We start from the raw sequence: 57,671 nt of genomic DNA on the forward strand, positions 1-57,671 counted from the left end.
CGTGGCGCTGGCTTGGGATCTAATTCTGGCACAGTTGCTCCATTATTAATATCTTTGGACTCCAGAATAATTAGAGTGAATCTAACGACTTTACCTGCTTCGTCCACTTCATAGACACCAACGTAGCGGTTAACTCTCGCATCCACTCCTGGAATATCACTACCCGCCGTGTATGGATCAATGATTCCGCTTCCTGTTGGTGCGTCATCGCCTGTATTCGGCGTCTCAATCATAGTGGAGGATACTTTCACCACTAGGTGATTCCCGGTTTCTGGCGTTACATTTGGAATGCCCGTGGTTCCTGTTTCAGTACCAGGACGTGGCGCTGGCTTGGGATCTAATTCTGGCACAGTTGCTCCATTATTAATATCTTTGGACTCCAGAATAATTAGAGTGAATCTAACGACTTTACCCGCTTCATCCACTTCGTAGATACCAACATAGCGGTTAACTTTGTCATCCACACCTGGGATATCGCTTCCCACCGTGTATGGATCGATGATTCCCGTTCCTGTTGGTGCTGCATCGCCGGTATTCGGCGTCTCAATCATAGTGGAGGATACTTTCACCACTAGGTGATTTCCGGTTCCTGGCGTTACATTCGGGATTCCCGTGGTTCCCGGCCGAGTGCCTGGACGTGGAACTGGTACAGGCTCAAAACTTGGCGCAGGCACCTTCACTTCTCTGGTCCATTTTGCATATAACGTAACATCTTCCGTCACAATATCTGTAGCGAAAGTCCACGCATTCTCAAGCGTTGCTTCCTTATACCAGCCCCCAAAGGTGTAATCTGTTCGGGTCGGCACTGTCGGCGCACTGATGGTTGATCCTTCACTCACTTTCTTAAGAGCCGCTACTGCAGAACCACCTTGCGAATCAAAATGTACGTTGTATGTGGGCAGTCTTTTCGAAAACCAATCAACATATAGCGTCATATCAGACAAGACGGAGATTGTTAAACCTGGTACATATCGGTTCCCCTGCCCATCCGCCTGCACATTCCAACCGTCAAATTCTTTTCCTGGTGGAGCAATAATTCCTGTGCCTTCCGGTAATGGCCAAGACTTTTGTCCTTTAAGCACCGTCATAGGAGGCGGAACGGTACCCGTGCCTCCATTCAAATCAAAAGTGATGGTATACGCCTCGAACCACATCGCATATAACGTAATGTTTGATGTCAAATAGGGGATGCGAACTCCCGGCGAATATCGGTCTCCGGTCCCATCTTCCTTGGTACTCCAACCGCCAAAGGTCTTTCCTGTCGGCCCGGTGAATCCCATATTATTGGGAAGAGGTGGTGAAATAGGCCCCTCGCCTATTTTTATGGAGGATGGTACTGTGCCTGTTCCTTCATTTAAATCAAACGTGACGGTATAAGCATTGCTAAACTTGGCATACAGTCTAATGTCTGATGTCACGTTGCTGATGCTTGCATTCGCTTCATAGCTAGTTCCGCTTCCATCTGCTTTGGTATTCCAACCGTCAAAGTTCTTCTTTCCTGCCGGTCCGGTCAATCCCGTGCCATTCGGCAGCGCTGGTGAAGCTTGTCCTGGGGACACCGTCATGGGATCAGGCACTGTGCCTGTTCCTCCATTTGAACTAAAGCTAACGGTGTAGCCGTCTGCCACCTTCCGAATTCGTTGGTTTAAAGTATCTGAAATGTACACGGTCCCGCTCTTGTCCACAGCTATACCTTGCGGCATGAACAATTTAGCAGAAGTCGCCGGTCCTCCGTCGCCCGAATAGCCGCCCGTAGCGCTTCCAGCTATCGTGCTGATCTTTCCGGATGTCATATCGATTTTCCGGACCTGATTTTCATCCAGGATGTACAGATTGTCATTACCATCCCTAGCAATTCCTCGCGGGCCTACTAACTGGGCTAACGTCGCATCTCCTCCATCTCCCGTGCTGGCACTAGTACCATCGCCTGCTACCGTACTGATCTTCCCCGACGTATCTACTTTTCGTATACGAAAAGTACTACGATCTGCGATATACATATTGTCATTGCGGTCAAACGTAATTCCATATGGAAAATATATTTTAGCAGCTGTCGCAGCTCCTCCATCGCCGACGTCGCTGTGACCATCGTAATCTCCCGTACCTGCAACAGTGCTAATTTCGCCTGATTTATCAACTTTCCGAATTCGATGGTTATACGTATCTGCTATGTACAGATTACCGCTACTGTCAAAAGCTAATCCATACGGATCGTTCAATTGGGCAGAGGTCGCGGCCCCTCCGTCTCCGGCATAGCCCATAGAACCATTGCCGGCTACCGTACTAATATTCCCTGACTTATCGACTTTCCGAATTCGCTCGTTACTCGTATCGGCAATATACAGGTTATCGTTGCTATCCACAGCTAAACCTGCTGGATTGAACAACTGGGCGGATCGCGCTGGCCCATTGTCTCCCGAATAGCCCATGTTACCATTACCCGCTACCGTACTGATGATCCCTGATTTATCCACTTTACGGACTCTCTGATTTTGGGAGTCTGCAATATACAGATTCCCGGCGCTGTCAAAAGCTAGTCCTTGTGGGTTATAAAATCTGACGAGAGGTAAATTCGCTTCCACTCCGTCTCCCATATAGCTAGTTTCACCATTACCCGCTACTGTAGTGATGATGCCACTACTTGCAGCATGGGCTTTTTCGCCAGATAGTGCAGGCAGCATTTCCGCAATAAGCAAGAATACCAGCACGCAAGCTATGATTTGTTTTGCCTTTTGTTGCATTTCTTTGCCTCCTTGTAGCATGCTTCGTTTAATGTAACTCACATTCGATCCGAGAGATTGCATATTAATAGTTTCTTCATACCTGGAGCTATTGTTCCAACACTATCGAGATGATCGTCTAAAAAAGAAAAGTTCATCTCTAGATCACCATCATGTCTTATTCCTCCCTATTCTTTATCGCAAATATTCTAACAAGCGAGCCTCACAAATTTCTCACAAAATATCGAGTGCTGTCGAAATAACGCAAAAAGCAGGGCAAATAAACATCGCCAGCTAAACTGACCACGTACAATGAGACAAGATATAATGCGGATTCAAGAAATTGCAACTCTATCGGAATGTGGCGATAACACAAATCAGGAAAGCTCTGTATCATGTACTCATCTTGCTGAGGGGGCATCCCTTTTGGACTCGTATGGGGTGGGCAAATCAAGGATTTTTCATCGTTAATCACCATGGAGGTGATATCCCAATTCTTAACGGTAGGATTACTCAAACAATAACTTTCTCTGCGCTCGCGACATGCAGTACTCCACATATATGAACGACATAGCAAATTGTGAAAATAAAAAAAACGGCATTTCTGCCGTTTGTTAGTTCTTAATGACTTCTTCATTTATATTCTCTTCAATCACAGCATCAACATTCTGTTCAAAGGCAGTAAGAAGTTCACGTACTTCATCCGTTGACTTCGTGCTCATCAATTGATTGCATAGTTCACTTGCCCCTCGGAATCCTTTGACATAGATCTTGAAAAATCGTAAAAGGGCTTTAAACGGACGTAGCGTTAATTCTGGTGCATATCTATCATGAAGATCAAGATGCAATCTTAGAAGATCAAGCAATTCGTCACTGCTATGTTCTCTCGGCTCTTGTTCAAAAGCAAACGGATTATGGAAAATACCTCTCCCAATCATTATCCCATCCACACCATATTGCTCAGCAAGCTTTAAGCCCGTTTCTCGATCAGGAATATCCCCATTGATTGTCAAAAGGGTGTCTGGTGCTATGCGATCACGAAGCTCCTTAATTTCCGGAATCAGTTCCCAATGTGCATCTGCTAAGCTCATTTCCTTTTTTGTACGGAGATGAATAGACAGATTAGCAATATTTTGATTCAGAATATGGGTTAGCCAACCCCGCCATTCCTCTATATCGTAGTAGCCAAGTCTAGTTTTTACACTGACCGGTAATCCTCCCGCTTTAGCTGCTTGAATAATATCTGCCGCAAGATCTGGACGCAGAATAAGGCCGCTTCCCCTACCTTTTCTGGAAACATTGTGCACCGGACAACCCATATTGATATCCACACCTTTGAAACCAAGCTTAGCCATACCAATGCTCATTTCCTTGAAATATTCAGGCTTATCCCCCCAAATATGTGCCACCATTGGTTGTTCATCTTCCGTAAATGCTAACCGTCCCCGTACACCATATCTCAATTTAGGATGACAATAGCTCTCCGTGTTTGTAAATTCCGTAAAAAATACATCAGGCTTACCTGCTTTACTTACTACATGCCGAAAAACAATATCCGTTACATCTTCCATTGGTGCAAGTATAAAAAACGGCCGAGGTAAATCACGCCAAAAATTATTTAACACTACTTACTCAATCCTCTCACTATAGATCCAACGCTACGACAAAACCGTCACAATGAGTGTTAAGTGCCTCAACAATCCAAGCTCAAAACTCAAATTTAGCATTGACGCTTCTACTATATAAATATACCGTGGATACATAGTATAACATCTCATCTCTTTTTTTCGAACCATCCAAACAAGACTTTAGACAGAACAACAATAAAAAACCACTTCGAGTTGAACTGCAGCTCCAATGTTCAATGATTCTAACAATTGGGGTGCAGTCCAATAATGAAGTGGCTTTTGTTTGATGAAGCCTAGGGGATCGAACCCATGACCTCATCGCTGCCAGTGATGCGCTCTACCAAGGATAGCCATTTACACAGCTACGAATATTCATTGAGAATAACTATAAATTTGGCTGCTTCGCGAGGTTCGATCGGTAAGAGTATATGGAGTTAATCATCCAATCCTCTTCCCGCTTCCCCCATGCTTCCTCCGAACGGACATAATAATGATCACGGTCAGCAGAATCGGCGGGATAGCGGCAAGCAGGAAGCGTCTTTCGCCTGATAGAACAGAGATGATGGCAAACAGGATCAGAAACGATACTCCGACTGCAATGCCCTGCACGAGTTGAAGCTTGCCTTTGCCCGTCTCTTCGGGATCGTTTGTCATACGAGCATGTAGGATGATGGAAATCAGCCCCCAGCTGCCCAGATGAACGAATAGCAGAATCCCCAGCGACGGAATTGTGCCGATGGACAATCCTAATACTTCCAGTGACAGCAACACTGAAATCGCCGCAATCGTGAAGTACCATGAGATCGAGCGAGACTTGGCTGCTATATAGGCGAGCACCTCATCCAGAGCGTTATTTTTGACCGCGCCTCGCCTGCCAAAATACCAACCTGCAATCCCGAACAGCAGACCTCCATATATGCCTACGTATAACATCTACTTCTCCTCCTTTTCTTCAAATACGAATACATCCTCAATGTACATGTGGAACGCTTTTGCGATTTTGAAAGCGAGCTCCAGCGACGGATTGTATTTCATCGTTTCGATCGCTATGACCGATTGCCGAGAGACTCCAATGATCTCACCCAGTTGCTCTTGCGTCATGCCATGCTCGTTTCGCAATGCCCGGACATGATTTTTAATACGAACCCCTCCAAATACGGTAATCTTAATGTAAAGCAAGGTTTACGTTAAGTATACTTTACATTATTTAAAATGTAAATATTTCCTTAAATAAAATATTTTGTGGATTAAAATAATCTCAACAGGCAAGTGTATGTCTTTAGATCTGTCACCGATATTAATGGAAAGACCTATGAAAAAAACAGCGGTTTTTGATGCCTAAACTAAAATAAGCATAATAAGAAACAGAAATTACCCAATGTAAATACAACAAAGGCCCCCTTGTGAGGGAGCCATTGTTCCAATACAATATATATTTTCATTGTAGGTGTTGTTCTAATATCTTTTTAATATCTCTAGTTCTACAATTGAATTCTATCTAATTCGACCATAGAAAAATGAATACCCATCCGACACCCCAAGCTTTGTCGTCTCCGTCCCGTCCACCAGTTTGACCGCTTTTAGCAGCGAGACAATTTGTTCATGCATGAGCTTCACGTCAAATTTGTCCATTTCTCTATTCTCACTATCCGTCAGCAGGTAATCCGGCATTGGGATAAATCCAAGCAATGGGATACCCGCTTCAAAAAGAGGCTGACTCTCCCCGAACTCAAACTTGTTATGTCCGCGTAAAATTACAGTACGTGCATCGTCTCTCTGCTCAACAGCCTTCTTCCAGATCGCCGCCATCATTTCATTGCCCGCATAGGTATATTCTGTACTTACACGTCCCGTCGGACCATAATGCCCCGTGTCGTCATCCTTCCATTCCATGCTGCCGAGATGCTCGACCGTAATTCCGGCTACAGCTTTCATATGGCCATTCTCGCCATCCCATAGCTCACGGTGCCCTTCCATCCAGGTGGATGTCGCCTGAGAAGTCCCTTTGAACTCCGGCAACCGGAAATGTCCGGTCACAAAAGCAAAGATCATCGTCCGTTCCAGCTGCTCCTGCTGCAAGTAACGAATCATGGACAGCATGCCTACGGCGCCATTCTCCTCCACAACATTAATCCCATCGGTATGGGTATTGATGATAATCGCTTCGTCTTTCCTTTTCCCCTCGATCTTCACATAAAAGGATTCCGTCGGTGCGTTTTTTTGTTCATCTGCTTCTAAAATAACCGTGCCTTCTTTGTGCTCGTTAGCTGCGCTGATCACCTTTTGCCCCTCTGTCTCATTGATCCAAACCGCAGGGATTCCAGCATAGTCGGTGGTAAACGGTACATACTGCTTCTCAACCTTATCGTCGGATACCCCTTTCCAGACTAAAATAACGGCTTTCACGCCCATTTCCTTCGCTTGCTCCAGTTTGGCCTCTTTTAAGGCTGTCGTGAGTACAAGATCACCTTCACTAGGGGCGATTTTGTTTTGCTTTGGCGATGAATCCCGCATGTTCATGACGATCCCTATCGGAAAATCTTTAAAATTCTCAATTTCCACTACAGCAATTTTTCCGCTTGCCTGTTCATAATCACCACGCTTCGTGTACACCAGTTCCCCAGTTACACCCTTTTCGTCCGTTTCCCCGGAATAAGGAAAAGCTGAAGAGACATGAATGGGCTGCTGATCAATAATCAAAGAGCTGCTCTTTTCTTCCCATCGGTCAAACGTATATTGATCACGGTATACAGTCAGCCCCATATCCGTTACCTGCTGTTCCAACCAAGCAATAAACTTATTATGACCTTCCGAGCCGGTTGTACGGCTTCCAAAGGAATTCATCACTTCAATATCCTCCAGCATTGCTGCTGACGAATCCAGTCTATGTTCATCGATTGTCGCAATGACATCCGCCTCTAATGCCACAGGTTTAGTAATCGGCTTCGCATAGATACCCAGAGCCCACAGCGCACTAACGATAAGAACGACAACACTGAATAACACTTTTCGAACCACCATAAACGCAGTAACTTTTCTTCGTACAGCTTGTCCAAAAAGTCCTCTCCATACGCCCGCCACGATCAGCAGCAGGATAGATACCGCCAGCAGCCAAAGCTCCTTAGTCAGCATGAATAAACCTTCTGTTACGATGGCGCTGATCAACACCACTTGCAGCTTCTCACGTTTCTTTAAAACTAAATATGAGATGCCTAATTCAACCAGTAAAATGATAATCGTCGCTATCGAGATTACTGTTTCTTGACCGATAAATACGGTAGCACAGAATGCCAGGATCAACAGCAGTATAGCTGTCAATCGTCTGTATAAATTTTTTAACATGACACCCTCCCATTTTAAAAAGCGCGAAGGAACGAAGGGGAATGGTTGGAACTGTAGGAGCGAAAGCAACCGCCTGAAAGCTTTCCGCAGAAAAGCCGCGCCGAATGCCTCAGCTGTGCCCAGATTTTAACCGCTAGAAACGGTTGAATCGAAGAAATCTGGGGATCACAGCGACCGTAAGTCCAAATATTCACCGTAATGACGACCGAAATTTAAGTGAGAGTCTTAAGTTCGGATAGAAATGTAATTAACGGCATTTTTGTACCTTAAATCCTCTGCAGCGAGGGGGTAGTAGAGATTAAGTGCAATATTGTACCTTAAATCCTCCAGAAATACCTCTCCAGGGTGTTTTTTCGAAAAATAAGATACAAAAATGCCCTTATTTGCCTCATTTAGCTATATATCTGAAAAATAAGGTACAAAAATGCCGTTAGTTGGGGAAGTACCCCCTCTTTTCCACTGTTAAGACGACTGGTGAAGGGAATCTTACCGCTTCTATATGACATCCCTGGATTTAAACAGCCATGAATTATAGCTATTGCTGTCGACAGACTATGATCCGGTGCGAGCTCTCCTATGGAAATCTCGTTCAGGTGATCGCTTTGCGCCTACTGTTCCAAACTTCTCCTTTCGCTCATCTTCGCTTTTTTATTTCTTATGTTCGTCTTATGTAGCTACAACTTTGACATTACATTTGTAATGCCTTATGGTTTAGCATATTGAAAAGAGTCATGAAAAACAATAAAACGAACGCCAGAACGTACAAATGGAGGGGAATTGTCATCGCAAATCATGAATTATACAGCCCGAACACCTCTAAACATAATTCCAATAAAGAAACCAATCGCTTGACCAGGGAAGCCATCTGCACGGCATTAGTCTTCTTGATCCAGGAGCAGCCCTTTAGCAAAATTAGCATTACTGATATTGTGAAACGTGCCGGGGTTTCCCGAACCGCCTATTACAACAACTATTCCTCCAAACAGGAGATACTGGTGGATCTGGTCGATTCGCTTATTTTCGAGATTAATCAAAGGCTCTTGCCTTACACCAATGAATTAACAGGCAAGGCCAAGGAGCCTGAAAAGTTTATTAGCGTGCTTTTTGAAGTTATTTTTAAGCAGCGTGATATTTACAGAGCCTTGCAAAGCGCCAAGTTTGATTATGTGATCTTAGATTGCTTGAATGAAATGATGCTGTCTAACGCGCATGACCCAACAGACGAAAGCAGGTACCGGGTATACTTTAAAGCCGGAGCATTATATAATGCGATCTCCAAATGGATTCACTCCGACTTCGCAATATCCACGACTGAGATGACCCGAATTAGTCTCCACATTTACCATACTCCGATGTCTCAAGAATAAAATGCACTCCCCTAATTGAATTTATCTTTCAATGATGAAAAGCCAAATAGCCCGCCACAAGTTAATGTGGCGGGCTATTTTTCAGTTATTCTAACGACATCTCGGCCGCTCCTGATATCTGCAGATGGTATCTCCAAATTAGCAGCGATGCAGCAAGACTCTTTACAGACTCTCCAACTCACCCGTTGTCTTGGACAGCAGGCCCTTCAGTTCCTTCATGAACATGTTGATATCCTTGAACTGACGGTACACAGAGGCGAAGCGGACGTATGCAACTTCATCCACTGGATAGAGCTGTTCCATCACGAGCTCGCCGATTTGACGGCTCTCGATCTCTGCCAGGGCGATCCCGCGCAAAGTCTTCTCAACCTCCGACACGATGACCTCAAGGCGCTCCACAGGCACAGGACGCTTCTCACAGGCACGGATCAATCCACGGAGGATTTTATCACGGCTGAATTCCTCGCGGCTGCCATCCTTCTTAATTACAATAAGCGGAGTCTCTTCGATCATCTCAAACGTTGTGAAACGCTTGCTACAGCGCTCACACTCCCGCCTGCGGCGGATGGACTTATTCTCGTTGGCCGGACGTGAATCAAGCACCTTGGTATTTGTATGATCGCAGTAAGGGCATTTCATAAGCTTAATCACTTCCTTTTGCAAAATGGTGTGCGTCCCGTTCCAGTACGCACCTGACTGCGATCGAACACAATCTCTTTTTCCATAATTCACCGTTTGTTTATTGTAATGAATCTGCCAAGTCCGGCACATAATACAGTTACCAACCGATAGGAGGTGAACAGCAATGGGCCAAAACAACAACTCCAACAACCTGGTAGTTCCTAATTCCCGCGCAGCTTTGGAACAATTGAAATACGAAGTTGCTCAAGAATTGGGTATCACGCTTTCTGCAGACGGATACAATGGCAATAAAACTTCTTACGAAAACGGTTCGATCGGTGGTTACATCACTAAACGTCTTGTAACTCTGGCTGAACAACAACTGGCAGGTCAAGTTCACTAATCTGCCTATAGCTTGACTAGAGAAGTATTAAACAGCTCACGGGCTGTTTAATACTTCTTTTCATATGCACAACTAAAATCCCTTATAGATATCCGTGTACTGATTATAATAGTAAATCACCCGCTGGACATAATGACGTGTCTCGCCAAACGGGATATCTTTTACATTATCCTCCGTACCGTCCCAGGTCCCCTGCTTCAGCCAGTTCTGGACATTGCCCGGACCAGCATTATAAGCAGCAATAACTGCCGTACGATTGCCGTCAAACTGACGAGAGAGCGAGGATAGATACCAGGCCCCAAGCTCAATGTTGACGGATGGCTCATGCTTCAGCCGCTCCAGCGATACATCGGGGAGCTTGGCCTTTTCCATAGCCCATTTGGCCGTATCCGGCATCAGCTGCATGAGACCGATCGCCCCTTTTTTCGACTCTTTTCCAGTCTTGAAGTTTGTCTCCACCCGGATAATCGCCGCCACAAGGAATGGATCAATCTCGTAGGTCGTGCTGTGCTTGCGGATCTCTTCTTTATAATGAATCGGATAAAACCACGACATCCAGTTCGTACTGAGGAACAGAATACCTGTGAAGCCGATGAACAGGAGAAGCAGGACTCTTTTTTTGCGCAGCCAGCTCATGACAACCCCAGCCTGTCCCACAAAGCAAGAACCTGGGCCTCAGTATGCTCAAGATCCTTGCTGTTGTCAATGACGTAACTTGCCTTGCCCGTCTTCTCCTGAAGATCCATCTGCGATTGCAGACGGCTCTCCGCCTGCTCCTGAGTCAGACTGTTCCGTTCCATTAAGCGGGTCAGTTGAATTTCACGAGGAACATATACTACAATAATGTCCTGAAAAAGACCTTCCAGCCCTGACTCAAACAGCAGCGGAATATCTACCACAATCATCGTCTCCGGCGCTTCCTGCTCCATGCGGTACATCCGGTCCTTGATCTCCTGGCGAATCGCCGGATGAGTCAGACCATTCAGCTTCTGGCGGGCTTCCGGCTCATGAAAGACAATGTTCCCAAGCTTCGCCCTGTCGAGCGTTCCATCCGGGTTCAGAATATCCTCTCCGAAATGTTCAACGACAGCAGCCAGCACCGGGTGTCCGGGCAGCATCACTTCCCTGGCAATGGCATCGGCATCCACCAGTTTGGCTCCCTTGTTCACGAACAGTGCTGACACTGTGCTTTTTCCGGATGCAATGCCTCCGGTTAAGCCCATGATCATGTACTCACCTCATAACAGCTTCATTATTCCCATAACAATCAACATTAAAGCAGGCAGGATAGCGGCATGCTTCATCCAGGAGCTTCCGGCGAACTTGAATCCTGTCTTCATGCCCATGATTAGAAAGCTTCCGCTAAACAACGCAATCGTGACCGCCGTCCAGCCCGGGTTGAACCCAAGCAGTGCGACACCCAGTCCTGCACCGAACGCATCCAGTGACAATGCAATTCCGAGTACCATCGCCTCCACCGGCGAAATGCTTCCCGAAGCATCCATATCCGCCGAGGAAGGCGTGCGCAGGATCTGTACCACGATACCGAGCCTCCGCAGCTCCAGCGAATATACAGCCGGTTTCGCTGGCTGAGCGCGCTCATCATCATAACCTTCCCACTCAGCAGCTACTTCCCCATATTCGTCTTCGGACGAAAGTTCAGAGATACTGACTGTGGAAATCTGTGCGGTCTCCTGTTCTTGCTGTTCAGCACTTAGATCCTCTTTCTCCTTCTGAATTCGCGATTGAATCAATGACCAACAACCCATCAGGACAAGGATGACTGCGCCTACGCTCGAAGCGATACTGGGTGATACCACCTGAGCCAGCAACACGCCAACCTGCATGGAGATATAGATGACGATGCCAGAACAGAACGAGATGATCAGAATCGAGAGCAGCGGTATTTTCATTTTTCGCAAACCATATGTAATGCCTACACCAAATCCATCCAGACTCAGGGCCAACGCCAATAACAGCAATGATAAAAATGGGCTGAGCACCCGCAATCCCTCCCGTGAAGAACCGTCCTGCCTAATCTAATAAGCAAGACGTTCGCTTGATTAAAGCATTCTTCACACAGTATATGGGCGGGACACATTGAGGGTGTCAACCATCTGCAGCTTGGGATGAAGTTCAAAATACTACATTGAGAACTCAGGCAAGATCCGGCAAGCCGGTGTATAAAATTGATTACCGAGCCAGAACTGTACTGACACGTTGGCAGCTTGGACAATAATGCGTCCCACGGCCGCCGACCACACTCTTCTCAATCAATGTACCACAGACGGCACAAGGCTGGTCCTTGCGGCCATAGATCAGCAATTGCTGCTGATAAGTACCACTCTCCCCTTGGCCGTTCACATATGATTTGACGGAGGAGCCTCCAGCATTGACGGCTTCCGTAAGCGTGGATACAATCGCATGATGAAGCTTGTCGAGCTGTTCCCGGCTCAGCGCTTTAGGGCTGTCCTCCGGGTGAATGCCTGCACGGTGTAGCGATTCGTCTACATAGATATTCCCAATGCCGACCACATATTCCTGATTCAGCAGCAGGGATTTGATTTTGGTGCTTTTTCCAGACAGGATCTCCCTGAACCGTTCCGGGGTAAAAGAAGGCTCGAGCGGCTCATCGCCCAGTTTATTCAGCGGCGGCAGACTCAGGTCCTCCCCCGGCTGGAACAGGTGCATCGTGCCAAATTGGCGCACATCTGTGTAGCGAAGCTCGGTACCATCTGTAAAATGAAAAATAACATGTGTATGCTTGTCCAGCGGCTCATCACTGCCATGCAGTCCGTAACGGCCTTCCATCCGCAGATGGGAGACCAGCACAAGACCGTCCAGCAAGATCCGCAAAAATTTGCCTCTACGCTCTACCTTTTCAATGGTATGACCCGCCAGCATGTGCGCGAAGGCCATTGTATCATCCGGGCGCTGAATAATCCGCGCCAAGCGGACGGTGACGTTCTCTATCTGCTTTCCTTTAACTAATTCGTTAAGTGTTCTCTTCACTGTTTCGACTTCCGGTAATTCCGGCATAGTTCTCACCTCTACTCCATTATACCGGATATCGGAGGCACGCGGGGGTTCTATTTCGCCTCATACCAGTTGCTTCCATAACTTACCTCTGCCTTGAGCGGAACCGAAAGTTTAAGTGCGCCTTCCATGACCTCAGGCAGCAGCACCTTCATCAGCTCCAGTTCCTCCGCTGGCACCTCGAACACAAGTTCATCGTGTACCTGAAGCAACATGCGGCTCTTCAATCCGCGTTCGAACAGTGCCTTGTCCATATGGACCATCGCCAGTTTGATAATATCTGCGGCTGTACCTTGAATCGGTGTATTCATCGCTGTACGCTCCGCAAAGGAACGCAGGTTGAAATTGCTGGCATTAATCTCCGGCAGGTAGCGACGGCGTTCCAGCAGTGTGGTGACGTATCCGTTCTTCTTCGCCTCCACCACAATCTCATCCATATAACGGCGAACGCCCTGGAATACTTCAAAATATTGCTCGATGAACCGGGCGGCTTCCTTCCGCGGAATATTGAGGTTCTGCGATAGGCCGTAATCGCTGATACCGTACACGATACCGAAGTTTACTGCCTTGGCAGAGCGGCGCATGTTGCTATCCACTTGCTCGGCAGTCACGCCAAAGACATCCATCGCGGTCTTCGTATGAATATCCATGTCATGCAGAAAAGCGTCCTTCAACCGCTCATCGTCAGAGATATGCGCCAGAACCCGCAGCTCGATCTGGGAATAGTCCGCGGCCAGAATGGACCAGCCCGGCTCCGAAGGTACAAACACTTTGCGGAGCTTGCGCCCCTCTTCCAAGCGGATCGGGATATTCTGCAGATTCGGGAACTGGCTGCTTAGTCGTCCGGTTGCCGCAATAGTCTGGCGGTAGAACGTATGGACCTTGCCCGTATCTGGTGAAATTTCCTTGAGCAGCCCTTCCACATAAGTGGATTGAAGCTTGGCGATCGTCCGGTATTGCAGGATCAGCCGCACAACATCATGATAAGGAGCCAGCTTCTCCAGCACCTCGGCATCCGTAGAGTATCCGGTCTTCGTTTTCTTGACGACAGGCAGCCCCAGCTTCACAAACAAAATCTCACCAAGCTGCTTCGGAGAGTTCAGGTTGAATTCCGTGCCGCAAATCTCATAGATCTCTGCGACAAGCTTGGCGATCTGAGCTTCGAATTCCTTACCGAGCTCCTTCAGATCCTCCTTGTTCACGGCAATCCCTTGTTTCTCCATGTCGGCCAGGATGCGCGATAGCGGCATCTCCAGATCATCGAACAGACCGTTCATGTCTGTCTTGTCCAGTTCCTTTTCCTGCTTCTGGACAATTCCTAGCACTGCCGCACTCTTCCTAGCCACATGGTGGCCCAGAACCTCAAGCTCTGGCACCTTGTATTTGGCGCCCTTGCCGAATACACTTTCGTCCGTAGCCAGACGTGGCAGGCCGTATTTAGCCGCAAGGTCACTCAGATCCTGGTTGGCTTCCGTCGGATCCAGCAGATAAGCTGCCAGCTGTACATCCTTCGCCGCCCCGGCAAAAGGAATCCCTTGCCAGTGGAGGGCCAGATCAGCCCGGTGTAAATCGTAGCCGCTCTTCGGGGTATGCTCGTCCCCCAGCCAACCCCGCAGCTTGGCAGCAGCTGGACTTTGCAACAGGGAAAACGGCACATAGTAATGCCGATCCAACGAAGACAGCCCAATGCCGATCACCTCAGCACGGTGCGGATTGTCCCCGTTCGACTCCACATGCAGTGCGGAGATACCAGGCAGTGCTGCAATCAGGTCGTCCAGTTCTTCCTCGCCCACAATGGTAATCTCAAGCTCAGCTTCCTGGGCTTCCGTAGCCTCTTCTCCCTCAGAAGCAGGGGCGCTACCACTCAGGGACAGGCGTTCCAGCAGTGATTTGAATTCCAGTTTCGCCAGCGCCGGGCCTGCAGTCTCGCGGTTCAGCCCTGTGAAGACCATATCCTCCCAGCCATGTTCCAGTGGAACTTCGCGGTAGATCGTCGCCAGCTTCTTACTCATGATGGCATCATCTGCATGTGCCTCGAGCTTCTCTTTCATCTTGCCTTTAAGCTCTCCAGTGCCTGCAATAACCCCTTCCACAGAGCCGAATTGATGCAGCAGCTTCAGTGCAGTCTTCTCGCCGACACCTGGTACGCCGGGAATGTTGTCACTGGCGTCGCCCATAAGTCCTTTAAGGTCGATAATCTGTTCCGGGGTCAGGTCATATTTCTCACGAATCTGTTCCGGACCATACAGTTCAATTTCGGTAACGCCTTTGCGGATCAAGGCAACGGTCGTATGCTCCGAAGCCAATTGCAGCATATCCTTGTCCCCTGAGACGATCATCACCTCACGACCTGCCTCGTCCGCCTTGCGGGAGATACTTCCGATGATGTCATCGGCTTCATAGCTCTCGATTTCGAACTGAGGCACGCCGAGGTTGCGTAACAGGTCTTTCAGCAGCGGGAACTGTTCGGACAGCTCCGGCGGTGTTTTTTGCCGCCCACCCTTATATTCTTGGTATCCTTCATGACGGAACGTGATCTTGCCAGCATCGAATGCCACGATCATATGCGTAGGCTTATGTTCCTCTATGAGACGAAGCAGCATCGTTGTGAACCCGTACACGGCATTCGTCTGCTGTCCAGCCGTATTCGTTAGAGGAGGCATTGCAAAAAACGCCCGGTAAATAACGTTGTTGCCATCTATTAGAATCAATTTATCCATTGTTGCACCCACCCTTTTATGTTGCATACTTTCACCATTTTAACATATGGCCGTACGAAGACGAAACGATTTCGCCCATCACCTGGCAGAACTCCTGTTAAATAGAATAAACGCCGGCGGGGGCCGGCGTTCTTAAAGGTTCATCTATTCTGTATTCCCGTATTAACGATTATTGATTCAGATCAGGGCGCTTGCCTGTAACCAGGTATACTACACTTTCACCAATGTTAGTGGCATGATCGGCAATTCGTTCGATATAACGGCCCACTAGCGTCAGCAGCATAACCTGATTCAGTGCATCCGGCTTCTCTGTCAAGAAAGTGTACAGCTCAGTGATCATCGCACTATAGAGGTGGTCTACCTGATCATCGTCCTGAGCCATTTTGTAGGCCAGATCCGTGTTCTCATCCAGATAAGCAACGATCGCTTCCTTGATCATTACGTTGACAATCTCAGCCATACGCGGGATGTCTACCAGCGGTTTGATCAATTGCTGTCCCTGAATGCGCATTGTAACCTTGGCGACATCAATCGCCAGATCGCCCATCCGCTCCAGATCGCTCGATATTTTGAAAGCAACGATAATACGACGCAGGTCCTTGGCAACTGGCTGCTGGGTAATGATCAGTTTCGATCCGATCTCCATGATCCGGTCTTCCATGGCATTAAGGCGCAAATCGGCCTTCACGATTTCCTGAGCCCGCGTAGTATCGAGGTTTTGCAACGCGGAAACCGCACCTTCGAGCGCATTTGTTACATGCTCACTCATCTGCTGTAGCAGACTGCGCAGCTCTTCCAAGTCCTTGTCAAATTCTTTTCTTTGAATCATATCCAGAGCGATCCTCCTCAGGTGGTATGTCAGATGTCACTTCAATCCCGCTTTATTAAAAAGCTTAACCGAAGCGTCCCGAAATATAATCTTCCGTGCGTGAATCCTTAGGGTTCGAGAACAGCAGCTCTGTATCTGCCGCCTCCACAATCACACCGTTCAGGAAGAATACTGTTCGTCCTGAGACGCGTGCCGCCTGATGCATGTTATGTGTAACCATAACAATCGTATACTTGTCCCGCAACTCCTGCACCAGCTCTTCAATCTTAAGCGTGGATACAGGATCAAGCGCTGAGGTTGCTTCATCCATGAGCAGGATGTCAGGCTGCACAGCGAGTGCTCTGGCAATACAGAGCCGTTGCTGCTGTCCCCCGGACAGACTGAGCGCGGATTTCTTCAGGAAGTCTTTAACTTCCTCCCAAAGAGCGGATTGACGCAGACTTTGTTCTACGATGCCGTCCAGTTCACTCTTCGAGCGGATTCCGTGCAGTCGAGGACCGTAGGCTACATTGTCATAAATGGACTTTGGAAAAGGATTAGGCTGTTGGAATACCATGCCGACCTGCTTGCGCAAGCTTTCCACTTCAACATCGTCACTGTAAATATCTTTGCCGCCGATCTTAACTTTACCTTCAATACGTGTTCCGGGAATCATATCATTCATTCGGTTTAGGGTACGCAAAAGCGTAGACTTACCACAGCCGGAAGGCCCGATAAAAGCTGTAACCTGTTTCTCCGGAATCTGCAGTTCCACATTCTTTAGCGCGTGAAAAGACTCATAATAGAGATCCAATTTCTCTATGTCAATGATGGATTTCATTAGTTTTGCGTCTCCTTCTCATCATCTTCGTACCTCATGATACCCGGGCAGTGTAAATAGAGTTGTGGAGAAATGTTAACGCATTGTAAAATAAGACGCAAAAAAGAACCCCCGTCAATTATATGACAGGAGCCCTCTTCTTATTCACAACGAGTTTGTAGCCAACTCCGCGAATTGAATCAATATGAACCGACTCGGGATCTAGCTCCAGCTTTTTACGCAAGGAGCTGACATGCACGTCAACCGTCCGCTGTCCACCAATGTAGTCGAAGCCCCACACTGCATTCATCAGATCGTCACGTGTAAGTACAACCCCTGGCTTGCGGGCCAAGTACAGTAGCACTTCAAATTCCTTCGGACGCAGGTTGATGCTGTGTCCGCCAAGCGAAACCTCGTACCGCTCGGGATAAATCTCAAGTTGTCCCAAAATAATGGTAGATGCAGACGCCGTCGTTTCCGCCGGTGCCTCTTCTGCCAGTCCAGAAATCCGGCGTAGCACTGCGCTGACCCGGGCCAGTAGCTCTGAGACGCCAAATGGTTTTGTTATATAATCATCAGCTCCCGATTTCAATCCACGGACAACATCTTCTTCTGCATTTTTGGCGGTCAGCACAATAACCGGTGTGCGGATGCCTTGACCACGCAATTTATCAAGAATGTCAATACCGTTCATTCCAGGCAGCATTAAATCCAGTACGATGAGGTCAAAGGGCTCCCGGGTCGCACGATCATATCCTGCGGTTCCATGATCCTCTACCGTGACCTCATAACCTTCCTGTGTCAGGTTGTAGGATAACAGGCGCGCCAGCGTCGGTTCGTCTTCAATGACAAGCAATCGTTGTGCCATAAGTTCCCCCGTATTCATATGTTTTAAATTTTACAAAACAGCAACAATGCCATCATATCACCGAAATGTTAACTTGGTGTAAAAAAGATAGAAACACTCAGCGATTAATTATACCCACACTTATTCTTCATCTTCCTGAAGCAGCGGAAGTTCAACAGTAAATGTGCTTCCAATGCCAAGATCACTTTCAACACTGATATTGCCGCGGTGTAAATCCACGAGATGCTTCACAATGGACAATCCAAGACCTGTACCACCGGAACTTCTGGATCTGGCTTTATCCACCCGGTAGAAGCGTTCGAAGATACGCGGCAGATCCTTACGTGGAATGCCCATCCCGGTATCACTGACCGCGAAGATCACTTTCTCAGTGCCGTCTCCTTCCATCCGGTTGGCCACGGTTACCTTCACATTACCCCCGTCCTGGGTATAGTTGATGGAATTGGACAACAGGTTCATGAAGATCTGGCGAAGCTTGTCCTCATCGCCCTCCATGAATAGCTCCGGCGGGACTGTGGCGCTGAGGCTAATATTCTTCTTCTCAGCCACTTTGCTCATCGTCTCCAGTACGGAGTCGAAGAAATCAATAACATGAACTGGCGAGCACTCCAATTGAACGCGTTTGGACTCGATTTTGGATAATTCCAGAATGTCACCGATCAGGCGGTTCAACCGTTCATTCTCATCATAGATGATTTGGAGGAACGAACGTGCGGTCTTCTCGTCTGTAACGCCCCCGCCGAGCAAGGTCTCCGCAAAGCCCTTAACTGCGGCTACCGGAGTCTTCAGCTCATGAGAGACGTTCGCCACGAACTCGCTGCGCATTTTCTCCAGGCGCCGGATATCCGTAACTTCTTGCAACAGGAACAACATCCCTCTGTAAGAGCCATCCTGCATCATTGGTACACCGTCCAGGCGTACAATACGCTCTGTCGGATTATAAATACTGCGTTCCTCATGGATCGGCTCTCTTCGAGAGACCCCCTCATCCACTAGCCGGGTCAACTCGTAATGACGCTTTAGCTCCTGATACGACTGTCCGGCCATCTCGTTGTTGCTGACATCCAGCATATGCTCGGCAGCCCGGTTCAACAGCGCAATCTCACCCTCTTCATTAATCATCAGGATGCCCCCGGTCATATTATCGAGCACGCTTTGCAGCAGATCCTCGTTGTCGCGGATCGTCTTGAGTTGATTCTGCAGACTGTCCGCCATGGCATTAATCGCTTTGGCCAACTGCCCAATCTCATCCTTGCGCTTCATCGGCACCCGGGCGTCATAGTCCAGATCCGTGATACGCCTTGCCACCCTCGTGATCTGTTCAATCGGCGAAGTCATGCCGGACGCCACCCTGTAACTGACAAAGGTAGCGGCCATAAACAGGAGAACCAGACCTGCGGCCATAATCATCCAGGCCCGGTTCAGCCCTTCGGTCACAGCATCCAGGGACATCGAGAGACGAATATAACCGTGAAAACCTTGATCGGAATCAACAGCTCCGGCAACATACATCATTGTTTTGTTCAAAGTATCACTATAGCGAATGGCACGGCCTATGCCTTCCTTGGCAGCCAGCACCTCTTCCTCCCGTTTAGAGTGGTTGTCCATCAGCAGCGGATCCTTCTCCGAATCCCCGATCACCTTGCCGTCCTTGGTAATGAAAGTGATTCTGGACTTCGTCAACCCTGCGATATGTCTGGCTTGCTCCGTGTAGTAAGTCATAGCATCCGGGCTGTTCATTTCCCTGAACTGAAACGTACCCGACAGTAATTTTATTTCCCGGGACATGTTTTCTTCGAGCGCTGAAATATGTGATTCCTTGAAGAGATGCGCCATTGTAAATCCGGCACCGATCATCGAAATCCCGATAAGTGTCATCAGTATGATTGTAAGCCGAATACGAAACGGTTTCATGAATAAGTTTCCTCTTTCTTTACAAATGTTCTCTAAAAATAATCCTAACCTCATTTTTGTTAAAATGCCAGTTCGATTCTGTTCATTATACAGGCCAAGTTTTAACGCAATGTAAAATGCCAAAATAAAGAAGGGCCTCCGCCGCAGAAAATCTGCAGCGGCGCCCTTCCTGGTTACATCCTGCTAAGAGGCACTCAATCTTGCGTACGAGTCGCAATAAACCACTGGTTGCCATGGGGATCTCTAATGCCGGCACCGCGTTCACCATATGGCTTATCCACCGGCTCATCGATAATGATCCCACCGGACTCCAGGCATTTTAGATAGGTTTTGTCCACGTCACTAACATATAGATGAATGGTTTGCTGCACCGGCGGATATTTCTTATTGGCTTCGGACAACTCGATCATTGAGTCACCGATTCGGAGTTCGGCATGCTTGATCCGCCCGTCGTCGCTGCGCAGCATATCAATGATCCGGGCCTCAAAACAATGCACTACAAAATCTACCAAGCGGTCAGCATTAGATACAATAAAATAAGGAGTAATCGTCTGAAGCCCGTTTCTTACATAGTGTGGTGACATCTGTTGCTTCCTCCTTTACAACTGAATAAGAAAGCCCGCTGAGTCCGTCGCTATGCGTGGGGCATCCACATATAACAAGGCTATCAAACGGGCTGGATAGTGACTTACTGGAATACCGGCTCCCGGAATTGAGCTAATTTGGCAGCTGAATCCTTCTCCACGTCAGCATGCAGACTGTTCCCGTGAGCGTCCATCGTGACGATGGCTGCGAAGCCATCCACCTGCAGATGCCACATGGCTTCCGGAATCCCAAACTCCATGAAATCTACAGCGTTAACTTTCTTGATGCATTCCGCATAATATTGCGCAGCTCCGCCAATGGCATTGAGGTACACGCCGCCGTATTCCTGCAAAGCCTTCAATGTTTTGGATCCCATGCCACCCTTGCCAATCACGGCACGGATACCAAATTTCTTCAGAATATCACCTTGGTATGGCTCCTCGCGGATGCTGGTGGTCGGCCCCGCCGCTTTTACATGCCAGCCTTCCTCATCCTTGAGCATAACCGGACCGCAGTGATAAATCACTGCGCCATTGAGATCTACCGGCGCCTCGTGATCCATCAGGTATTTATGCAGTGCATCACGTCCAGTGTGCATCTCGCCGGACAAAATGACTACATCTCCGACCCGCAGGCTGCGAACGTCCTCTTCGCTGATTGGTGTCGTCAGACGCACTTCTCGTGAAACGCCTGTAGCTGTCCCGGAACCTGCATTTTCCAAACCGCCACCTGCTCCGTGACTTGAAGTGATCGATGGCACAGAGACGCTACCTGCTTCGGAAGACTCCGACAAAGCCGCTACAGGAACTGCAGCCTCGGTGCCATCTTCCACGGAGATTCCAGTTCCACTTTCGTAAAGCCATTCTGTGATTCCGCCCGTAGTCGGATCGACCAGCACCCCTTGACGGCGGAAAGCCCAGCAGTTATAGGCAACAGAGACAAAGAAGCTCGCCGGAAGACGGTTCATCACACCAACCTTGCAGCCCAGCAGCGTCACTTCGCCGCCAAAGCCCATCGTCCCAATCCCCAACTTGTTGGCATTCTCTAAAATATAGTCTTCCAGCTTCTGCAAATCTTCCGACGGATTGACATCATCGACCTTACGGAACAGCTGTTTCTTCGCCAATTCGTAACCCGTTGTGCGGTCACCGCCAATGCCAACACCGATGAATCCGGCACTGCATCCCTGACCTTGTGCTTGATACACCGCATGCAGGATACATTTGCGGATACCATCCAGATCACGTCCTGCTTTGCCCAGTCCTTCTAGTTCGGCAGGAAGGCTGTACTGAATATTTTTGTTTTCGCAGCCGCCACCTTTAAGAATGAGCCTGACATCTATGCCTTCTTCTTCCCATTGTTCAAAATGAATTACTGGTGTTCCGGCCCCAAGATTATCTCCGCTGTTCTCCCCTGTGAGCGAGTCTACAGAGTTCGGGCGCAGCTTGCCATTCTTGGTCGCTCTCTGCACAGCGCTGAAGATATCCTTCTTCATCTCGATCTGGTTGATACCCACTGGTGTGTGGATGATAAAGGTAGGCATGCCTGTGTCCTGACAGATCGGCGAAGCCTGCTGCTCTGCCATCCCGATATTTTGCGCAATCGTGGCGAGTGCCAGCCCCGACCGGGTCGCCCGGTCTTCAAGTGCACGTCCCTTGGCAACCGCCCGCCGGACATCACCCGGCAGATTCGTGGAGGTCTCTACAATCAGGTTATAAATGCTGTCTTCAAATTGCTGCATGCTTCATCAGGCTCCTCTCAGTCCTAGGTTGTCTCAGGTCTATTTATAATTAATATAATATCATATTAAGCCTCGTATGAAAGGGTTTACTTTAAATTTGACAGGTTGACCATCTACACTTTATACCTCCCGCTGCACACCAAAAAAGCGCCTCTCCAAATCCTGTTCAAGGATAGGATAGACGCTTCTGTTATAACCTCCAAATACGCTTAACCGTTAACAACCTCGCCACCGTTGACATGAATAACCTGTCCGGTTACATATGTCGAGTCGTCGGAGGCCAAATAAACATAGGCCGGTGCCAGCTCTTCTGGCTGTCCCGGGCGTTTCATCGGCTGAGTAGCCCCGAATTCACTAACCTTCTGCGCATCGAAGGTGGATGGAATCAGCGGAGTCCAGATTGGCCCAGGCGCGACCCCATTGACCCGAATCCCCTTATCGGCCAGATTAGCAGACAGCGAACGGGTAAAGCTGAGAATCGCCCCTTTGGTGGACGAATAGTCCAGCAACTGCGGGCTTCCGCGATAAGCCGTAATGGAAGTCGTGTTGATGATGGTCGAGCCTTCTTTTAAATGCGGCATAGCTGCCTTTGTTAAATAGAACATGGAGAAAATATTCGTACGGAAGGTCCGCTCGAGCTGCTCAGAGGTTATGTCCTCTATTTTATCCTGCGGATGCTGCTCTGCGGCATTATTAATGAGAATATCCAGTTTGCCGAGACCGTCCACAGATTTATTGATTAAATCCTGGCAAAAGGCCTCCACGCCGATATCCCCGGAGATCAGGATGCATTTACGCCCCTCCTGCTCCACCTGACGTTTAGTCTCTTCTGCATCCGAATGTTCGTTGAGGTAGGAAATGACCACATCGGCCCCTTCTTTGGCAAAAAGAACTGCCACCGCCCGGCCAATCCCGCTGTCCCCTCCGGTAATTAACGCTGCCTTGCCCAGCAGCTTGCCTGCCGCCTTATAACCCTTCGGCTCATACTCAGGACGTGGATTCATTTGACTCTCGATACCGGGCTGGCTTTGTTGCTCCTGTGGCGGTAAAGTCTTCTTCGTCTGCTTGCTATCTGACATCTTCCCTGTCTCCTTTCGCGGTGCAATTGGATGTAAGCTGATCATCTTAGGATGGCTCAAGGGTCCATGTTTATGCGTTACTGACAGTTTGGCCTGTCTTTACGTTATGTTACTTACCACACATTGGAGTGGATCAAACACAGCGGCTCAACAAGAGGAGATTAGAAAACTATTATTTTTCACGCCAAAAAGACCGCCTCTCGTCAGCCATGCTCACAAGTAACGGTCTTTTATCCGCTTTCAATCTGTTCCATGCAGAACTAGATAATTTGGTTGTACACCATGAAGAACACCATCAATAACAGAACCACCATTAATAGTGCACTCATGGTACGGATTTTCGCAGTCTCGCCCGAGACATCACGATTCTCGCGCATACCGGCAGCGGCCAGACGCAGCGGCTTGCTCATAATGCCACCCAGGGCAAACATCGCAAGCAACAGCACAACTACGATAATCATCCACGGTACGGAGTACTCGCCTTTGGTCATCATGTAACCACCAGTCAGTAGTTGAATAACCAATCCATACTGGGCAAAACGGTTAAATCCGCCAATCGCGCTGAGCGTACCTTCTTTAGCAGCTGGTGACAGCTTCTCCGCACGTCCCAGAATAAAAGGCAGTACCAGATAAAATCCCAACGCCAGAGTCCCGATCATATGTAAGAAAAACAAAATCTTCCCGTCCATAATCTACCTCCTCCTGTATTCATTGTGATAAAAGTTATATCACTATCAATTATACCCAATATCAATAGCCAAGAAAAGGATATCGGGATGAAATTGGAAGGTTGTTTGAGAAAAGGAGGTGTTTGGGGAGAGGGTTGGTGCCATGCTCCCGGATGGGGAGCGACAATGCTTCAGCCCAGAGGACTACATATGACGAACATTTTCAATCCACGCTCCCACATGGGGAGCGACATAAACCGCCCTATGGCTATGATCTTACCCGTTTAATTTCAATCCACGCTCCCACATGGGGGGGCGACGGCTTCCGATCAGTCCGGTATCAGGTGATAGGTCATTTCAATCCACGCTCCCACATGGGGAGCGACTCAAATGATAAGCCCACATCATCTTCCAGCAATCATTTCAATCCACGCTCCCACATGGGGAGCGACCATCTGCACATCCATATACTCCTTGCGTTTTTTATATTTCAATCCACGCTCCCACATGGGGAGCGACCGAGCGCCCCGCCCGGAAAACCACCGCTGTTATTATTTCAATCCACGCTCCCACATGGGGAGCGACCAAGGTTGTAGCGGTTAATGTGGTAGGAGAGTCATTTCAATCCACGCTCCCACATGGGGAGCGACGCGCAGGCTCCGTCAGCCCCGACGTATATTACGCAATTTCAATCCACGCTCCCACATGGGGAGCGACCTCCGGGCGAAGTTAACCCATTCTTGCAGATTACCATTTCAATCCACGCTCCCACATGGGGAGCGACGTCGATCTCTTTAACGGCCAAGCGCGCGAATTCCTCATTTCAATCCACGCTCCCACATGGGGAGCGACGCTTACATCGTCCATTAGCGCGGCAATCTCACGGTATTTCAATCCACGCTCCCACATGGGGAGCGACTTAAACGTCCGCGCCAGATACGCCAAGGTCCGATATTTCAATCCACGCTCCCACATGGGGAGCGACTGTGTCTGTCATGTAATTTTGCTCTTTCCCATAATTTCAATCCACGCTCCCACATGGGGAGCGACAGAAATCGATTGTGATTACGTAGTTGATCCAGAATTTCAATCCACGCTCCCACATGGGGAGCGACGATTCATAGGATTCGCGCCAGTAGCTGCTTTGAAAATTTCAATCCACGCTCCCACATGGGGAGCGACGAATGACACATTCGGCGGAAATGCAGAGAGGATATTTCAATCCACGCTCCCACATGGGGAGCGACCGGCTTCCATTACGTGCTTGATGTGCTGTACACATTTCAATCCACGCTCCCACATGGGGAGCGACCCCCCACGGGTGTTTGAGTGGTACTTGCCGTTCAAATTTCAATCCACGCTCCCACATGGGGAGCGACAGCGATTTTCACCCATAAAAAGGTAAAATACCTTATTTGGGGCGAAAAATTACTCATTAACCCCAGCCTAAAGGGTAAAACCACACTTTACCAACAAAAAATATACAATTAATGTAATATTCGTGGTGCGGAGGACCCGGGATTTTTATGTGAGCTATACATTCGCACTGCCATTTGCAACGTACAAAGTCCATAGCCTCATATGCAAATTGAGTGATAACGTCGCTGGCATCGTTATATTTTCTCTTTACAAGATTCTCCATCTTTTTTCAAAATCCTTGTTTTGCGATCTATCTCAAAATCAGTACTCGCTTCGTGTTTCGTATTATAACGGACTCCAGCGACGTTATTCCCTCCGATCGACCACTTTTAAGAAAATAACGGACTCCAGAGACCCTATGAACAGAAATCCGGTTAAAAACCCACTGTTTGGGAGGAAATAACGTCACCTGAGTCCATTACATATTCCAAGGGCAACTTAATGTATAAATAACGACCATAGGGTCCGTTAGCGCCCTTGCAAGAGCTTCAATCCTCTGAAACGGTTGTTTTACGAAGTTGTTTGACGAGATTGTTCAGACCAAGTTGTTCAGACAGAGCTGGTTTGACGAGTTTGCTTTTACGAAGCTATTTCGGAAAGCACTGGTAGTGACATCGAGCCTCTTCCTATATACAAAAAAGCACCCGAAAGCCTTCAATGGCTTCCGGGTGCTCTTCCCTTCAACATTTACCGCAACTCAGACTGTAATGATGTTCGTTACGTCACGTACGGATTCTGCCGATTTATCCAAGGCAGCCTTCTCTTCAGAAGTCAGCTCCAGTTCAAAAATCTGCTCAATCCCGCCAGCCCCAAGCCGTGTAGGAACGCCCATGAACAAGTTCTCATAGCCGTATTCACCTTCCAGCAGGGCAATGACCGGAATGATCCGCTTCTTGTCCTTGAGAATGGCTTCAGTCATCTGCACCAGCGAAGCCGCCGGCGCGTAGTAGGCACTACCGTTGCCCAGCAGGTTGACGATCTCACCGCCGCCCACACGGGTGCGCTGCACGATCGCTTCGATGCGCTCCGCTGGAATAAGTGTGTCGATAGGGATGCCGCCGACGCTGGAATAACGAACCAACGGCACCATATCATCGCCATGGCCGCCCAGTACAAAGCCGCGCACATCCTCAACAGAGACGTCAAGCTCCTCGGCGATAAAAGTACAATAGCGTGCGGTATCCAGCACACCTGATTGTCCAATGACGCGATTTTTCGGGAATCCCAGGGTCTTGTATGCCACATAAGTCATAGCGTCCACAGGATTGCTCAGAATAATTACGATGGATTCCGGGGCTACACGCTTCACATTTTCACATACTGATTTCACAATCCCGGCGTTGGTGTTGACCAGATCATCACGGCTCATCCCCGGCTTACGGGCAATCCCCGCTGTTATGATCACAATGTCAGAATCCGCGGCATCTTCATAGTTCGACGTACCGGTAATCTGACTATCGAACTTCTGCACAGGACTGGCTTCCATCATATCAAGTGCTTTGCCTTTAGTCGGATTCTCAAGCTGGGGAATATCAAGCAGCACCACATTACCAAGCTCCTTCTGAGCCAGCATAAGTGCTGTGGTAGCACCGGTGAACCCGGCACCCACGATTGTAATTTTATACCGTTTGATAGCCACCATTTATCCTCCTAGATCGGTTTTGACGGGACAGCCGGACTAATTCGTCCATGACTGTCACCGGCAGCACTCTTACATGTGGTTGATAACTTCGTCAGCGAATGCGGAGCATTTCAGCTCAGTAGCACCTTCCATCAAGCGGGCAAAGTCATAAGTAACGGTCTTGTTGTTGATTGCAGTCTCCATGCCTTTGTAGATCAGATCAGCAGCTTCCTGCCAGCCCAGGTGCTCAAGCAACATAACGCCGGAGAGGATAACCGAACCTGGGTTTACAACGTCTTTATCCGCATATTTAGGAGCTGTACCATGGGTCGCTTCGAAAATAGCATGTCCTGTCACATAGTTGATGTTCGCTCCTGGAGCGATACCAATACCGCCGATTTGCGCAGCCAGTGCGTCGGACAGATAGTCACCGTTCAGGTTCAGTGTTGCAATGACGTCAAAGTCCGTAGGACGAGTCAACACTTGTTGCAGCGCGATGTCTGCAATGGCATCCTTGATGATGATTTTGCCAGCTTCTTCGGCTTCTTTCTGTGCAGCATTCGCAGCAGCTTCGCCGTCGCGATCCTTGATTACATCGTATTGGTTCCAAGTGAATACTTTATCGCCGAACTCCTGTTCAGCCACTTCGTAACCCCAGTTCTTGAAGGCACCTTCAGTGAACTTCATGATGTTGCCTTTATGCACCAGCGTAACGCTCTTGCGTCCGTGCTTGATTGCATACTCTACAGCAGCGCGTACCAGACGCTTGGAACCTTCGGAGGATACTGGCTTGATGCCGATACCGGAAGTTTCCGGGAAGCGGATCTTGTTCACATTCATCTCTTTTTGCAGGAATTCGATCACTTTCTTCACTTCTGCCGAACCTTCCTGATACTCGATACCAGCATAAATATCTTCCGTATTCTCACGGAAAATAACCATATCTACCAGCTCAGGACGTTTTACAGGGGAAGGTACGCCGTCAAAATAACGTACTGGGCGCAGACATGTATACAAATCCAGCTCCTGGCGCAGGGCCACGTTCAGGGAACGAATACCTCCGCCGATTGGCGTAGTCAGCGGTCCTTTGATCGCTACAATATATTCGCGGATTGCTTCCAGCGTATCGTTCGGCAGCCATTCACCATATGTATTGAAGGCCTTCTCGCCGGCAAAAACTTCGTACCAAGCAATCTGCTTCGAACCGCCGTAAGCCTTAGCTACTGCAGCATCGAGCACTCGTTTGGAGGCTTTCCAAATGTCACGGCCAGTGCCGTCGCCTTCAATAAATGGAATGATCGGCGTATTCGGAACAACCAGCTTGCCGTCCTCTATCGTAATTTGTTCGCCCTCTGTCGGCAGTTCGTATTTTTCCAGTTTCAACATTTGTTTGTACTCCTCCCAATATTTTGTGATATGAATCATATACTTTAAAAATTACGGCGCGTACGCTTGGCTCTAATTCTACTAAAAGAGAGGAGCGGCCTGCAAGGCCGCCCTATCTTTCGTCGACCGGAACGTATGTCTGCTCTAGCAGACCGGTGTACTCTGCACGCGGACGGATCAGGCGGTTATCCTCATATTGCTCCAGGATATGCGCTGTCCATCCCGATGTCCGGCTGATGGCAAAGATCGGCGTGAACAGTTCACGCTCAATGCCCAGCTGGGTATAAACGGAAGCGGAATAGAAATCGACGTTAGGTCTCAGGCCCTTCTCGCCGGTAATCAATTCTTCGATCTTCACTGACATTTCGTACAGCTCAGTATTGCCTTTCATAGTTCCAAGCTCCCGGGACATCTTCATCAGGTGCTTGGCGCGAGGATCCCCGTTCTTGTAGACACGGTGCCCGAAGCCCATAATCTTCTCCCGACGCTCCAGCTTGCCGCGCACGTAAGGCTCTACGGATTCAATACCGCCAATTTCCTCCAGCATCTTCATAACGGCTTCATTCGCTCCACCGTGCAGCGGGCCTTTCAAGGCACCGATCGCGGAGGTAACGCCAGAGTAGATATCTGAAAGGGTTGCTACAGTTACACGACCAGCAAAAGTGGACGCATTGAGCTCATGGTCAGCATGCAGCACCAGCGCAGTGTCCAGTGCCTTGACAGAAATTCCATCCGGGTCCTGGCCACGGAGCATATACAGGAAGTTCTCAGCTACTGAGACGCCTTCCTTTGGAGCTACAGGTTCCAGCCCTTTGCGAATACGTGACAACGCAGCAACGAGAGTCGGAATTTGTGCCTGTAGCTTCACCGCCTTGATTCGGTTGGCTTCACGGCTCATATCGTCTGCCGACTCATCATAAAGAGCGAGGCTTGAGACCGCAGAGCGCAGTGCAGCCATTGTGCTGGCATCTTTGGGATACAGCTTCATTTGGGCAATAACCTGCTCCGGAACCGGTGCGAATGCACTAAGATCACGCTGCAATACCTGCAGCTCAGCGGCTGTCGGTAGCTTGCCAAACCATAGCAAAAAAGCGGTTTCTTCAAAAGTAGCATGTTCCGCAAGATCGTCAATATCGTACCCGCGGTACGTGAGCACACCATCCACAATCGAGCTGATGGAAGAAGTGGTTGCGACGATGCCTTCCAGGCCTTTGATAGCTGTCATAGTACATCTCTCCTTTGCCAACAAGGGTATAAATGCCATTAGGGTTCATGAAAACATTTACAATTTGAAGGATTAAAACATTAGGTAATAAAGACATTAAAAACGGTCGTATGCGGAGAAAGAAACGCCTCGAAGTACATCATATAATCATCATAACGGATTTTGACGGTTATGTGAACAACATGGAAGCTTACCCGCGCATCAAATGATTTTATCGGAGAGATAGAAAAATAAATATGAAACGCTGTTTCATGATTACGCTTTCAGTGTATAAGGGTGATTTTCGCATCCTTTTCATCTGCCGTTTTTAGTCTTTATCGTTGCTCTATGAATATACATAGTACGAGCATTCACATCCTGCAAGGTTACCCTTGCGCCAGAGGAAAGGAGGTAACAACATATGGACCGTCTGGTGCTAAAAAGAGTCCTGCGCGGCCTGTGGGTAGTTCTGGCTGCCGTCATCTTGGTGCTGGCCACCTATGTACTGCTCCCGCTCCTCTACCCTCTGCTGCTGGCTTGGCTGCTCGCCTATATCATGCACCCCCTGGTGCTTCTGCTTAAGGATCTAAGGCTTCCCGGCTGGCTCGCCGTCTCGCTGTCCCTGCTATTTTATATTGGAGGTACCGCTCTGGTACTGACCGCACTGATTACACGGCTCGTCAAGGAGCTGATCGTGCTGCTGCAGACCTTCAATTTACATACTGATCAGTGGCGGGAACTGCTGCTGTCCTGGAGCCGCAACGCCAGTATTCAGAATATTATCAACCAAATCAACCAGTTCTATCAGGACAATCCCGGCTATCACGCCACCATCGACAGCAATATTAGCCGTACCACCGAAACGGTCGGTTATGCTGTGACCCAACTCGTGACAGGGTTCTTCAACGTCATTCTGAAACTGATTTCCGCCTTGCCCAGCGTCGGCACCATTACCGTCGTGGTCGTCCTGGCTGCATTCTTCCTCAGTACCAGTTGGGAGCGTCATAACGGTCGAATAACCAAATGGTTGCCTGCACCGCTGCTCAAGCCCGTCTCGGATATTTGGCAGGATCTGCGCAAGGCATTGTTCGGTTACATCCGGGCACAGTTTATCCTGATCTCTATCACCGCAGTCATTGTCATTGCCGGTTTAGTAGTGCTGGGTGTGAAGTCAGCGTTTGCTATCGGGCTCATGATCGGTATTGTCGATCTGCTTCCCTACCTTGGGGTGGGCATCGTTATGATCCCCTGGTTAGTCTATTCCTACATGACCGGCAATCTGGCCCTCGGTATAGGGCTATCGGTGCTCTACGGGATCATTCTCATTACCCGCCAGGTGTTGGAGCCAAAAGTCCTCGCCAGCAGCGTCGGGCTTGATCCGCTCGCCATGCTGATCGGAATGTTCGCCGGCCTTCAACTGTTTGGGATGCTGGGACTGATACTCGGACCGGTCCTCCTTGTGACGTTAAATGCTTTCAATCGGGCCGGTGTTTTCCACGTGTTGCACAACTACATTGTCAGCGGCCGGCTCCGATGAATACGAGTTGTTGCAGGCTGATGCCCTGCACATGCGAGCCATAGTCACGGGTCGGCTTCGGTGAATACGAATTGTTGCAGGCTAATGCCCAGCACATACGAACCATAGCCACGGGCTGGCTCCAGTGAATGCAAGCAGTCTCAGAGCGTGCAAAGTAAATGATAGGATGAAAATGAAGATGGGAGTAGGAATGGAAAGAAACGATGAGGAAAGTGTGGAAACGCTCAGGAGTGCGGGGAATGCTGAGAAAGCGGGGAACGCTCAGGAACGTGGGGCATGCTCAGAAACGCGGAGTAGCTCAGATACGCGGGGTAGTTCAGATACGCGGGGTAGCTCAGATACGCGGGGTAGCTCAGATACGCGGAGTAGCTCAGATACGCGGAGTAGCTCAGAAACGCGGGGTAGCTCAGAAACGCGGGGTATGCTCAGGAGTGCGGGGTATGCCCAGGAACGTGGTGTATGCTGCGGTAAGCCGGGAATACTGCGGAAAAATGGATGATGCATGAGATCGGGGGTGGAGATCCGAGATTGAGAGTAGTAATCGGAAACTGTGGGAGCGAAAGCGTTCGCCTGAAGGCTTTCTATAGGAAATCCAGCCGCAAGCATAGTTTGTCTCTAGATTTAAACCACTACAAGCGGTAAAATATAAGAAATCTAAAGGCAAATGCAACCAAAAGCGCTATCCCCACCGGTGCGCCAACGATTCTTAGGCTAGGCGAAGAACTTATAATGTTACCGAAATGTAATTAACGACATTTTTGTACCTTAAATATTTGCTACTAAGGGTTAGGTGGAGATTAGAGGCAATATTGTACCTTAATTCTTCAACAATAGCCCCTTTCAGCATGATTTTCCGAAAATAAGATTCAATAATGCCCTTATTTCCCTCATTTACTTATTTTCCAGAAAAATAAGGTACAAAATTGCTCTTATTTGGGAGAATAGACTATTCTCTCCGTTAAATATAGAGGTGCAGGGGATGCGAAATTCGAAATCTGCCCTTATAAAAAAGAAACTCACGGATTCTGAACAAAAGGACCCCGTTCTTCCACTATTCTGGAGGATGAGGTCCTTTTGCACGCGCGAAAATTCATTTTATGAGTGGTACGGAATTACAACTACCCCATTACTTCTATCGTTTCTTCTCCTGCTTCATTCACAACGAATGATCAGACTTACGGACTATGCGTTCTTCTCCGCACAGCCCGTCAGGCCAAGCCGATTATCGGCGGTAATACGTGAAGGTGCCGTTCTTCATTTTTTTCTCAATCCATCGTAGGAGAAAGGTCCGATATAACGGCCGGGTCAATGGAAACACCAGTGTAAATCCAATGATATCAGTGATGAAGCCCGGCAGAATCAACATCAGCCCGCCAAAAAAAATACATAAGCCGTCCAGCATGGTGCGGCCGGGGACACGCCCCTCCTCCACATGCCGTTTGCTGTCCTGCAGCACTTTCTTTCCTTCAAATCGCATCATCACAAGGCCGATCACTGAGGTTGTCAGCATCAGCAGCAATGTTTTGGGTGCGCCGAGAAAATCTGCAACATAGATAAACCCGAATAATTCCACGGCCGGGATAATAAATAATGCAGCCCATAGCCATTTGTTCCTCATCATAATGATCCCCCCTTATCCCGCAGCGTCCCTGTAATCGCATGAAACAGCTCCGGAAGGGCTCTGTCCAGCCTTGTAGGCTTCCATTCCCGGTTCAGCCAGACATGGCTTGTAGAGCCTGTAACCAGCAGTTCACCGGGGTGATCACCCGCATAAAGCGGCGCCTTCATCCCTACATAAAAGTCAGGATCACCGACAGAATTACTCCCTTCCTTAGGCAGCCGCCGAATTTCATATTCGTAGACGACTCTCAGCTGAGAAAAGGTCGTCAGGCGCGCGTACACGAGAATAAGATCATCATAGCGCGCCGGACTTTTAAATTGCAAATCTGCAGAGGTGACGGGTAGCAGCACCCCTCTATCTTCAAGATCCCGGTACGTAAAGCCAAGCTGGCGAAACATCTCCGTACGGCCGGTCTCGAACCAGTTCAAGTAATTGGCATGATAGACCACGCGCATTTGATCAGTTTCCTGATAACGGACACGAAAAACCGTCCCATACCAAGGGCTGGATGTTCCCAGATCACGTGAAGCCATAAGGAAATGCTCCTCTCTCTATTTAATAAAATTATGCGGACGTCAGGCGCTGAGCCCCTCTGCGGGTATATTGTTTTTCCGCCGCGCACTCCTTGATACATAAATAAGCAGAACTGCCCCTGCGGCTGAACTCACCATGCACGCTACATTCATCGCCATAACCCCACCCTGATTCAACAGAAATCCGTTCAGCAGGTTGCCGACGATCCCGGCAAATCCGGAGAAAACCATACTGAACACACTTTGCCCTGTAGCCTGCATGTCTGCCGAAGTAATCTGTGATACATATTCCACCGCTGAAATATAGAACAGACCAAACGACAACCCATGCAGCACCTGTACCCCGATCATAACGGACGGATACGGAAATGCCACCTGAATGCCCCAGCGCAGCACATATATTAGCGCCCCGATCAGCAGTGTGCGTTCCCGGCCCAACCTGCGGATCACCTTGGAGGCGTACAGCATGGATGGCACATTAGTGACAGAGGCAATAAACAAGGCAATACCGGCAGAGCTGGTGGAGCCGCCGACTGTTTTGAAAGCAAGCACGAAATAGGTTCCGAACGCAGCCATCGTCTGATTGACAAGAAAACTGCCGCCAAGAAAGGCTAGAAACACCCGGTTGCCGAGCAACTTGCGCACTCCTTGGGAGAAGGACTGGCTCATCATATGATTTTCATCAGCTTGCTTAGGCAACGTCAAGGCAATCAGGACCGCAACCAGATTGAACAGCATAAACGGCAGCCAAATCGTCGACACAGAGAACGCAGTGATGTATCTGCCACCCAGATACCCGCCTACAGCTGCTCCTATACTCAACATGAGGCGAATGCTACCATAGCTTGACCCCACCCTATTTGCTGCCGCAATGGCGTAAGAATCGGCGATAGGGGCCTGTGTGGAGGAGAATATCGTGGCAATGGTATATACCAGGAGCAGTACGAAGAAGTATTCGGACTGGTAAAAAACAGCCAACACAGCCGGTACAGCTACACTTAGGATAAGCACAAGCCGTGTCTGGTTATACCGGTCGGAAATAATGCCCCACATCGGCTGGATCACAATAGCGATCAAGGTGCCAGTGGCCATCAACATGCCAATCTGGCTGCTGTCAAGCCCGTTGTGGACGAGCAGCAGCGTGAGATACGAGCCGAATGAGCCGCCAGCCAGCCCCAGAAAGAGATAGAAGCTGCGCAGCTTCAGAAGTTTTTCCATGTATGCCAAAAGTCCTCTCCATCCTATTTTTAACGGAACACCCATGCCTCGTATTTCTTTGGTGCATTAGATACAACAGAACCAATGAAGGTGGTGAATCTATGAATCACAGCATTTCTGTCAAGCGCCATCAGCCCTGTATTAAGGATAAAACCAATACATCACAGGCTCGCAACAAAGGGTTCGGCTGGTCCTCCAGTAACTGGAGCGGATATGCGATCAGGGGTAAAAAAGGAGCCTATCATCGAATTTCCGGCGAATGGCATGTTCCCTTCGTCAAGCCCTCCGCCCGTTCAACCTATTCGTCTGCCTGGATTGGCATTGACGGCTTCGGGAACAGCAACCTGATTCAGACGGGGACAGGTCATACCTTCGAGAACGGAAAAGCGCATTATTATGCCTGGTGGGAAATCCTACCGGCATTTGAGACTATTATTCCACTACCGGTATCACCCGGTGATTCCATGCAAGCCAGCATCATCAAGATCAGCCGTACTAAATGGTGCATCACGCTCCGTAATCTGACCCGGAAATGGATCTTTCGAACTCACCAGTGCTACACCGGACCACAAAGCTCCGCCGAATGGATTTTGGAAGCCCCAAAGGTTAGCGGACGAATTACGGCGCTCGCCCGTGTAAGCCAAGTCCCCTTCAATCGGTGCCGGATTAACGGCAAACGAGCGAAGCTCACACCGGCACAGGGCGGAATTATGCTCCAGAACAAGATCACGATTGCTATACCTTCTTGTCCCAGCGCCTGTGGCGATGCTTTTACCGTCAGAAGAATCTACCGGCACAAAAGACCGTCCCCCTGTATGGCTAGCTCCGTTCGATCTCGCTCCATTCCTAGACATCGGCCCCACTAGGATACCACAAATCATAGCAATCCGGACGTGAAAATAACCCCATGCATATGGGGTTATACTTCTGAAAAAAAAGCAATGGTGCATGCACCATTGCTTTTTGACATGGATCAACCTGCGGTAGGGGCAAGCCCCATACAGCCTTATTAGTTAGGAATTTGGCTCACTTTAACCAGGTTTGTGGAACCGGAACGGCCCAGTGGAATACCAGCAGTAATCACGACGAGATCGCCGCCTTGTACCAGACCGGAATCTTTACCACCTTTAAGTGCCGTTTCAAGCAGCTCGTCCGTAGAGGTTGCTACTTGTCCGTAAACCGGTGTTACGCCCCATACCAGAGACAATTGACGCATAGTTCTCTCTTGTGTTGTCACGGCAATGATAGGTGCTTTTGGACGGTATTTGGAAACTACACGTGCAGTATGACCAGTCACCGTGGAAGAAATGATTGCCTTAGCGTTCAGGTCCAGTGCGGAGATCGCAACGGATTGGCTGATCGCTTCAGTTACAGTTGTTTCTTGTGCAAATTGCTGTTTATTGAAGATTTCACGGTAATCCAGAGCGGATTCCGCTTTCTCAGCAATACGGGACATAGTCAGTACAGATTCAACTGGATATTTCCCTGCAGCAGTTTCGCCGGAGAGCATGATTGCATCCGTTCCGTCGAAGATTGCGTTCGCTACGTCACTCGCTTCAGCGCGGGTAGGACGCGGGTTACGTTGCATGGAATCCAGCATTTGGGTTGCTGTGATAACTGGTTTGCCAGCCACGTTGCATTTTTTGATCATCAGCTTTTGAGCCAATGGCACATCTTCAGCAGGGATTTCCACACCAAGGTCACCACGGGCAACCATCAGGCCGTCGGAAACTGCCAAAATTTCATCAAGGTTGTCAACACCTTGTTGGTTTTCGATTTTGGAAATGATTTGAATGTGGGAAGCGTTGTGCTTCTCAAGCAATTCGCGGATTTCCAGAACGTCGCTAGCTTTGCGAACGAAGGAAGCGGCGATAAAATCAATGTCCTGCTCGATCCCAAAAATGATATCGTTGGTGTCTTTTTCCGTAATACCAGGCAACGAGATAGCAACTCCAGGCACGTTAACACCTTTCTTGCTCTTAATCGTTCCGCCGTTGACAATACGGGTCTTGATTTCTGTGCCTTGAATGTCGACAACAGTCAAGCCGATCAGGCCGTCGTCGATCAGAATTGTGGAACCCACTTGAACATCGTTAGGAAGTTCGCTGTATGTGATAGAGATACGGTTTTGGTTACCCAAAATTTCTTCCGTAGTCAGTGTCAGATACTCGTCTTGTACCAGTTCAATTGGTTCTACTTCCAGCTTGCCTGTGCGAATCTCCGGTCCTTTGGTATCGAGCAGGATTGCAACCGTCTTGTTCAGTTCCGCAGATGCCTGACGGATGGTTTTAATCCGGTTTCCGTGCTCTTCGAAATCGCCGTGGGAGAAGTTCAGACGGGCTACATTCATACCAGCCAAAATCAATTTTTTGATATTCTCCAACGATTCACTAGCAGGACCGATCGTACATACAATTTTACTTTTCCGCATTAGGTTATCCTCCGTTTTTTCGTTCTCTCTGTCTCACTTTTTCCAACTACAGAATCTACTATAAGGCTTGTGGTTTGAATAGGAACTTTATCACATGTACCTTTTACTTCGCCCTTATGAATATTACTGCAACTCAGACACAAAATCAATGTTCCAGCGACTTTTTGCTGTAATTTCACGTCGAATTTTCAGAAAATGCCCTTAAAATAAAAATAATCCCGGCATGACACCAGGATTATTTCAATGGTATAAAATGGTTAATGGAAACTTCCAGCAACGTGGCGTTCCAAAATTATAATATGTCAGAAAGTGCAAATTAAAAGCAGGGTATTACTCCTTGCTCAGCACTTCTTCTTCCAGTATCAATTGCTCCTGCTGGGCTTCGGAAAACTCGCCGATTTTGCGGAACTTAAGATAACGATCCTCTTTCAGTTCGCCGCAATCCAGATCCGACAGCTCCTGCAAATGACGCCACAGCGCATCCTTGATCGCTACTGCAGTCGCCTCGTAATCACGATGTGCGCCGCCTTTCGGCTCCGGCACGATCTCCTCGATAACCTCCATGGCGAGCAAATCGTCCGCTGTAATCTTCATCGCTTCAGCTGCTACATCTGCCTTGGAGGCATCTTTCCACAGGATGGATGCCGCACCATTCGGGGAAATCGCTGAATAGATGGCATGCTCCAGCATCAGTACGCGATTCCCGACAGCCAGCGCGAGTGCACCTCCGCTGCCGCCTTCACCAATCACCACACAGATTACAGGAACACTAAGTTGGGACATCTCCAGCAAATTGCGGGCAATCGCTTCGGACTGGCCTCTTTCCTCAGCGGTATTGCCGGGATAGGCCCCTTTGGTATCCACAAATGTGATGATTGGACGCTTGAACTTATCCGCCTGCTTCATCAGCCGCAGCGCCTTGCGGAAGCCCTCCGGGTGGGCACTGCCGAAGAAGCGCTGGATATTATCCTTCGTGTCCTTCCCGCGCTGCTGGCCCACTACGGTCACTGGCAAGCCATTCAGCTTGGCGATCCCGCCTACGACAGCCAGATCATCACCGAACATCCGGTCACCATGCAGCTCGATGAAATCAGTAAAGATCAGATTAATCAGATCCAGCGAAGTCGGCCGGCCTTGATGCCGGGCCAGGTGCATTTTTTGGGATGGAGAAATATTGGAGTACACCTCGTTCTCCAGCACCCGGTAACGATCTTCCAGACGTGCAACCTCATCGCTGAAATCGATACCCTTCTCTTCACCAAATTGCTTCAACTCAGCGATTTTTTTACGCATTTCAACCAGGGGCAATTCAAAAGGCAACTCTCCTGCCACCTAAACTCCCCCTTTCACATTATGCAGCTCCAGCAACTTGGAGAGTGTGGCACGCATTTCCTTGCGGTGTACCACCAGATCCAGCTGGCCATGCTGCAGGTTAAACTCTGCCGTCTGGAAATCATCCGGCAGCTTCTGGCGGATCGTCTGCTCAATCACAATCCGACCGGCAAAGCCGAAGACTGCTCCCGGCTCCGCTATAATAATATCGCCAAGGCTGGCAAAACTTGCGGATACACCGCCGGTTGTTGGGTCGGTGATAATGGAAATGTACAGCCCTCCGACTTCGCTAAAGCGGGCCAGTGCAGCACTGGTCTTCGCCATCTGCATCAGACTGAGAATACTCTCCTGCATCCGCGCACCGCCAGAGGTCGAGAAGATCAAGAGCGGTAGTCTTCTCTCCGTCGCCTCTTCAATAGCTCGGGTAATTTTCTCTCCGACAACCGAACCCATACTCCCGGTAAAGAACTCGAAATTCATCACCGCTACAATAACAGGCTGGCCTTCAATGGATCCCTGCCCTGTAATGACGGCATCGGGTTGTCCTGTCTTCAGTTGTTGTTGCTCCAGCTTGGTTGCGTAACCTGGAAATTCCAGTGGATCAACAGAAGTCATCTCGCTGTCAAACTCAATAAACCCTTCCGGGTCAAGTGTAATTGCTATACGCTCAGAAGCGTTCAGTCGCATATGGTACCCGCAGGACGGGCAGACCTTGAGGTTCTTCTCCAGTTCCTTGCTGTACTGGATCGTGCCGCACTTGCTGCACTTGCTCATCAGTCCTTCAGGAATCTCCCGTTTGGGGCGTTCGCCTTCCACCGGGCCGCCGCTTCGCTCCAGACGCTCTGAAGGAATCGTCGCGTACTTCCGTTTTTTCTGAAATAAATCTTTGAACAAGGGTCGCACCTCTTCAGCCGTTTATTTGAGTTATGCAGCTTGCCGCTGTCATATCTGCTTTATAAATAATCATTCAGGGATGCAAAATCAGATTTAGGACTTCCTGCACTTCTTCAAGTTCCCCTGAAGGCACCAGAATCTCAAACTGCTGCTTGGACATATTTACCGGACGGCATTTCACCAGAAATCCTTCTTCCGTAAGCTTGCTCTGAATCATATCCGCCACTCTGGCGGTTGGCGCGATATAGATTACCGTCCACATGCCCTGCAAGGCCTCCCCAATCTTAATTCCCACCCGTATCCCGTATAATGGAATCATGATAACACAGTTCTCTTTTTCCCCGCAACAGGACACCCGCCAGGAATGGAAGACTAGGGCAGACCGGTAAGCTCTGAATCATCCGTTGTTTATTGGTCGCTGCCAGTAGGTCCAGGATAGACTTTTGCCCCTTCGTGACGGTGCGCAATCCGCGCAGAGGCCGCCGCGGCAATGCCCGCCACGAGGTCATCCATGAACACATGAATCCTGCCTTTATCATCGTTCAGTTGGCCGATAATGCCAAGCTTTATTTTATCCAGGTACCCAAATCCGGTGAGACCGATCATCCCGTACACGCTGGTAATACCAAGCGCTAGCGTCTCGTCCACCCCGTACAGCGATTCATCGGCTTCCAGCACAGCTTGCAGCGGCTGCGGCAATTGCTTCTGCTCCGCCAGCTCATCCAGTGCAATTCCTGTCATCAGCGTATACTGTACCTCCCGCTTGCCAAGGACCGCTCTCACACTTGAAAGGCACTCTTCCTCCGTTAAGGCGGGATAATATGCTGACTGCAAAGTATATACAATTTTCGCGATGGACGACAAGGTTACGCCGCGACTCTCCAGTAAATCTATTGCAAACTCCTGATATGACATGATGATGTTCCCCTTTCCGCACAGGATATGCCATGTGGTTTCCTAAATGTATGCGAAAAAGGAGTGAAATGTTCTTATTTTATTCTCACTGTACCTGCACCCAGCATGCTTTCAATGGCTGTGAGCAGGGCCGGAGAGGGATCGATCCGGTAGCTGTCACTGAGCGCGAGCAGCTTCTGCGAGCGCTCGTAGAACAGCACGGTTGCGACAGGCCCCGGATGGGCCTGAAGCAGCCCGTTCAGGCGCGGCAGCAAGCCTGACTCCTCGGTATGCGGCGTGATCTTGATGAACACGCGCTGGCCGTTCTCTGTGGCCGGCGGACGGCTCTGTCCGGAGGCCACAGGCCCCCCCGGCGCTGGCGTAGGCGCCGACGGCGGGCTGGCTGGAGGCGCCCCTGCCGGTCCACCGGCAGCGCCGACGGCACTTGCGGCCGCAGGGCCGCGGGACGGCGCGGAACCTGCCGTCCGCCCCGCAGATGCGGAGCGGCCCCCGCCCTGAGTGCGGGCCGCGGCAGCATTGCGGCGCTGCAGCAGACCGCGCAGCGCATCACCCGAGAGCGGCGCGACCTCCTCGGCGAGCAGCTTGAAGCCTTCGTCTTCCTGCTGCACCTTGGCCCGGAGGGCAAGCAGCGCACCTTTATCGATCAGGCTGCGGCTTCGCTTCCACACCTCGGGGAACAATACGACCTCGCAGCGCTCGATCTGATCCTCCCACTCGATGAAGGCCATGGCCTTGCCCGCCTTCGTCGTAATTTCCTTAACAGACACGACCATTCCGGCCGTGACAGTCTGACTCTCGTCCGGGACTTCGCTGAGGTCCATCAGCCGCTGGATGCCCTGCTCTTCCAGCAAGCCTGCACTGTCGTCCAGCGGGTGGCCGGACAGGTACAAGCCCAGCAGCTCACGCTCCAGCTCCAACTGCTGCCCTACTGAGAACCGAGGGATATCAGGGTAGCGAATCTCCCAATTGGGAGTCTCGACCAGATCATCGAACAACTGGATCTGCAGTTCGTCCCGCTCCTTGCGCCATTTTACTGCCGCATCCACTGTCTCATCCAGCATGGCCAAAAGCTGAGCCCGATGCCCAGGAAGACGATCGAAAGCACCGGCCTGCACCAGCGATTCCACCACCCGCTTGTTGCAGACCCGTAGGTCCACGCGTCGACAAAAATCGAGTAAACTGTCGAATGGACGCTCCTTGCGGGTCTCCATAATATTCTCCACGGCCAGTGTGCCGACATTCTTCACAGCGGCAAGGCCGAAGCGGATATGCCCCGCGTCCTCGCCAGACACCGGAGTGAACAGCACGCCGCTCTCGTTGACATCCGGCGGCGTAACACCGATTCCCATCCGGCGGCATTCCAGCACGTATTCCGCCACCTTCCGGTGGGTTCCCATCACTGCAGTCAGCATGGATGCCATGAACTGCACCGGATAATGGTGCTTCAGATAAGCTGTCTGGAAAGCCAGTACACCATAAGCGGCAGCGTGAGCGCGCGGGAAGCCGTAATCCGCAAAGCGCACAATCATGTCATATACGGCGTTGGCATCCTCTTCGGTGTAACCCTGCTTCAGACTGCCCTGCACAAAGTGACTGCGTTCCTTGTCCAGCGTCTCCCGCTTCTTCTTCGACACCGCACGGCGCAGCAGATCTGCCTCTCCAAGCGAGAAGCCTGCCATCAGGGAGGCAATCTGCATAATCTGTTCCTGATAGACAATAATGCCATACGTATCCGACAAAATCGGCGCCAGATCAGCATGCGGGAATTCCACCTCTATATGACCATGCTTACCGGCGATAAACTTCGGAATGAACTCCATTGGACCCGGACGGTATAGCGCGAGAACTGAAATTACATCCTCAAAACCGCTTGGTCTCAGATCCTTCAGCACCCGTCTGACACCAGCCGATTCCAGTTGAAAGACCCCTGTGGTCTCACCGGCTCCCAGCATTTCATAAGTCCCGGGATCATTGTCTGGAATCAACCGGAAATCGGGAGGACTGCCGGTCATTTCCTTGATCCAGTTCATCGTCCGCTCAATAATCGACAAAGTCCGCAGGCCCAGAAAGTCCATTTTCAACAAACCAACGCTCTCCAAATGCTCCATGGAATACTGCGTCAAGGCTGTACTTTCATTGCCCTCTTGTAGCGGTACTGCATCCGTCAGCGGTCCCTTGGAGATCACAACCCCTGCAGCATGGGTCGAAGCGTGGCGAGGCATGCCCTCGACCTTCATCGCCATATCTAGCAGTTCCCGTGTTCTCAAGTTAGTCTCATACATCGCCTTCAGATCCGGGGATGTCTCCAGCGCCCGGGCAATGCTGATGCCGAGTTGACCCGGAATAAGCTTCGCAGCCTTATCCACCTCGCCGTAAGGCAGGTTGAGCACCCGGCCCACGTCGCGCACCGCCGCCCGTGCAGCCATCGTACCGAACGTAATGATCTGCGCCACATGCTCACTGCCGTATTTATCCACGACATAGCTGATAACCTCGTCACGCCGTTCGTCGCTAAAATCGATATCAATATCCGGCATGGTGATCCGTTCGGGATTCAGAAAGCGCTCAAAGAGCAAATTATATTTAAGCGGGTCAACATCAGTAATCCGCAGCACATAGGCTGTCAGGCTGCCTGCGGAGGAACCCCGGCCCGGCCCGGTGGCAATACCCTTCTGGTGACAATAAGCGATAAAGTCCCACACAATTAGGAAATAATCGCTAAAGCCCATGTTCCCGATGACACCCAGTTCGTAGGCCAGTCTCTCTTCGGCTTGCTTTCTTTGTTCCGGCGATTCCCACAATGGCGTATCTCCGTACCGTTCCTCAAGTCCCTTTCCGCAGAGCTGCTGCAAATAGGAAGCAGCATCCATCCCTTCCGGCAATGGCGAGTATGCTGGCAAAATGTGATTGCCAAAGACCAGCTCCAGATTGCACTTGTCTGCAATCACAGCCGTGTTGGCAATAGCCTGCGGCACATGCGGGAACAACGCCGCCATCTCTTCTCCGCTCTTCAGATACAGCTGATTGGAGCCTATCTTCAGCCGCTCCTCGTCATCCACAGTCTTGCCCGTGCCGATACAGATCAGTACATCCTGCACCTCAGCATCCGCTTTGGTCAGATAGTGGGCGTCATTGGTTACCACAAGGGGAATCTCGCATTCCGCAGCAAGCGCAATTAGCTTTGGATTCACGCGCTTCTGCTCCGCAATACCATGATCCTGCAGCTCTAGATAAAAATCTTCGCCAAAAATTTCTTTATACCGCAGCGCCGCCCGGCGAGCTTCTTCATCCCTGCCATGCAGCAGATGCTGCGGCACTTCACCACCCAGACAAGCACTGAGACAAATAATGCCCTCCGCATGTGCGGCAAGGGCATCCATATCTATCCGCGGTTTATAGTGATGGCCCTCCAGATGTCCGATAGAGACCAGCTTCATCAAGTTTCGGTACCCGATCTCGTTCTTAACGAGCAGGATCAAATGATAAATGGGTTGGTCCTTGCGGCTACCCCGTTCCCGGCGTGAACCAGCCGTCAAATAGGCTTCGCAGCCGATGATAGGTTTGATGCCTTTCGCTAGGCAAGCTTTATAAAAGGGAATGGCCCCGTACATCACTCCATGATCCGTAAGCGCCAGCGATGTCATGCCGTATTCGCTGGCCCGGCGCACAAGATCGGTAATCCGCGCCGCTCCGTCCAGTAAACTGTATTCGCTGTGCACATGCAAATGCACGAAAGAGCTCATGATCCCACTTCCTTCCACTCCAAAAATCAAACATAATATGAAACTATTTTATCATATTAGAGGGGGACACGCCCATAGAATGGAGAGTGAGCATAGGGACAGGCCGAGGCAGAGGATGGCCGCGTTCCGGAAAGGGGCTATTATGAGCATTTTTTTGAGCAAGGCTGTCCTTGATTTCTTTATCGCCTGCGGAATTGTCCTCGGCGGAGCGATGCTCGGAGGCATCGGTGCTGTTCTCTCCCTTCAACCGCCTACAGATACCATGCTGGACGTGGCCAACCGGATCAAAATTTGGGCGCTTGCCGCCGCGGTGGGCGGAACGATCGATCCCATGCGGGTCATCGAAAGCAATGTATTTGACGGCAATCTGTCTCCGGCGATCAAGCAGATCCTCTATCTTGTCTTCGCTTTTCTTGGCGCTCATATGGGCAGTGAACTAGTCAAATGGGTCTGTGGCAGGGGGTAGTGATGTGAGGATTCCGCCCTTTCACCGCTACCGCCGCTTCTCGCAAATTATCGCCATATTTGTGCTGGGAATGGTCGCAGGGAGCGTTGTATACAACGCAATTTTTCATATGGGATATAATGTGCTGTGGGTGCAGAATCAGGATCTGCTCGTCCAGAATGAACAGTACCGTAAGGATATAGAGACCCTTAAGAAATACAACAACAGCTCTACAGTCATCCGGGAAATCAAGCTCCGAGCCGAGGAAGGCAAGACCAAGGAGGGGGAGCCAGTCATGGACCCTGCCAGTGTGAAGGAGATCATCAGTAAAATGAGCAAGGACCTCGCACCGATGCGTGGCCGCAGCATGTTCGAAATTGATACTGATGGCAAGCTGGCCCGCCTTCTGCTGGACGGAAAGCTCTACATTGTACGAGACAAAGAATATGCCGTACGCATCCGCACGATGCTTGTCATGGAAGGCGTGCTGCAAATCTGGGTGGAAATCAATCCTTACAAGCGCAGCTGAGGACAATCATGATACAATAAAAGGCAGCGGCAGGCGTTCATCCTCGAACCCTGCAAACCGACTCTCGTAGACCTGAAAAGGAGCTGCCTGACCATGATTATGTTCGTCAAGTACACGTTATTCATTCTGCTGGTCGCCTTTGTCATCGGCGCGGCCTACTACAGCTTCGCTTCCCGCCGCAGCGCGGACCCCGTGGATCGCGGACTCAAAAAATCCTTCATGAATATGCTGCTGGGCGCGATGCTCTTAACCTTGGCCATGATGTCCATGTTCCTCTACCGCGGTTCCACCGTCGGCATCATTGTCGAGGCTGCCTTCCTGATCATCGGCATCTTCAATCTGTTCTCGGGGCTGCGCAGCTTCGGGCATTACAGCCGTCTCAAGATAGCAGCCGAAGACGAGGCCACAGCCCAATCTGCGGGCTCTAAACGCTGATTACAGAGCCAAATGCATACGTTAAATGGGGCTATCCCGAAACTAGGTATATTCCTTGATGAGATGCCCATCAGCTTAAAAAAAATGCAAAAAAATAGAACATGGCGGTGCTCAGGAAGTTCCTGAACCCGCCATGTTCTATTTTGACCGAAGCTCCCCTGTTGTGGTCGATACTCCCTGTTGCGGCCAACGCACCCTGTTCTGGTTGACACCCTCCCCTGTTGCGGTCGGCGCCCCCTGTTCTAGTCTACGCCCTCCCCTGTTGCAGTCGGCGCCCCCTGTTCTAGTCTACGCCCTCCCCTGTTGTGGTTGACGTCCTCCCCTGTTGCGGTCGGCGCCTTGCTTGAGCAAGGGATGATCAAGCTAGAACCATTCGGCCTTTAGCCGTGCAGATCCGGTAAAGTAGAAATGGATGTCATGCAGCGCTTAAACAACTGGATATTCTCCCGTTAATTTTCCGAAAATAGAGTGTCTCCAAAAAATAACAGGAAATACTCCTGTTATTCTCCAGGATCCCTCTGGATTTTCCTATACAAGGGAAAAACAACTGGAGAATTTCCCTTTAATTCGAGTAAAACCCTTGAAAAGGGAGAATTAACGGTATTTTTTCCTGCTAAATCAAAGCCAAGCTTTAAAGGTAGGACATGAGGACGCACCGCTCTCTGACCAGCACGCCATGCTGCGCTACATGTGTACGGAGGTGCACGGTCCACTTTTATTTATAATTCATCTCCGGAATCTGTACGTTCAGAGCCAGTTGCCCTTATCCGTGGTCGATCGATTGCAGCATCAGCACAGCCTTGGCTACGAGCGTATCCTGGTGACTGATCTCAATCTCGATCTTGCAGGTCCGGCGGCTGCTCTCCAGCAGCTTCGGCATAACAATTACAGAATGCTCAATTTGCACCGGCCGAATGAAGTAGGTGGACATATTGTCCAGCACATAGTCATTGCCGGTGATGTCCTTGGCCGCTTTGAACGCAGACAGGGTCATCAGCGTAGACAGCACTCCCTCCGATATCGTCCCAAGATCTGTTGCCATCTGCGGGGTGATGAAGCCGTGAAAGAACAAATGCCCCTCCTCGTCCCGCTCTTCCGCGAATCCGTTCCAGATGAGATGGTCGAAGGTCTCGCCAAGCTGCGGCTGATTGCGAACATCCCGCAAGCTCTGCAGCACTTCCTTACGAGTCAGTGAGCCTACCAGCTTGCGGTTGCGGTCCACAATCGGCAGGAAGTCGATCCCTTCCCACATCATGATCTGAGCCGCTGATGCCAAGGAGGTTTGCAGCCCGGCAGTGACGGGATTGCGAATCATCGCCTTCTCAATATTTTGCCCTGCCGTCAAGGTCTCCACATCACGGCGGCCGATGATGCCAATGACGCGGTTCCATTCATCAGTTACCGGGAACCGCTGCTCCCCGCTGTCCTGGGACAGCTGAAGCAGTTCGCCGGCTGTACTGGATATTTTCAGCGTATGCAGCCTGGGCCTGCTATCCAGAATATCCTCCACGAGCATGATTTTCTTCTTAATCAGCCTGTCGAAAATCGCCCGGTTAATCATCGATGCGACCGTAAAGGTATCATGTCTGGACGAAATCACCGGCAGATCCAACTGGTCAGCCAGTGCTTTAACCTCGCGGCTTGTTCCAAAGCCCCCCGTGACCAGCACCCCGGCCCCTTGTTCCAGCGCCAGCGAGTGGACATCATCACGGTTCCCGACAATCAGCAGGCTGTCTGCATCGATATAACGAATCATCGCGTCGACCTTCATCGCCCCGATGACATACTTGTGCAAATGCTTGTTCAATCCGCCCGCGCCGCCCAGCACATGGCCCTCGACAATATCCACAACGTCTCCGAAGGTGAGCTGCTCGGAAATATTGCGCGGCTTCTTCTCCACCCGAACGGTTCCGATCCGCTCCTTGGTAATTACAATGCCGAGGTTCTCAGCTTCCTTGACGGCCCGGTACGCCGTACCCTCGCTGACGGCCAATTCTTTTGCCAGTTTGCGGACCGATATCTTGGTACCGACCTTTAGACTTTCAATGTGCTGCAGCAGCTGTTCATGTTTGGTAATTGCATCGCCTTGACCTTCCAACTGTTACACCCCCATGACCCGATCTGTACTATACTGTTCTATTATACACGGGGAGAAAGCCCTAGTTCAACAGGGTTTCAGGGCTCGGTCAGAGAGAAATCCAGGATACTCCATGCAACCTCAAAAACCCCCTGCGCTCACCATTATGGTGAATTCAGGGGGTTGTCCTGCGGCAATCTATCATTTTTGCACGACTCTCTTCTCCTCATACCACCGGCCCCAGGCTGCAATCTTCTCCTTACGTACAGCCTCCAGCCGCTTCTGCTTCTCCTCATCCACCCCAATAATAAAGTGCAGATGAGCAGCAATGACCAGAAAAGCAAAGACCGACCAAACAACCCCAAATCCGAACACCCAGCTCGGCCCATTGGCCAGCGACAGCTTCGGAATAGCGTACAGCAGCATAGCCAGTGCTATGATCAGGTAAAGACTGTGCTTGAACTTATTTCTTTTTTTCATGGAAAACAGCTCCTTGTCCAAAGTTTATTCACAGTGGCCGTGTGAATCTATATCTCTACTCTATGAACACAGAGCCAGAAATATGAGACAAGTCTACAAAAAACTTATCTTTGACTTTCAGGACTGGTATAATCTGTAACTGAAGAAGGTATAGCTCTATAGTACATAACGACCGCTGCACTTCATCCAATCAGAGAGGCGTGGAATGCCATGAACAGAGCCTTTACCCATACCGAATACGTTATTCGTAAAAAAGTATTCTCCGTCCTGGGGGCCAAACTCCATATCTATGACAGTGCAGGAGAGCTGGTCTTGTACTCCCACCTTAAAGCGTTCAAACTCAAGGAAGATATCTCCATCTATACGGATGAGAGTATGTACAAAGAACTTCTGCGCATCAAAGCCCGCAGCATCATCGACTTCGGGGCCACCTATGATGTGCATGACACGGAAACCGGAGAACATCTCGGTGCATTGCGGCGCAAGGGATTCAAATCGATTTTAAAGGACGAATGGACCATCCTCGACAGCCATGACCTGGAGATTGGAAAAATCAAGGAGGAGAGCATCGCTATGGCGCTGCTGTGTCGAATCTTCCCTATGATTCCCCAGAATTACAATGTCGTGATAGACGGGATATCCATTCCAGTGTTCCGACGGAACTTCAATCCGTTCGTGTCCAAAGTGACCGCTGATTTCGCGGACGACAGAAAAACCATGATCGACCGAAGGCTCGGCATAGCTGCGGGCATTCTGCTCTGTGCTATTGAGAACAAGCAGGAATAAACGAGTTGAGTGAACTTCTTTGATCACAGTTTGTTGTCAGAATTGTCTATTAGCACACTAAACTATGTTGGGTTCATCTCAAAGTGGAATCCATTTCAAAATTAGTGGCTGCTTCTTCCGGTAACGGACTCCAAAGACTTTATTGACTAGAGATTCCCCCCTTCAAGAAGCTAACGGACCCCAGAGACCCTATGCATAGACATCCTGTTCAAAATCCGCTGTTGGGGACGAAATAACGTCACCTGTGTCCATTACATTTTTCAGGAGTAGTTTTATGCGGTAATAACGACTCTACGGTCCGTTAGCCCACACGTGCAGTCTTCAACCTACAGTGGTTAGTCCGCATATGCAGTCTCCAACCTACAGTGGTTAGTCCGCATATGCAGTCTTCAGCCTACAGTCGTTAGCCGACACGTGCAGTCCTCAACCTACAGAACGTTTGCTTACACGTACAGCCTTAAACCTACTGTTCGTTAGCTCCCACAGGCAACTTCAACCTTCTGAACGAATTGTTTGGTCAGGTTATTTTAGCAAGCAGGAATAATGACGTGAACCTCTTTGCTGTGTATTGTCATGTATTTTCTCACTAAAAAAAAGGGTACTCCCCAGGCTTTCGCCGAGGGAGTACCCTTTTTTTATATGACACGTAGAATGCTAAGGATTAGCCCAGTTCTCCGTAAAGCTCCTGCAAGCTCTCCGTAATAATCTTGTTTACGTCCTCGATCACTACGCTCAGGCGACGTTCTGCATCGAACAGGCGACGGATGCCGAGATTCAGGTTCAGCACCTCAAACAGCTTCTCCATCTTCTCCATTTCTTCTTGTGCCGGCATCTCTCCACTCATCATACGCTGCTGCATTTCTGCCTGGTTCTGGCGGAAGCTCTCCAGCATCGCTTTACCTTCAGGGTCAGCATCAACCAGCTTCATCGCTGCAGAAATATCTGCCACCTCGCTGCTATCTTTGATGGCCCGTGCCAATTCATGTGCTTTGTCATAAACGTTCATTACTTCATTCCTCCTAGATTGTTATTAAAAAAATAGGTCAATCACCAAGGGTCAGATGTCTCCATATGATGAATGATATGCAACCCTTAGCTATCAATTTGCCGGCATCATGCTACCGGAAGGAGATCCAAGATGTCTAAGCTCAAGATCCCTGTCCAAACGGTCCAATCGAGCATCCTGCAGGAAAATGCCCTCATGCTTGGAGACCGATCCATGAAAAGATTGAAAATTCCGGCACACGGTACGCTTCAGCTCGCCTTCGGCTCATTCCGGCAGGACGTAACCGTCATTCCGGTTCCAAAGTCCGACGGTTTGCGCATAAGTGAGGGGCTGGCGGGGCGGGCCGGATTTAAATTCCGGCATAAACTTAACGTCTCCTACAGCACGGGCAGCCGCACCCTCCGGCTTGGACCATTGATCGGCGTTCTTGTCAGCCGCCACTATCCCGATCAGCCCGATCGGCTGTTTGGAGCCATCACGATGTTCTGCCGGGAATTGACCAATGCCTGCCATGCACAGGGAGCCTATGTATATTTCATTACCCCTGAAGCGCTGGAGACACCCAGTTCTTCCATTCAGGGCTGGGTATACGAAGAGGGCTGGCGTAAGCGAAGTCTGCCCATTGCCGATGTCATCAACAACCGACTCACCACGCGCAAGGTAGAGAACAAACCTAGCGTACAGCATTTCCTGGCCGATGTAAAATCACGCTACGGCACACATTTCTTCAACGAAAAATTCCTTGACAAAACAGAGGTGTTCGAAGCATTGAAACAGGATACCTCCTTGCAGCGGTACTTGCCAGAATCTCATATGCTGACCGGTTCTGCCGTTCTGAAGAGAATGTGCAGTCATTACCAGAGCGTCTTCCTGAAACCTGTACGCGGAAGTCTAGGCAAGGGTATCCTCCGCATTTCCAGGGAAGAAGGCGGCGGATACCGGCTGCAGTCCACCACACCTATGGGTACCCGCAAGCAGTCTTACCCCAGTCTTACGAAGCTATTTCAGGCCATCGCCCCCAAAATGAAAAGCACCCGTTACCAAATCCAGCAGGGCCTTCCGCTGATGGAACTGGGTCGGAGGCCTGTCGATTTCCGGGCTCTGGTGCAGAAGAATGGCACTGGCAAATGGGGTGTTACTTCCATCGTCGCCCGTACGGCTGGCAACAATCATTTCGTGTCGAATCTGGCGCGGGGCGGTACTCTCAGCACCGTCCGGGAAGCGGTGAACAAAAGCAGCCTTCCTTCCGGTGTGAAGGATAGTGTGCAGCTCGGATTGCCCCGAGCCGCCCTTGCTATAGCCCGCGGGATAGAGAGTCATATCCCCGCTCACTTCGGTGAACTTGGAATCGATCTGGCCCTCGACCAATCCGGCCGGATCTGGCTTCTGGAAGTGAACTCCAAGCCATCCAAGAACGACAACACACCGCTGAACGATCAAAAAATAAGACCGTCCGTCAAACAAATGGTTCTGTACTGCCGTTACCTGGCCGGTTTATAAGGAGGACCTCATGGAGACATCGGCACTAGGGTTTCTTGGCGTCATGACAGGCCGCAACAGCGGCAGCCCTCCTATCGCAGAGCCCGCCTTTTGTAGTCAGCTGTGCCAGGCCGCCCCACTGTTCAATCTGGGTGTCCTCGTCTTCAAGCCTGAAGGAGTAGCAGCAGACGGATCAAGTGTTACCGGGTATGTCTGGCAAGACGGGATCTGGCAGAACGTTACGACCGCACCGCCAGATGTTGTCTACAACCGCTGCTTCTACAGCAGCCGGGAGGAACGGCAGGAAGCATCGACAGCACTAGCTGCCCTTCCCCGCTCATTGCCTTGGTCCCGTGGACTGCCCGACAAATGGAGCGTCTACAAGATTTTGAAGTCTATTCGCAGCACGGCTCCGCTACTGCCTGAGACCCGGATCTATACTGGCCGGGACAGACTAGGCACCATGCTCGCAGAGAGAGAATACGGCGTATTCCTGAAGCCCAGGGCCGGTTCGCATGGCAAGCGCACATTACATGCCAGGTTGATTCATGGAGGCACAGGGGGGCTTCGCGTGAGTGGCCGGGACGGTGCCAACACACCGTTCCATCTTGTTTTTGCCAGCGGGCAGGAAGGTATCGACTGGATACACGACTTCATCGATTCACGCCGCTATATTATACAACCTTATCTGCACCTCACTGGCAGCACAGGTCAGCCGTTCGACGTTCGTGTTCTTATGCAGAAAGACGGCAGTGGCGTGTGGGGACTCACCGGAATGGCCGTCCGGCTCGGCAGCAAGGGGACACTTACCTCGAACCTGCACGGCGGAGGAACTGCCGTTTCTCCATTGCCCTTCCTGACAGCAGAATACGGCTCGGCAGGCAAAGAAATCGTGGAAGAGCTGGCCAGTTATGCAGCCTTCCTGCCGCCTGTGCTGGAGAATGCCTGCGGCAGACTTGGCGAGCTCGGCCTCGACTTCGGGATTGACGAAGGCGGACGAATCTGGCTGCTCGAAGCCAATTCCAAGCCGGGGCGATCCGTGTTCCGTCTGACAGGCGACCGCCGGGCGGTCAGACTTTCTGCTGAAAACCCGCTGCGTTACGCCCGCCATCTGCTACTTTCAAGGCGTGGGCAGCCGACATGGCCACCACTGCGACTTCATTCACACGGGAATAAATCAATGATTCCTAAGGAGGATTCATAAATGGGTCTCACTTTTTGCAACGTCCATTTCACCAAACAGCCCCAGAGAGTCGTATATGTATCGGGCTCGCTGATGAAAAGCCTGAAGCTATCTGGCAAGAAAAACATCCGCCTACGGCTGGGTAAGGATACGATTCCGGCGATCATCAAACCCATCAAGCGAGCCGGCAAGCATATGTTCCTCGCCTCTGGTGTGAAGAGCGCCATCAAGGTTCCGAAGTCGGGCGGCATTTACCTGCGCAATTTGGAGAACGATGAGGTGCAGCTCGGGCCGCTGGTCGGTATATTGTCCGACGGACCGACTTCCTCTTCCCAGCCCTTCGGTTCCCGCACAGGATTCATCAAACAACTGCTGCGAGAAGGAAGCAATAAATGCTATATTTTTGCCTTCACTCCACGCGATATCAATTGGCAGCAGGAACAGGTATACGGTTATTTCCTAACCTCAAGCGGCAAATTCGAACGCAAAATGGTGCCGCTACCTGATGTCGTCTATAACCGGCTTCCCAGCAGAAGAGCAGAAACCTCACCCTACATCAACCAACTGCGGGAACGGTTCATGCGCAAGAAGATCCCCTACTTCAACTGGAGCTTCTTCAATAAATCCGATATTTATAGGCTGCTGGAGAACGATTCCGCGGCGAACCGCTACGTGCCGGAGACCCACACCTATCCCGACGTAGATAAAATGCGTGACATGCTGGACCGTCATCATTTCGTATATTACAAACCGTCGGCAGGCAGTCTGGGGCACGGCATATACCGGCTTACCTATTTACCGAAAAAGGGCTATTTTGCCCGTTACCGTAAGAACGGCAAGAACGTGCTGCTGCGCTTCTCAAGCTTCGAGAGCCTGATGCGTATGCTGCGGGGCCGCCACGGTCAGCAGCTTCAGAATTATATCGTGCAGCAGGGCATTCGCCTCATTGAAATTGACGGCTGCCCTATCGATTTCCGGTTTCATATGCACAAGAATGGCAGTAACCAGTGGGTTGTCGTAGGCATCGGCGCCAAGAAAGCCGGACGCGGTAGCGTCACTACCCACCTCAAGAATGGCGGTGCACTGCTCACGCCACAGCAGGCGCTTGGCCGTGTATTTGGAAGCAAGGCCGATGAGGTGCTTCAGCGTGCCAAGGGTACTGCTATCAAACTGGCAGAGTCGCTGGAAATCCAGCACCGGCATCTGCTGGGCGAGATCGGCTTCGATCTCGGGATCGACCAGGACGAGGAAATCTGGATGTTCGAGGCGAATGCCAAGCCCGGACGCTCTATCTTCCGCCACCCTTCCCTGCGCGCTGAGGGCAGAGCTTCCATCGAGCATATTTTGGAACATTGCCTGTATCTCAGCAAATTCCGCAGGAGGGATGAGCCTTGAACACCCGCATTCCCGATGAGAGCAAGCCCATTATCGCCATTCTCACCACCAGTGACAAGCGACTGAAATTTTGTGGAAATCGCAGTAATTTCCGCGATATTATCCGTACGGGCAAAGAACTGGGCTACCTTGTATACGTAGTTACGGTCCGTGATCTCAAGTTGGAGGAACGGTTCATCAACGGTTTCATTCCTTCTCCCAGTGGCAAGCAGTGGTACAGTATCCCTGTACCACTGCCACAGGTCATCTATAATCGGGTGGCAAACAGGGAAAAGGAAGAGCTAAAGCCGGTGGCCCGCAAAATTGCCCAATGTCTGGAGCATCCAGACATCCATCTGTACAATCCGTATTTTTTCAACAAATGGAATCTGTTCGAATGGCTGCACAGCTCTCGCTTCACCTCGAAGCATGTGCCCACGACCCGCCGACTGCGCAGCCCGGGCACCTTGACCGCCATGCTGAAAAATCATGATAGTCTCTACCTGAAGCCCGAGAGCGGCAAAGCTGGTAAAGGCATCATGCGGCTGAAATATCTTGCGGATACGGCACTGCCCTACAGGCTGCAAATCCAGACCGGCAAAAAAAATGTCACCTACAAAACTGCTTCCATGGAACGCCTCTGGAGTCGCATTAGTAAAGAGAAGGGAACGGCTCGCTATATCGTCCAGCAGGCTATTGACCTGGCCACACACCGCGGACGTCCCTTCGATCTCCGCGTGCTGTTGCAAAAGAACAGCCGGGGTAACTGGGGCGTAACAGGCATCGGCGCAAGGCTGGCTGGTGCCCGGAGCATCACCACACATGTACCGCGCGGCGGCACCATCGAGGAACCCTCCAGCATGCTGGAGGGTACCTTCAGTACCGAACGGGCTGCGGCCATTCTCAAGAGTGTGCCCACGACAGCTCTGTTAATGGCCCGCCAGATCGAGCGAGCCTCCGAGTATAGACTGGGGGAAATGTCCATGGATCTTGGAGTCGACCATAACGGAGGCCTCTGGTTCTTCGAGGCTAATTCGCGACCGATGAAATTCGATGAACCGGCGATTCGCAAGCTATCGCTGGAACGGATCTTCCAGTACAGCCAGCATCTGTCCCAGCTCCCCGATTAAACTTGCCTGAAGGAAGTGACAAAGACATGCAAATCTCTTCCATTTATGACACAGCCCCTGCGCAGTGGACCGCTCGGCTGGACGGCCTGCTGCATTTCATCCGGCAGCACGGTGATCGGCGGATCACGCTCCAGGGTTACCGGGCACTGGCTGCATTGACACCCGAGCAGCTTGCCCTACCTGGTGTCTCGCTGCTGATCGCTACCGTGCGCGGCCAGCATGGCCGCCAGCTCGCAGGCCTGAGCTTCGTGTCCGGCTTCGGCAAGGAAGCATGCCTTGTCGCTGTCCACCCACTCTACCGGGGAAAGCATACCGGCTCTTCGCTACTAACGGCTCAGCTGCAACGCCTCGGCAGACTGGAATGCAGTGTCGCTAGTGACAATACCCCCAGCCTGAAGATGTGCTTCCGTGCCGGCTTGGCTGCCGTGGCTCTTACCACAGGGCCGACCGGCAAGCCTACGCTTGAGCTGCGTTCGCCCGAACATACGGGAAGTACTACCATCTCTACACAAGAAGGTGAACTACTGTGTCGCAACCCGTCTTAGGCATTCTTACGCTATATCTGAACGATGCCAAGCAGCTCGAAGAAAAAAGTGTCTATCGGAGGATGATTATTGAAGGCGGCAAGCTCGGATTGGATGTGTTTGTCTTTACGCCTATGGATGTACACGCCTCGAAAGAGCAAGTTTACGCGATGGTCTATGACTCCAAAACAGGGAAATGGTCCCGCAAGTGGAGGGCCTTGCCGGCTATGATCTTTGATCGCTGCCGTATCCAGAAAAGCGTCCGCTTCCAGCAGCTTCTCCGCTTCCGCGCCCGCTACAATCATCTGACTTTTCTAAACCGGCCATTGCGTAACAAATGGACCATCCACCAAACCTTTTCGCAAAAGCAGCGTTTCCGGCAGCATCTCCCGGAGACGCTACTCTATCAGTCATTCACTGATCTCAAACGGATGCTGAGAAACCATTCCGTCGTCTATATCAAGCCGATTAACGGCACCGGCGGACGCGGCATCCTTCGTATCGAGAAGAAGGCTAGTGCACAAGGCATCTTCGATATTCAGGGCCGCCGGCAGAACCGCCGCATTATCTCCCCCCGCAAGGTCTCGCTCTCCCAGCTTGACAGTGTAGTCCGCCAGTGGTGTATTGGAACTACCTTTCTTGCACAGCAGGGCATTCCTTTGCGTCTGCCGAGCGGACGCTTCCATGATTACCGCATGCTGGTTCAGAAGAACGGGTATGGGGTTTGGGAGCTGACGGGGATGGCCGGACGTGTCGGTGCGGCGCGCAGCGTAACCTCTAACCTGCATGGCGGAGGCCATGCTGTTCGGGCTGAGAAGCTGCTCAGGGGCTGGCTCGGCAGTCAGGAGAAAGCCGTGAAGGTGATGAAAACGGCCGAGAAGCTGGGGATCGAAGCTGCTGCCTATCTGGAGGACTGCTTCAGCTCCCTCTGCGAGCTAGCCCTGGATCTTGCCATTGACCGTGAAGGGAAAATCTATATCCTGGAGGTCAATCCCAAGCCCGCCCGCGAGGTCTTTCTCCGGTCCGGCGACACCGAAACGTACCGTAAATCGCTGGTACGACCGCTGGAATATGCGCTGTGGATTCACAGGAATAAAGAAGCTCCGGCGGCTTCCAAAGTCACCGAAGAATAGGGAGGTACACTCCCTCCCCTCCATATCCCTCCCTCGCTTCTTTCCCATTCATCACTGAAAAAGCCTCAGCCCGAAATACACGGACTGAGGCTCTTTCACTTGTTTAACTGCTATTGCTATCATCCGCAGCCAGTACGGGCGGAAGCTACCATCGTATTTTGTATGAAAATATAATTAAATCAGTCAAACTGCTTTATTCCGCATTGTCATAAAGCTCCAGCAGCTCGGCAATAGAATTGATAATCACATCGGAGCCCTTCAGCTCATCCTGACGTCCGAAGCCTGCGTAGGCACAGCCAATCACGGTCTGCCCGTTTCCTTTACCCGCCTCTACGTCAGATGAACGGTCTCCCACCATCCATGCGCTGCCAATTCCATGGTTCTCTAGCAGAATGCGCACCAGGTCAGTCTTGGTTGCTGTTCCTTGCCCGCCTGCACTGTACAAGCCCTCGAACAGCTCCTTCAATTCATGCACCACTACAATACTGTGGATGTAGTCCTGTAAGCCGTTGCTGGCTACGAACAGACGCACACCACGCTCTTTTAACGTCACCAGCGTCTCTGCCACCTGCGAATAAAGCAGCGTGTTTCCAGCCTCCAGGCCTTCAATCTCCAGCTGCAGCAGCAGTTCATCCGCGCGGCGATGTACATGCTCCCCCGCCTCCGGCATTACAATCTTCCAGATTTGATCCAGCAGCATACCGAGACTTCCAAGGATACGTTCCTCCGGCGGTGTCGGTCCTGTATATAATCCCTCTTCGCGCAAAATGTCGAACATTTTGTGATAGGCCGGCAACAGCAGGCTTTCCGTCTGGAACAAGGTCCCGTCCATATCAAAGATGACCGCTTCCGGCTTCTTCAACTGCGGGATTTGCCCGTTCTGCTCAAACCTGTTTTTTTCTTGACTCATGAAGTA

Annotated in this window: 51 protein-coding genes and 1 CRISPR repeat array; of the genes, 15 read left to right on the forward strand and 36 right to left on the reverse strand. The window is 50.4% G+C overall.

The features are described 5' to 3' along the window. The 5 genes from ACFRAM_RS05475 to ACFRAM_RS05495 all read right to left on the reverse strand — a co-directional run. A partial coding sequence (locus ACFRAM_RS05475; protein WP_379464905.1) for an NHL domain-containing protein occupies nucleotides 1-2,741 on the reverse strand: 2,741 nt, incomplete at its 3' end. 593 nt (nucleotides 2,742-3,334) lie between these two features. Then, nucleotides 3,335-4,291, reverse strand: a complete 957-nt coding sequence (locus tag ACFRAM_RS05480; protein ID WP_379465522.1) for a tRNA dihydrouridine synthase — start codon at nucleotides 4,289-4,291, stop codon at nucleotides 3,335-3,337. Between the two features lie 495 nt (nucleotides 4,292-4,786). Next, a complete protein-coding gene (locus ACFRAM_RS05485; RefSeq protein ID WP_379464906.1) occupies nucleotides 4,787-5,281 on the reverse strand; it encodes a hypothetical protein in 495 nt (164 codons plus the stop codon). Next, the gene (locus ACFRAM_RS05490; RefSeq protein WP_379464907.1) at nucleotides 5,282-5,527 is read right to left on the reverse strand and encodes a helix-turn-helix transcriptional regulator; all 246 of its coding nucleotides are present in this window, start codon (nucleotides 5,525-5,527) and stop codon (nucleotides 5,282-5,284) included. A 315-nt stretch (nucleotides 5,528-5,842) separates the two neighbouring features. Further along, the gene (locus ACFRAM_RS05495) at nucleotides 5,843-7,690 is read right to left on the reverse strand and encodes a hypothetical protein (RefSeq protein WP_379464908.1); all 1,848 of its coding nucleotides are present in this window, start codon (nucleotides 7,688-7,690) and stop codon (nucleotides 5,843-5,845) included. A gap of 731 nt (nucleotides 7,691-8,421) precedes the next feature. On the opposite strand from ACFRAM_RS05495, the gene ACFRAM_RS05500 reads away from it, so the two are divergent. Then, nucleotides 8,422-9,057, forward strand: coding sequence for a TetR/AcrR family transcriptional regulator (locus ACFRAM_RS05500; protein ID WP_379464909.1), 636 nt, complete (start codon nucleotides 8,422-8,424; stop codon nucleotides 9,055-9,057). Nucleotides 9,058-9,219: 162 nt separating this feature from the next. Here ACFRAM_RS05500 and nrdR read toward each other — a convergent pair whose 3' ends face one another. Further along, entirely contained in the window at nucleotides 9,220-9,696 is a 477-nt protein-coding gene (gene nrdR, locus ACFRAM_RS05505; RefSeq protein ID WP_066374240.1) for a transcriptional regulator NrdR, read from the reverse strand. Nucleotides 9,697-9,862: 166 nt separating this feature from the next. On the opposite strand from nrdR, the gene ACFRAM_RS05510 reads away from it, so the two are divergent. Next, entirely contained in the window at nucleotides 9,863-10,081 is a 219-nt protein-coding gene (locus ACFRAM_RS05510) for an alpha/beta-type small acid-soluble spore protein (RefSeq protein ID WP_066374239.1), read from the forward strand. Between the two features lie 72 nt (nucleotides 10,082-10,153). Here the strand turns inward: ACFRAM_RS05510 and ACFRAM_RS05515 are convergent, their stop codons facing one another. The 16 genes from ACFRAM_RS05515 to citZ all read right to left on the reverse strand — a co-directional run bounded on the left by ACFRAM_RS05515 (nucleotide 10,154) and on the right by citZ (nucleotide 29,971). Continuing rightward, on the reverse strand, nucleotides 10,154-10,717 hold the full coding sequence (locus tag ACFRAM_RS05515) for a lytic transglycosylase domain-containing protein (protein WP_379464910.1): 564 nt from the start codon (nucleotides 10,715-10,717) through the stop codon (nucleotides 10,154-10,156). Then, nucleotides 10,714-11,310, reverse strand: a complete 597-nt coding sequence (gene coaE / locus ACFRAM_RS05520; protein ID WP_379464911.1) for a dephospho-CoA kinase — start codon at nucleotides 11,308-11,310, stop codon at nucleotides 10,714-10,716. The genes ACFRAM_RS05515 and coaE overlap by 4 nt, the downstream gene beginning before the upstream one ends. Nucleotides 11,311-11,319: 9 nt before the next feature. Continuing rightward, the gene (locus ACFRAM_RS05525; protein WP_379464912.1) at nucleotides 11,320-12,084 is read right to left on the reverse strand and encodes an MntP/YtaF family protein; all 765 of its coding nucleotides are present in this window, start codon (nucleotides 12,082-12,084) and stop codon (nucleotides 11,320-11,322) included. 190 nt (nucleotides 12,085-12,274) lie between these two features. Next, nucleotides 12,275-13,120, reverse strand: coding sequence for a DNA-formamidopyrimidine glycosylase (gene mutM / locus ACFRAM_RS05530; RefSeq protein WP_379464913.1), 846 nt, complete (start codon nucleotides 13,118-13,120; stop codon nucleotides 12,275-12,277). 50 nt (nucleotides 13,121-13,170) lie between these two features. After that, a complete protein-coding gene (polA, locus tag ACFRAM_RS05535; protein ID WP_379464914.1) occupies nucleotides 13,171-15,837 on the reverse strand; it encodes a DNA polymerase I in 2,667 nt (888 codons plus the stop codon). A gap of 169 nt (nucleotides 15,838-16,006) precedes the next feature. Beyond that, nucleotides 16,007-16,666 (reverse strand): phosphate signaling complex protein PhoU, encoded by a 660-nt coding sequence (gene phoU, locus ACFRAM_RS05540; RefSeq protein ID WP_175374273.1) that lies wholly within the window; start codon nucleotides 16,664-16,666, stop codon nucleotides 16,007-16,009. A gap of 64 nt (nucleotides 16,667-16,730) precedes the next feature. After that, nucleotides 16,731-17,486 (reverse strand): phosphate ABC transporter ATP-binding protein PstB, encoded by a 756-nt coding sequence (gene pstB / locus ACFRAM_RS05545; RefSeq protein WP_066374223.1) that lies wholly within the window; start codon nucleotides 17,484-17,486, stop codon nucleotides 16,731-16,733. Nucleotides 17,487-17,604: 118 nt separating this feature from the next. Further along, a complete protein-coding gene (locus tag ACFRAM_RS05550; protein WP_066374221.1) occupies nucleotides 17,605-18,333 on the reverse strand; it encodes a response regulator transcription factor in 729 nt (242 codons plus the stop codon). Nucleotides 18,334-18,453: 120 nt separating this feature from the next. Next, a complete protein-coding gene (pnpS, locus tag ACFRAM_RS05555) occupies nucleotides 18,454-20,247 on the reverse strand; it encodes a two-component system histidine kinase PnpS (RefSeq protein WP_379464915.1) in 1,794 nt (597 codons plus the stop codon). 194 nt (nucleotides 20,248-20,441) lie between these two features. Beyond that, nucleotides 20,442-20,831 carry a VOC family protein gene (locus ACFRAM_RS05560; protein ID WP_175374271.1) on the reverse strand — a complete coding sequence of 130 codons (390 nt, stop codon included), beginning with the start codon at nucleotides 20,829-20,831 and terminating at the stop codon, nucleotides 20,442-20,444. 104 nt (nucleotides 20,832-20,935) lie between these two features. Then, nucleotides 20,936-22,573 carry a fumarate hydratase gene (locus ACFRAM_RS05565; protein ID WP_379464916.1) on the reverse strand — a complete coding sequence of 546 codons (1,638 nt, stop codon included), beginning with the start codon at nucleotides 22,571-22,573 and terminating at the stop codon, nucleotides 20,936-20,938. Nucleotides 22,574-22,782: 209 nt separating this feature from the next. Further along, a complete protein-coding gene (locus ACFRAM_RS05570; RefSeq protein ID WP_175374269.1) occupies nucleotides 22,783-23,652 on the reverse strand; it encodes an SDR family oxidoreductase in 870 nt (289 codons plus the stop codon). Nucleotides 23,653-23,912: 260 nt separating this feature from the next. Beyond that, on the reverse strand, nucleotides 23,913-24,341 hold the full coding sequence (locus ACFRAM_RS05575; RefSeq protein WP_175374268.1) for a hypothetical protein: 429 nt from the start codon (nucleotides 24,339-24,341) through the stop codon (nucleotides 23,913-23,915). Nucleotides 24,342-24,540: 199 nt separating this feature from the next. After that, nucleotides 24,541-25,699: direct repeats of the CRISPR family, unit length 32 nt; unit sequence ATTTCAATCCACGCTCCCACATGGGGAGCGAC. A 737-nt stretch (nucleotides 25,700-26,436) separates the two neighbouring features. After that, nucleotides 26,437-27,378, reverse strand: a complete 942-nt coding sequence (gene mdh, locus ACFRAM_RS05580) for a malate dehydrogenase (RefSeq protein WP_175374267.1) — start codon at nucleotides 27,376-27,378, stop codon at nucleotides 26,437-26,439. Nucleotides 27,379-27,450: 72 nt separating this feature from the next. After that, the gene (gene icd, locus ACFRAM_RS05585; protein ID WP_379464917.1) at nucleotides 27,451-28,746 is read right to left on the reverse strand and encodes an NADP-dependent isocitrate dehydrogenase; all 1,296 of its coding nucleotides are present in this window, start codon (nucleotides 28,744-28,746) and stop codon (nucleotides 27,451-27,453) included. A gap of 112 nt (nucleotides 28,747-28,858) precedes the next feature. Continuing rightward, entirely contained in the window at nucleotides 28,859-29,971 is a 1,113-nt protein-coding gene (gene citZ / locus ACFRAM_RS05590) for a citrate synthase (RefSeq protein WP_379464918.1), read from the reverse strand. 400 nt (nucleotides 29,972-30,371) lie between these two features. Here citZ and ytvI point away from each other — a divergent pair, with 400 nt between their 5' ends. Beyond that, complete coding sequence (gene ytvI / locus ACFRAM_RS05595; protein ID WP_379464919.1) at nucleotides 30,372-31,487, forward strand: sporulation integral membrane protein YtvI; 1,116 nt, start codon at nucleotides 30,372-30,374, stop codon at nucleotides 31,485-31,487. On the opposite strand, the gene ACFRAM_RS05600 is transcribed toward ytvI, so the two are convergent. Continuing rightward, nucleotides 31,468-31,599 carry a hypothetical protein gene (locus ACFRAM_RS05600; protein ID WP_379464920.1) on the reverse strand — a complete coding sequence of 44 codons (132 nt, stop codon included), beginning with the start codon at nucleotides 31,597-31,599 and terminating at the stop codon, nucleotides 31,468-31,470. The two genes, ytvI and ACFRAM_RS05600, sit on opposite strands and share 20 nt — an antisense overlap. A 127-nt stretch (nucleotides 31,600-31,726) precedes the next feature. On the opposite strand from ACFRAM_RS05600, the gene ACFRAM_RS05605 reads away from it, so the two are divergent. Further along, nucleotides 31,727-31,993 (forward strand): hypothetical protein, encoded by a 267-nt coding sequence (locus ACFRAM_RS05605; protein WP_379464921.1) that lies wholly within the window; start codon nucleotides 31,727-31,729, stop codon nucleotides 31,991-31,993. A gap of 716 nt (nucleotides 31,994-32,709) precedes the next feature. Here ACFRAM_RS05605 and ACFRAM_RS05610 read toward each other — a convergent pair. The 3 genes from ACFRAM_RS05610 to ACFRAM_RS05620 are packed head-to-tail and all read right to left on the reverse strand — an operon-like array spanning nucleotide 32,710 to nucleotide 34,859. Then, nucleotides 32,710-33,108, reverse strand: coding sequence for an FxsA family protein (locus ACFRAM_RS05610; protein WP_175374262.1), 399 nt, complete (start codon nucleotides 33,106-33,108; stop codon nucleotides 32,710-32,712). Continuing rightward, nucleotides 33,105-33,641 carry an acyl-CoA thioesterase gene (locus tag ACFRAM_RS05615; RefSeq protein WP_379464922.1) on the reverse strand — a complete coding sequence of 179 codons (537 nt, stop codon included), beginning with the start codon at nucleotides 33,639-33,641 and terminating at the stop codon, nucleotides 33,105-33,107. Before ACFRAM_RS05615 ends, ACFRAM_RS05610 begins: the two co-directional genes overlap by 4 nt. A 42-nt stretch (nucleotides 33,642-33,683) precedes the next feature. Next, nucleotides 33,684-34,859, reverse strand: a complete 1,176-nt coding sequence (locus ACFRAM_RS05620; RefSeq protein WP_379464923.1) for an MFS transporter — start codon at nucleotides 34,857-34,859, stop codon at nucleotides 33,684-33,686. Between the two features lie 101 nt (nucleotides 34,860-34,960). Here ACFRAM_RS05620 and ACFRAM_RS05625 point away from each other — a divergent pair, with 101 nt between their 5' ends. Beyond that, a complete protein-coding gene (locus ACFRAM_RS05625) occupies nucleotides 34,961-35,725 on the forward strand; it encodes a G1 family glutamic endopeptidase (protein WP_379464924.1) in 765 nt (254 codons plus the stop codon). A gap of 143 nt (nucleotides 35,726-35,868) precedes the next feature. Here the strand turns inward: ACFRAM_RS05625 and pyk are convergent, their stop codons facing one another. The 6 genes from pyk to ACFRAM_RS05655 form a co-directional block, all read right to left on the reverse strand. Next, complete coding sequence (gene pyk, locus ACFRAM_RS05630; RefSeq protein WP_175374258.1) at nucleotides 35,869-37,290, reverse strand: pyruvate kinase; 1,422 nt, start codon at nucleotides 37,288-37,290, stop codon at nucleotides 35,869-35,871. 330 nt (nucleotides 37,291-37,620) lie between these two features. Further along, entirely contained in the window at nucleotides 37,621-38,622 is a 1,002-nt protein-coding gene (locus ACFRAM_RS05635; RefSeq protein ID WP_379464925.1) for an acetyl-CoA carboxylase carboxyltransferase subunit alpha, read from the reverse strand. Further along, the gene (gene accD / locus ACFRAM_RS05640) at nucleotides 38,623-39,516 is read right to left on the reverse strand and encodes an acetyl-CoA carboxylase, carboxyltransferase subunit beta (protein WP_379464926.1); all 894 of its coding nucleotides are present in this window, start codon (nucleotides 39,514-39,516) and stop codon (nucleotides 38,623-38,625) included. It abuts the gene before it with no gap. Between the two features lie 73 nt (nucleotides 39,517-39,589). Then, nucleotides 39,590-39,778 (reverse strand): glutamate decarboxylase, encoded by a 189-nt coding sequence (locus ACFRAM_RS05645; RefSeq protein ID WP_175374313.1) that lies wholly within the window; start codon nucleotides 39,776-39,778, stop codon nucleotides 39,590-39,592. A 146-nt stretch (nucleotides 39,779-39,924) separates the two neighbouring features. Continuing rightward, nucleotides 39,925-40,431, reverse strand: coding sequence for a phosphatidylglycerophosphatase A family protein (locus ACFRAM_RS05650; RefSeq protein WP_175374255.1), 507 nt, complete (start codon nucleotides 40,429-40,431; stop codon nucleotides 39,925-39,927). Nucleotides 40,432-40,505: 74 nt separating this feature from the next. Continuing rightward, a complete protein-coding gene (locus tag ACFRAM_RS05655) occupies nucleotides 40,506-44,174 on the reverse strand; it encodes a DNA polymerase III subunit alpha (protein WP_379464927.1) in 3,669 nt (1,222 codons plus the stop codon). A gap of 142 nt (nucleotides 44,175-44,316) precedes the next feature. On the opposite strand from ACFRAM_RS05655, the gene ACFRAM_RS05660 reads away from it, so the two are divergent. The 3 genes from ACFRAM_RS05660 (at nucleotide 44,317) to ACFRAM_RS05670 (ending at nucleotide 45,583) form a co-directional block, all read left to right on the forward strand. Beyond that, on the forward strand, nucleotides 44,317-44,640 hold the full coding sequence (locus ACFRAM_RS05660) for a YtrH family sporulation protein (RefSeq protein ID WP_379202465.1): 324 nt from the start codon (nucleotides 44,317-44,319) through the stop codon (nucleotides 44,638-44,640). A 4-nt stretch (nucleotides 44,641-44,644) separates the two neighbouring features. Beyond that, entirely contained in the window at nucleotides 44,645-45,148 is a 504-nt protein-coding gene (locus ACFRAM_RS05665) for a sporulation membrane protein YtrI (RefSeq protein WP_379464928.1), read from the forward strand. A 93-nt stretch (nucleotides 45,149-45,241) separates the two neighbouring features. Next, complete coding sequence (locus tag ACFRAM_RS05670) at nucleotides 45,242-45,583, forward strand: YtpI family protein (RefSeq protein WP_379464929.1); 342 nt, start codon at nucleotides 45,242-45,244, stop codon at nucleotides 45,581-45,583. 763 nt (nucleotides 45,584-46,346) lie between these two features. On the opposite strand, the gene ACFRAM_RS05675 is transcribed toward ACFRAM_RS05670, so the two are convergent. Further along, nucleotides 46,347-47,681, reverse strand: a complete 1,335-nt coding sequence (locus ACFRAM_RS05675) for a DRTGG domain-containing protein (protein WP_175374251.1) — start codon at nucleotides 47,679-47,681, stop codon at nucleotides 46,347-46,349. A gap of 180 nt (nucleotides 47,682-47,861) precedes the next feature. Then, nucleotides 47,862-48,140 carry a hypothetical protein gene (locus ACFRAM_RS05680; protein ID WP_379464930.1) on the reverse strand — a complete coding sequence of 93 codons (279 nt, stop codon included), beginning with the start codon at nucleotides 48,138-48,140 and terminating at the stop codon, nucleotides 47,862-47,864. Between the two features lie 210 nt (nucleotides 48,141-48,350). Here ACFRAM_RS05680 and ACFRAM_RS05685 point away from each other — a divergent pair, with 210 nt between their 5' ends. Next, nucleotides 48,351-48,926 carry an LURP-one-related family protein gene (locus tag ACFRAM_RS05685; protein ID WP_379464931.1) on the forward strand — a complete coding sequence of 192 codons (576 nt, stop codon included), beginning with the start codon at nucleotides 48,351-48,353 and terminating at the stop codon, nucleotides 48,924-48,926. A 661-nt stretch (nucleotides 48,927-49,587) separates the two neighbouring features. Here the strand turns inward: ACFRAM_RS05685 and ACFRAM_RS05690 are convergent. Continuing rightward, on the reverse strand, nucleotides 49,588-49,932 hold the full coding sequence (locus tag ACFRAM_RS05690; RefSeq protein WP_175374248.1) for a YlbF/YmcA family competence regulator: 345 nt from the start codon (nucleotides 49,930-49,932) through the stop codon (nucleotides 49,588-49,590). A 132-nt stretch (nucleotides 49,933-50,064) separates the two neighbouring features. On the opposite strand from ACFRAM_RS05690, the gene ACFRAM_RS05695 reads away from it, so the two are divergent. From ACFRAM_RS05695 to ACFRAM_RS05720, 6 genes are read left to right on the forward strand one after another with little or no spacing between them, the layout of a single operon-like run. Then, nucleotides 50,065-51,432, forward strand: a complete 1,368-nt coding sequence (locus tag ACFRAM_RS05695) for a YheC/YheD family endospore coat-associated protein (protein ID WP_379464932.1) — start codon at nucleotides 50,065-50,067, stop codon at nucleotides 51,430-51,432. A 10-nt stretch (nucleotides 51,433-51,442) separates the two neighbouring features. Continuing rightward, nucleotides 51,443-52,615 (forward strand): YheC/YheD family endospore coat-associated protein, encoded by a 1,173-nt coding sequence (locus ACFRAM_RS05700; RefSeq protein ID WP_379464933.1) that lies wholly within the window; start codon nucleotides 51,443-51,445, stop codon nucleotides 52,613-52,615. Beyond that, nucleotides 52,616-53,989, forward strand: coding sequence for a YheC/YheD family endospore coat-associated protein (locus ACFRAM_RS05705; protein WP_175374245.1), 1,374 nt, complete (start codon nucleotides 52,616-52,618; stop codon nucleotides 53,987-53,989). Further along, nucleotides 53,986-55,098: a YheC/YheD family endospore coat-associated protein gene (locus ACFRAM_RS05710; protein WP_379464934.1), complete on the forward strand. Its 1,113-nt coding sequence runs from the start codon at nucleotides 53,986-53,988 to the stop codon at nucleotides 55,096-55,098. Before ACFRAM_RS05705 ends, ACFRAM_RS05710 begins: the two co-directional genes overlap by 4 nt. 26 nt (nucleotides 55,099-55,124) lie before the next feature. Further along, nucleotides 55,125-55,643: a GNAT family N-acetyltransferase gene (locus tag ACFRAM_RS05715; RefSeq protein ID WP_379464935.1), complete on the forward strand. Its 519-nt coding sequence runs from the start codon at nucleotides 55,125-55,127 to the stop codon at nucleotides 55,641-55,643. Beyond that, nucleotides 55,625-56,755 (forward strand): YheC/YheD family endospore coat-associated protein, encoded by a 1,131-nt coding sequence (locus ACFRAM_RS05720; RefSeq protein WP_379464936.1) that lies wholly within the window; start codon nucleotides 55,625-55,627, stop codon nucleotides 56,753-56,755. Before ACFRAM_RS05715 ends, ACFRAM_RS05720 begins: the two co-directional genes overlap by 19 nt. Before the next feature lie 193 nt (nucleotides 56,756-56,948). Here ACFRAM_RS05720 and ACFRAM_RS05725 read toward each other — a convergent pair whose 3' ends face one another. Next, nucleotides 56,949-57,665, reverse strand: coding sequence for an HAD family hydrolase (locus ACFRAM_RS05725; RefSeq protein ID WP_379464937.1), 717 nt, complete (start codon nucleotides 57,663-57,665; stop codon nucleotides 56,949-56,951). Nucleotides 57,666-57,671 lie beyond the last annotated feature (6 nt).

The sequence above is a fragment of the Paenibacillus sp. NPDC056722 genome (assembly GCF_042790635.1).
GTDB lineage: Bacteria > Bacillota > Bacilli > Paenibacillales > Paenibacillaceae > Paenibacillus_AQ > Paenibacillus_AQ agri.

Bases quoted from the DNA above. Each gene is read 5' to 3' on its own strand.
- ACFRAM_RS05610 (WP_175374262.1), bottom strand. From the start codon at position 33,108: ATGATGAGGAACAAATGGCTATGGGCTGCATTATTTATTATCCCGGCC.
- ACFRAM_RS05620 (WP_379464923.1), bottom strand. From the start codon at position 34,859: ATGGAAAAACTTCTGAAGCTGCGCAGCTTCTATCTCTTTCTGGGGCTG.
- ACFRAM_RS05695 (WP_379464932.1), top strand. From the start codon at position 50,065: ATGTCTAAGCTCAAGATCCCTGTCCAAACGGTCCAATCGAGCATCCTG.
- ACFRAM_RS05485 (WP_379464906.1), bottom strand. From the start codon at position 5,281: ATGTTATACGTAGGCATATATGGAGGTCTGCTGTTCGGGATTGCAGGT.
- ACFRAM_RS05615 (WP_379464922.1), bottom strand. From the start codon at position 33,641: ATGGCTTCACGTGATCTGGGAACATCCAGCCCTTGGTATGGGACGGTT.
- ACFRAM_RS05575 (WP_175374268.1), bottom strand. From the start codon at position 24,341: ATGGACGGGAAGATTTTGTTTTTCTTACATATGATCGGGACTCTGGCG.
- ACFRAM_RS05705 (WP_175374245.1), top strand. From the start codon at position 52,616: ATGGGTCTCACTTTTTGCAACGTCCATTTCACCAAACAGCCCCAGAGA.
- ACFRAM_RS05645 (WP_175374313.1), bottom strand. From the start codon at position 39,778: ATGTGGACGGTAATCTATATCGCGCCAACCGCCAGAGTGGCGGATATG.
- ACFRAM_RS05480 (WP_379465522.1), bottom strand. From the start codon at position 4,291: ATGGAAGATGTAACGGATATTGTTTTTCGGCATGTAGTAAGTAAAGCA.
- ytvI (WP_379464919.1), top strand. From the start codon at position 30,372: ATGGACCGTCTGGTGCTAAAAAGAGTCCTGCGCGGCCTGTGGGTAGTT.
- ACFRAM_RS05690 (WP_175374248.1), bottom strand. From the start codon at position 49,932: ATGAACGTTTATGACAAAGCACATGAATTGGCACGGGCCATCAAAGAT.
- ACFRAM_RS05685 (WP_379464931.1), top strand. From the start codon at position 48,351: ATGAACAGAGCCTTTACCCATACCGAATACGTTATTCGTAAAAAAGTA.
- ACFRAM_RS05680 (WP_379464930.1), bottom strand. From the start codon at position 48,140: ATGAAAAAAAGAAATAAGTTCAAGCACAGTCTTTACCTGATCATAGCA.
- ACFRAM_RS05560 (WP_175374271.1), bottom strand. From the start codon at position 20,831: ATGTCACCACACTATGTAAGAAACGGGCTTCAGACGATTACTCCTTAT.
- ACFRAM_RS05700 (WP_379464933.1), top strand. From the start codon at position 51,443: ATGGAGACATCGGCACTAGGGTTTCTTGGCGTCATGACAGGCCGCAAC.
- mutM (WP_379464913.1), bottom strand. From the start codon at position 13,120: ATGCCGGAATTACCGGAAGTCGAAACAGTGAAGAGAACACTTAACGAA.
- ACFRAM_RS05670 (WP_379464929.1), top strand. From the start codon at position 45,242: ATGATTATGTTCGTCAAGTACACGTTATTCATTCTGCTGGTCGCCTTT.
- coaE (WP_379464911.1), bottom strand. From the start codon at position 11,310: ATGATCATGGGCTTAACCGGAGGCATTGCATCCGGAAAAAGCACAGTG.
- citZ (WP_379464918.1), bottom strand. From the start codon at position 29,971: ATGACAGCTATCAAAGGCCTGGAAGGCATCGTCGCAACCACTTCTTCC.
- pstB (WP_066374223.1), bottom strand. From the start codon at position 17,486: ATGAAATCCATCATTGACATAGAGAAATTGGATCTCTATTATGAGTCT.
- polA (WP_379464914.1), bottom strand. From the start codon at position 15,837: ATGGATAAATTGATTCTAATAGATGGCAACAACGTTATTTACCGGGCG.
- ACFRAM_RS05655 (WP_379464927.1), bottom strand. From the start codon at position 44,174: ATGAGCTCTTTCGTGCATTTGCATGTGCACAGCGAATACAGTTTACTG.
- ACFRAM_RS05550 (WP_066374221.1), bottom strand. From the start codon at position 18,333: ATGGCACAACGATTGCTTGTCATTGAAGACGAACCGACGCTGGCGCGC.
- pyk (WP_175374258.1), bottom strand. From the start codon at position 37,290: ATGCGGAAAAGTAAAATTGTATGTACGATCGGTCCTGCTAGTGAATCG.
- phoU (WP_175374273.1), bottom strand. From the start codon at position 16,666: ATGATTCAAAGAAAAGAATTTGACAAGGACTTGGAAGAGCTGCGCAGT.
- icd (WP_379464917.1), bottom strand. From the start codon at position 28,746: ATGTTGAAACTGGAAAAATACGAACTGCCGACAGAGGGCGAACAAATT.
- ACFRAM_RS05725 (WP_379464937.1), bottom strand. From the start codon at position 57,665: ATGAGTCAAGAAAAAAACAGGTTTGAGCAGAACGGGCAAATCCCGCAG.
- ACFRAM_RS05660 (WP_379202465.1), top strand. From the start codon at position 44,317: ATGAGCATTTTTTTGAGCAAGGCTGTCCTTGATTTCTTTATCGCCTGC.
- ACFRAM_RS05515 (WP_379464910.1), bottom strand. From the start codon at position 10,717: ATGAGCTGGCTGCGCAAAAAAAGAGTCCTGCTTCTCCTGTTCATCGGC.
- ACFRAM_RS05570 (WP_175374269.1), bottom strand. From the start codon at position 23,652: ATGTCAGATAGCAAGCAGACGAAGAAGACTTTACCGCCACAGGAGCAA.
- ACFRAM_RS05650 (WP_175374255.1), bottom strand. From the start codon at position 40,431: ATGTCATATCAGGAGTTTGCAATAGATTTACTGGAGAGTCGCGGCGTA.
- pnpS (WP_379464915.1), bottom strand. From the start codon at position 20,247: ATGAAACCGTTTCGTATTCGGCTTACAATCATACTGATGACACTTATC.
- nrdR (WP_066374240.1), bottom strand. From the start codon at position 9,696: ATGAAATGCCCTTACTGCGATCATACAAATACCAAGGTGCTTGATTCA.
- ACFRAM_RS05500 (WP_379464909.1), top strand. From the start codon at position 8,422: ATGAAAAACAATAAAACGAACGCCAGAACGTACAAATGGAGGGGAATT.
- ACFRAM_RS05565 (WP_379464916.1), bottom strand. From the start codon at position 22,573: ATGCAGCAATTTGAAGACAGCATTTATAACCTGATTGTAGAGACCTCC.
- ACFRAM_RS05715 (WP_379464935.1), top strand. From the start codon at position 55,125: ATGCAAATCTCTTCCATTTATGACACAGCCCCTGCGCAGTGGACCGCT.
- ACFRAM_RS05605 (WP_379464921.1), top strand. From the start codon at position 31,727: ATGCTGAGAAAGCGGGGAACGCTCAGGAACGTGGGGCATGCTCAGAAA.
- ACFRAM_RS05625 (WP_379464924.1), top strand. From the start codon at position 34,961: ATGAATCACAGCATTTCTGTCAAGCGCCATCAGCCCTGTATTAAGGAT.
- ACFRAM_RS05495 (WP_379464908.1), bottom strand. From the start codon at position 7,690: ATGTTAAAAAATTTATACAGACGATTGACAGCTATACTGCTGTTGATC.
- ACFRAM_RS05510 (WP_066374239.1), top strand. From the start codon at position 9,863: ATGGGCCAAAACAACAACTCCAACAACCTGGTAGTTCCTAATTCCCGC.